The 57671-nt window shown below is 33.5% G+C and carries 64 protein-coding genes, 2 pseudogenes and 1 riboswitch (1 of these 67 running past the window's edge); of the genes and pseudogenes, 50 read left to right on the top strand and 16 right to left on the bottom strand.

The window, feature by feature from the left end; translation table 11 throughout:
* The 3 genes from BLV64_RS12845 to BLV64_RS12835 form a co-directional block, all read left to right on the top strand.
* Nucleotides 1–977, top strand: part of the annotated coding region (locus BLV64_RS12845) for a T9SS type B sorting domain-containing protein (RefSeq protein WP_143034173.1) (this coding region is incomplete at its 5' end). The annotated region extends 110 nt beyond the left edge of the window; 977 of its 1087 annotated nt are in view.
* An 11-nt stretch (nucleotides 978–988) separates the two neighbouring features.
* A complete protein-coding gene (locus BLV64_RS12840; RefSeq protein WP_092136212.1) occupies nucleotides 989–1933 on the top strand; it encodes a PorP/SprF family type IX secretion system membrane protein in 945 nt (314 codons plus the stop codon).
* Nucleotides 1934–1942: 9 nt separating this feature from the next.
* A complete protein-coding gene (locus BLV64_RS12835; protein ID WP_092136210.1) occupies nucleotides 1943–3886 on the top strand; it encodes an OmpA family protein in 1944 nt (647 codons plus the stop codon).
* A 190-nt stretch (nucleotides 3887–4076) separates the two neighbouring features.
* Here BLV64_RS12835 and BLV64_RS12830 read toward each other — a convergent pair whose 3' ends face one another.
* The 7 genes from BLV64_RS12830 to rpsA form a co-directional block, all read right to left on the bottom strand.
* Nucleotides 4077–4565, bottom strand: a complete 489-nt coding sequence (locus BLV64_RS12830) for a CAP domain-containing protein (protein ID WP_092136208.1) — start codon at nucleotides 4563–4565, stop codon at nucleotides 4077–4079.
* A 212-nt stretch (nucleotides 4566–4777) separates the two neighbouring features.
* Nucleotides 4778–5425 (bottom strand): pyridoxamine 5'-phosphate oxidase, encoded by a 648-nt coding sequence (pdxH, locus tag BLV64_RS12825; protein WP_092136205.1) that lies wholly within the window; start codon nucleotides 5423–5425, stop codon nucleotides 4778–4780.
* A gap of 36 nt (nucleotides 5426–5461) precedes the next feature.
* Entirely contained in the window at nucleotides 5462–6367 is a 906-nt protein-coding gene (locus BLV64_RS12820; protein ID WP_092136203.1) for a ribonuclease Z, read from the bottom strand.
* Between the two features lie 50 nt (nucleotides 6368–6417).
* Nucleotides 6418–6750 (bottom strand): ribonuclease Z, encoded by a 333-nt coding sequence (locus BLV64_RS12815; RefSeq protein WP_092136201.1) that lies wholly within the window; start codon nucleotides 6748–6750, stop codon nucleotides 6418–6420.
* A gap of 4 nt (nucleotides 6751–6754) precedes the next feature.
* On the bottom strand, nucleotides 6755–7684 hold the full coding sequence (locus BLV64_RS12810; protein ID WP_092136199.1) for an aspartate carbamoyltransferase catalytic subunit: 930 nt from the start codon (nucleotides 7682–7684) through the stop codon (nucleotides 6755–6757).
* A 69-nt stretch (nucleotides 7685–7753) separates the two neighbouring features.
* On the bottom strand, nucleotides 7754–8293 hold the full coding sequence (gene pyrR / locus BLV64_RS12805; protein ID WP_092136196.1) for a bifunctional pyr operon transcriptional regulator/uracil phosphoribosyltransferase PyrR: 540 nt from the start codon (nucleotides 8291–8293) through the stop codon (nucleotides 7754–7756).
* 126 nt (nucleotides 8294–8419) lie between these two features.
* Nucleotides 8420–10249 (bottom strand): 30S ribosomal protein S1, encoded by a 1830-nt coding sequence (gene rpsA, locus BLV64_RS12800; protein ID WP_092136194.1) that lies wholly within the window; start codon nucleotides 10247–10249, stop codon nucleotides 8420–8422.
* A 268-nt stretch (nucleotides 10250–10517) separates the two neighbouring features.
* Here rpsA and BLV64_RS12795 point away from each other — a divergent pair, with 268 nt between their 5' ends.
* Nucleotides 10518–10898, top strand: a complete 381-nt coding sequence (locus tag BLV64_RS12795; RefSeq protein ID WP_092136192.1) for a LysM peptidoglycan-binding domain-containing protein — start codon at nucleotides 10518–10520, stop codon at nucleotides 10896–10898.
* A gap of 112 nt (nucleotides 10899–11010) precedes the next feature.
* Here the strand turns inward: BLV64_RS12795 and cmk are convergent, their stop codons facing one another.
* The 3 genes from cmk to lon form a co-directional block, all read right to left on the bottom strand.
* The gene (gene cmk, locus BLV64_RS12790) at nucleotides 11011–11700 is read right to left on the bottom strand and encodes a (d)CMP kinase (protein ID WP_092136190.1); all 690 of its coding nucleotides are present in this window, start codon (nucleotides 11698–11700) and stop codon (nucleotides 11011–11013) included.
* Nucleotides 11701–11753: 53 nt separating this feature from the next.
* Entirely contained in the window at nucleotides 11754–12773 is a 1020-nt protein-coding gene (gene porQ / locus BLV64_RS12785; protein ID WP_092136188.1) for a type IX secretion system protein PorQ, read from the bottom strand.
* Between the two features lie 228 nt (nucleotides 12774–13001).
* Nucleotides 13002–15449, bottom strand: coding sequence for an endopeptidase La (gene lon / locus BLV64_RS12780; protein WP_092136186.1), 2448 nt, complete (start codon nucleotides 15447–15449; stop codon nucleotides 13002–13004).
* A 272-nt stretch (nucleotides 15450–15721) separates the two neighbouring features.
* Between lon and BLV64_RS12770 the strand changes: the two genes are divergently transcribed.
* The 4 genes from BLV64_RS12770 to BLV64_RS12755 all read left to right on the top strand — a co-directional run bounded on the left by BLV64_RS12770 (nucleotide 15722) and on the right by BLV64_RS12755 (nucleotide 18694).
* Nucleotides 15722–16273 carry an RNA polymerase sigma factor gene (locus tag BLV64_RS12770; RefSeq protein ID WP_092136182.1) on the top strand — a complete coding sequence of 184 codons (552 nt, stop codon included), beginning with the start codon at nucleotides 15722–15724 and terminating at the stop codon, nucleotides 16271–16273.
* A 10-nt stretch (nucleotides 16274–16283) separates the two neighbouring features.
* Nucleotides 16284–16838, top strand: coding sequence for a hypothetical protein (locus tag BLV64_RS12765; RefSeq protein ID WP_092136180.1), 555 nt, complete (start codon nucleotides 16284–16286; stop codon nucleotides 16836–16838).
* On the top strand, nucleotides 16822–17904 hold the full coding sequence (locus tag BLV64_RS12760) for a DUF4097 family beta strand repeat-containing protein (RefSeq protein ID WP_177165334.1): 1083 nt from the start codon (nucleotides 16822–16824) through the stop codon (nucleotides 17902–17904). Before BLV64_RS12765 ends, BLV64_RS12760 begins: the two co-directional genes overlap by 17 nt.
* Before the next feature lie 64 nt (nucleotides 17905–17968).
* Nucleotides 17969–18694, top strand: a complete 726-nt coding sequence (locus BLV64_RS12755) for a head GIN domain-containing protein (RefSeq protein WP_092136176.1) — start codon at nucleotides 17969–17971, stop codon at nucleotides 18692–18694.
* A gap of 92 nt (nucleotides 18695–18786) precedes the next feature.
* On the opposite strand, the gene BLV64_RS12750 is transcribed toward BLV64_RS12755, so the two are convergent.
* The 3 genes from BLV64_RS12750 to BLV64_RS12740 all read right to left on the bottom strand — a co-directional run bounded on the left by BLV64_RS12750 (nucleotide 18787) and on the right by BLV64_RS12740 (nucleotide 21875).
* Nucleotides 18787–19629 (bottom strand): hypothetical protein, encoded by an 843-nt coding sequence (locus BLV64_RS12750; RefSeq protein ID WP_092136174.1) that lies wholly within the window; start codon nucleotides 19627–19629, stop codon nucleotides 18787–18789.
* A gap of 50 nt (nucleotides 19630–19679) precedes the next feature.
* Nucleotides 19680–20972, bottom strand: coding sequence for an MFS transporter (locus tag BLV64_RS12745; RefSeq protein ID WP_092136172.1), 1293 nt, complete (start codon nucleotides 20970–20972; stop codon nucleotides 19680–19682).
* 72 nt (nucleotides 20973–21044) lie between these two features.
* Nucleotides 21045–21875 carry a M48 family metallopeptidase gene (locus tag BLV64_RS12740; RefSeq protein WP_092136170.1) on the bottom strand — a complete coding sequence of 277 codons (831 nt, stop codon included), beginning with the start codon at nucleotides 21873–21875 and terminating at the stop codon, nucleotides 21045–21047.
* Nucleotides 21876–22094: 219 nt separating this feature from the next.
* Between BLV64_RS12740 and msrB (BLV64_RS12735) the strand changes: the two genes are divergently transcribed.
* From msrB (BLV64_RS12735) to BLV64_RS12705, 7 genes are all read left to right on the top strand, one after another.
* Nucleotides 22095–22586 (top strand): peptide-methionine (R)-S-oxide reductase MsrB, encoded by a 492-nt coding sequence (gene msrB / locus BLV64_RS12735; RefSeq protein ID WP_092136168.1) that lies wholly within the window; start codon nucleotides 22095–22097, stop codon nucleotides 22584–22586.
* A complete protein-coding gene (gene msrB / locus BLV64_RS12730; RefSeq protein WP_092136166.1) occupies nucleotides 22579–22974 on the top strand; it encodes a peptide-methionine (R)-S-oxide reductase MsrB in 396 nt (131 codons plus the stop codon). The genes msrB (BLV64_RS12735) and msrB (BLV64_RS12730) overlap by 8 nt, the downstream gene beginning before the upstream one ends.
* Before the next feature lie 33 nt (nucleotides 22975–23007).
* Nucleotides 23008–23436, top strand: a complete 429-nt coding sequence (locus BLV64_RS12725; RefSeq protein WP_092136164.1) for a hypothetical protein — start codon at nucleotides 23008–23010, stop codon at nucleotides 23434–23436.
* A 389-nt stretch (nucleotides 23437–23825) separates the two neighbouring features.
* Nucleotides 23826–24425: a DUF4919 domain-containing protein gene (locus tag BLV64_RS12720; protein WP_177165333.1), complete on the top strand. Its 600-nt coding sequence runs from the start codon at nucleotides 23826–23828 to the stop codon at nucleotides 24423–24425.
* A gap of 146 nt (nucleotides 24426–24571) precedes the next feature.
* Nucleotides 24572–25261, top strand: a complete 690-nt coding sequence (locus BLV64_RS12715; protein WP_092136159.1) for a hypothetical protein — start codon at nucleotides 24572–24574, stop codon at nucleotides 25259–25261.
* Between the two features lie 119 nt (nucleotides 25262–25380).
* Nucleotides 25381–25815, top strand: a complete 435-nt coding sequence (locus tag BLV64_RS12710; RefSeq protein WP_092136156.1) for a hypothetical protein — start codon at nucleotides 25381–25383, stop codon at nucleotides 25813–25815.
* Between the two features lie 365 nt (nucleotides 25816–26180).
* Entirely contained in the window at nucleotides 26181–27197 is a 1017-nt protein-coding gene (locus tag BLV64_RS12705; protein ID WP_092136153.1) for an SGNH/GDSL hydrolase family protein, read from the top strand.
* 64 nt (nucleotides 27198–27261) lie between these two features.
* On the opposite strand, the pseudogene BLV64_RS14770 reads toward BLV64_RS12705, so the two are convergent.
* Nucleotides 27262–27585 (bottom strand): annotated as a pseudogene (locus tag BLV64_RS14770) (transposase); the annotation flags it as partial.
* 25 nt (nucleotides 27586–27610) lie between these two features.
* Between BLV64_RS14770 and BLV64_RS12695 the strand changes: the two are divergent.
* The 20 genes and pseudogenes from BLV64_RS12695 (at nucleotide 27611) to BLV64_RS12600 (ending at nucleotide 44129) form a co-directional block, all read left to right on the top strand.
* Nucleotides 27611–28345, top strand: coding sequence for a hypothetical protein (locus BLV64_RS12695; protein WP_092136148.1), 735 nt, complete (start codon nucleotides 27611–27613; stop codon nucleotides 28343–28345).
* 4 nt (nucleotides 28346–28349) lie between these two features.
* Entirely contained in the window at nucleotides 28350–28928 is a 579-nt protein-coding gene (locus BLV64_RS12690; RefSeq protein ID WP_143034172.1) for a hypothetical protein, read from the top strand.
* A 165-nt stretch (nucleotides 28929–29093) separates the two neighbouring features.
* On the top strand, nucleotides 29094–29672 hold the full coding sequence (locus BLV64_RS12685) for a hypothetical protein (protein WP_143034171.1): 579 nt from the start codon (nucleotides 29094–29096) through the stop codon (nucleotides 29670–29672).
* A gap of 233 nt (nucleotides 29673–29905) precedes the next feature.
* On the top strand, nucleotides 29906–30376 hold the full coding sequence (locus BLV64_RS12680; protein WP_092136141.1) for an energy transducer TonB: 471 nt from the start codon (nucleotides 29906–29908) through the stop codon (nucleotides 30374–30376).
* A gap of 131 nt (nucleotides 30377–30507) precedes the next feature.
* On the top strand, nucleotides 30508–31146 hold the full coding sequence (locus BLV64_RS12675; protein WP_092136139.1) for a porin family protein: 639 nt from the start codon (nucleotides 30508–30510) through the stop codon (nucleotides 31144–31146).
* Nucleotides 31147–31392: 246 nt separating this feature from the next.
* Nucleotides 31393–32070: a YiiX/YebB-like N1pC/P60 family cysteine hydrolase gene (locus BLV64_RS12670; protein ID WP_092136137.1), complete on the top strand. Its 678-nt coding sequence runs from the start codon at nucleotides 31393–31395 to the stop codon at nucleotides 32068–32070.
* Nucleotides 32071–32142: 72 nt separating this feature from the next.
* A pseudogene (locus BLV64_RS12665) lies at nucleotides 32143–32538 on the top strand (VOC family protein).
* 419 nt (nucleotides 32539–32957) lie between these two features.
* Nucleotides 32958–33551, top strand: a complete 594-nt coding sequence (locus BLV64_RS12660; protein WP_092136135.1) for a hypothetical protein — start codon at nucleotides 32958–32960, stop codon at nucleotides 33549–33551.
* A gap of 171 nt (nucleotides 33552–33722) precedes the next feature.
* Nucleotides 33723–34394 (top strand): hypothetical protein, encoded by a 672-nt coding sequence (locus BLV64_RS12655; protein ID WP_092136134.1) that lies wholly within the window; start codon nucleotides 33723–33725, stop codon nucleotides 34392–34394.
* A 172-nt stretch (nucleotides 34395–34566) separates the two neighbouring features.
* Nucleotides 34567–35430 carry an A1S_2505 family phage non-structural protein gene (locus BLV64_RS14625; RefSeq protein WP_218138672.1) on the top strand — a complete coding sequence of 288 codons (864 nt, stop codon included), beginning with the start codon at nucleotides 34567–34569 and terminating at the stop codon, nucleotides 35428–35430.
* A gap of 159 nt (nucleotides 35431–35589) precedes the next feature.
* Entirely contained in the window at nucleotides 35590–36897 is a 1308-nt protein-coding gene (locus BLV64_RS12645; RefSeq protein ID WP_092136132.1) for a short-chain dehydrogenase, read from the top strand.
* A gap of 251 nt (nucleotides 36898–37148) precedes the next feature.
* Nucleotides 37149–37835, top strand: a complete 687-nt coding sequence (locus BLV64_RS12640; RefSeq protein WP_092136130.1) for a hypothetical protein — start codon at nucleotides 37149–37151, stop codon at nucleotides 37833–37835.
* A gap of 178 nt (nucleotides 37836–38013) precedes the next feature.
* Nucleotides 38014–38667: a DUF6090 family protein gene (locus tag BLV64_RS12635; RefSeq protein WP_092136128.1), complete on the top strand. Its 654-nt coding sequence runs from the start codon at nucleotides 38014–38016 to the stop codon at nucleotides 38665–38667.
* 153 nt (nucleotides 38668–38820) lie between these two features.
* Entirely contained in the window at nucleotides 38821–39930 is a 1110-nt protein-coding gene (locus tag BLV64_RS12630) for a hypothetical protein (protein WP_092136126.1), read from the top strand.
* Between the two features lie 115 nt (nucleotides 39931–40045).
* Nucleotides 40046–40795 carry an arylamine N-acetyltransferase family protein gene (locus BLV64_RS12625; RefSeq protein ID WP_092136124.1) on the top strand — a complete coding sequence of 250 codons (750 nt, stop codon included), beginning with the start codon at nucleotides 40046–40048 and terminating at the stop codon, nucleotides 40793–40795.
* A gap of 223 nt (nucleotides 40796–41018) precedes the next feature.
* Nucleotides 41019–42068 (top strand): TlpA disulfide reductase family protein, encoded by a 1050-nt coding sequence (locus BLV64_RS12620; RefSeq protein ID WP_092136122.1) that lies wholly within the window; start codon nucleotides 41019–41021, stop codon nucleotides 42066–42068.
* 53 nt (nucleotides 42069–42121) lie between these two features.
* Complete coding sequence (locus BLV64_RS12615; protein ID WP_092136119.1) at nucleotides 42122–42499, top strand: DUF3703 domain-containing protein; 378 nt, start codon at nucleotides 42122–42124, stop codon at nucleotides 42497–42499.
* 87 nt (nucleotides 42500–42586) lie between these two features.
* Nucleotides 42587–42868, top strand: coding sequence for a DUF1272 domain-containing protein (locus BLV64_RS12610; RefSeq protein WP_092136116.1), 282 nt, complete (start codon nucleotides 42587–42589; stop codon nucleotides 42866–42868).
* Nucleotides 42869–43246: 378 nt separating this feature from the next.
* Nucleotides 43247–43501, top strand: coding sequence for an SRPBCC family protein (locus BLV64_RS12605; protein WP_092136114.1), 255 nt, complete (start codon nucleotides 43247–43249; stop codon nucleotides 43499–43501).
* A gap of 79 nt (nucleotides 43502–43580) precedes the next feature.
* Nucleotides 43581–44129 (top strand): hypothetical protein, encoded by a 549-nt coding sequence (locus BLV64_RS12600; protein ID WP_092136112.1) that lies wholly within the window; start codon nucleotides 43581–43583, stop codon nucleotides 44127–44129.
* A gap of 181 nt (nucleotides 44130–44310) precedes the next feature.
* On the opposite strand, the gene BLV64_RS12595 is transcribed toward BLV64_RS12600, so the two are convergent.
* Nucleotides 44311–45036 (bottom strand): hypothetical protein, encoded by a 726-nt coding sequence (locus tag BLV64_RS12595; RefSeq protein ID WP_092136110.1) that lies wholly within the window; start codon nucleotides 45034–45036, stop codon nucleotides 44311–44313.
* A gap of 52 nt (nucleotides 45037–45088) precedes the next feature.
* A complete protein-coding gene (locus BLV64_RS12590; RefSeq protein ID WP_092136107.1) occupies nucleotides 45089–45319 on the bottom strand; it encodes a hypothetical protein in 231 nt (76 codons plus the stop codon).
* A gap of 299 nt (nucleotides 45320–45618) precedes the next feature.
* Here BLV64_RS12590 and BLV64_RS12585 point away from each other — a divergent pair, with 299 nt between their 5' ends.
* The 15 genes from BLV64_RS12585 to BLV64_RS12515 form a co-directional block, all read left to right on the top strand.
* Nucleotides 45619–46023 carry a hypothetical protein gene (locus BLV64_RS12585; RefSeq protein WP_092136104.1) on the top strand — a complete coding sequence of 135 codons (405 nt, stop codon included), beginning with the start codon at nucleotides 45619–45621 and terminating at the stop codon, nucleotides 46021–46023.
* A gap of 302 nt (nucleotides 46024–46325) precedes the next feature.
* A complete protein-coding gene (locus tag BLV64_RS12580) occupies nucleotides 46326–46763 on the top strand; it encodes an FEKKY domain-containing protein (protein WP_092136102.1) in 438 nt (145 codons plus the stop codon).
* Nucleotides 46764–46807: 44 nt separating this feature from the next.
* Nucleotides 46808–47032 (top strand): hypothetical protein, encoded by a 225-nt coding sequence (locus tag BLV64_RS12575; protein ID WP_092136100.1) that lies wholly within the window; start codon nucleotides 46808–46810, stop codon nucleotides 47030–47032.
* A 29-nt stretch (nucleotides 47033–47061) separates the two neighbouring features.
* A complete protein-coding gene (locus BLV64_RS12570; protein WP_143034170.1) occupies nucleotides 47062–47583 on the top strand; it encodes a hypothetical protein in 522 nt (173 codons plus the stop codon).
* A gap of 4 nt (nucleotides 47584–47587) precedes the next feature.
* Nucleotides 47588–48088 (top strand): DUF3592 domain-containing protein, encoded by a 501-nt coding sequence (locus BLV64_RS12565; protein ID WP_092136096.1) that lies wholly within the window; start codon nucleotides 47588–47590, stop codon nucleotides 48086–48088.
* A gap of 306 nt (nucleotides 48089–48394) precedes the next feature.
* On the top strand, nucleotides 48395–49207 hold the full coding sequence (locus BLV64_RS12560) for a M23 family metallopeptidase (protein ID WP_092136094.1): 813 nt from the start codon (nucleotides 48395–48397) through the stop codon (nucleotides 49205–49207).
* A gap of 144 nt (nucleotides 49208–49351) precedes the next feature.
* Nucleotides 49352–50107 (top strand): hypothetical protein, encoded by a 756-nt coding sequence (locus BLV64_RS12555; RefSeq protein WP_092136092.1) that lies wholly within the window; start codon nucleotides 49352–49354, stop codon nucleotides 50105–50107.
* A 79-nt stretch (nucleotides 50108–50186) separates the two neighbouring features.
* Complete coding sequence (locus BLV64_RS12550; RefSeq protein ID WP_092136090.1) at nucleotides 50187–50996, top strand: hypothetical protein; 810 nt, start codon at nucleotides 50187–50189, stop codon at nucleotides 50994–50996.
* 161 nt (nucleotides 50997–51157) lie between these two features.
* Entirely contained in the window at nucleotides 51158–51625 is a 468-nt protein-coding gene (locus tag BLV64_RS12545) for a hypothetical protein (protein WP_092136088.1), read from the top strand.
* A 91-nt stretch (nucleotides 51626–51716) separates the two neighbouring features.
* Nucleotides 51717–52076 (top strand): hypothetical protein, encoded by a 360-nt coding sequence (locus tag BLV64_RS12540; RefSeq protein WP_143034169.1) that lies wholly within the window; start codon nucleotides 51717–51719, stop codon nucleotides 52074–52076.
* Between the two features lie 135 nt (nucleotides 52077–52211).
* Nucleotides 52212–52303: riboswitch (SAM-I-IV-variant riboswitch) on the top strand.
* 58 nt (nucleotides 52304–52361) lie between these two features.
* Nucleotides 52362–53012 carry a hypothetical protein gene (locus BLV64_RS12535; protein ID WP_092136083.1) on the top strand — a complete coding sequence of 217 codons (651 nt, stop codon included), beginning with the start codon at nucleotides 52362–52364 and terminating at the stop codon, nucleotides 53010–53012.
* Between the two features lie 96 nt (nucleotides 53013–53108).
* On the top strand, nucleotides 53109–53567 hold the full coding sequence (locus BLV64_RS12530; RefSeq protein WP_092136080.1) for a VOC family protein: 459 nt from the start codon (nucleotides 53109–53111) through the stop codon (nucleotides 53565–53567).
* Nucleotides 53568–53606: 39 nt separating this feature from the next.
* The gene (locus tag BLV64_RS12525) at nucleotides 53607–54263 is read left to right on the top strand and encodes a hypothetical protein (protein WP_092136077.1); all 657 of its coding nucleotides are present in this window, start codon (nucleotides 53607–53609) and stop codon (nucleotides 54261–54263) included.
* Between the two features lie 300 nt (nucleotides 54264–54563).
* Nucleotides 54564–56981 carry a PAAR domain-containing protein gene (locus BLV64_RS12520; protein ID WP_092136075.1) on the top strand — a complete coding sequence of 806 codons (2418 nt, stop codon included), beginning with the start codon at nucleotides 54564–54566 and terminating at the stop codon, nucleotides 56979–56981.
* Nucleotides 56959–57671: hypothetical protein (locus BLV64_RS12515; protein ID WP_143034168.1), on the top strand; the 713-nt coding region annotated here is incomplete at its 3' end. The genes BLV64_RS12520 and BLV64_RS12515, both read left to right, overlap by 23 nt.

Below are 57671 nucleotides of genomic sequence, written 5' to 3'. Positions count from 1 at the left end.
CCGACGAAGCGGATAACTGTGGAACTGCTGCTTTAGAAGCAACCTACACAGACGGAGCTTCAACTGCTGGAGCTTGTGCTAACGTGTCTTCTTTTATAAGAACTTGGACATTAGTTGATGCTTGTGGAAACGTTACTACGCAAACACAAACGATAAACATCGAAGACACTACCGCTCCAACCTTGGTATCGGAATTAGAAACCTCATTTACGGTCATCTGTTCAAATATTCCTGAAATTCCAAGTTTAGAATTTACCGATAACTGTTCAACAGAAGCAATTGAAGTAAGCTATAACGAAACAAATACCTTTACTGGTGACGGAAATGATTATGAAATAATTAGAGAATGGACAGCCACTGATGCCTGTGGAAATACTACAGTAATCACGCAAATTATATCTGTTATTAGTGAAAACTTTATCCACGAAGTAAGTCAAGAATTTTGTATTGGAGATGGCACTATTAACCTATTCGACTTTTTAGAATCAGGCACCGATTTAAACGGCACATGGATTAGTGAAGATAACACTGTTACTTTAGAATCTGATGGCAACTTTAATCCACTAGAATTGGAACTTGGTGAGTATATTTTCACTTACATAATTACTAACAATGGGTGTTTAGAAACTACAGAAGTCAGTGTTCGATTAAATGACGATTGTAGAGTATTACCATGTACTTCTGATTCCATAAAAATATCTAAAGCTGTAACACCAAACGGTGATCAATACAACCAATATTTTACAGTAAATGGCACTACCGATTGTAGTTTTGTTGTCGACGTCAAAATATTTAATCGCTACGGAGCAATTATATTTGAGGCTAATGATTATCAAAATGATTGGGCTGGGGATGCTCCTAACACCTCTGTTGGAAATAGCGATAAATTACCAAACGGTACCTATTATTACGTAGTAACTTTAAGAAATAGTGGATTAAAACCTATAACTGGACCTTTTTATATTGGAACAAAATAATTAATTTAAAAATGAAAGACTTAACTAAATATATTTTTGCGGTTGCTTTTATGTGCTTTTCGATTTCATTTGCACAACAACTACCACAATTCTCGCAATATATGTTTAATACGATCTCCATAAATCCAGCCTATGCTGGAAGTAGAGAAACTTTAAGCATTGTCGGCTTACATAGAAGTCAGTGGGTAGGTTTAGAAGGCGCACCATCAACACAAACCCTATCGATTCACACCCCATTGGAAAAAGAAAAAATGGGCCTTGGGATTTCTATTATAAATGACCAATTAGGGTATGAAAATTTTGTTTTCGCCTATGCAGACTTTTCGTATACCATACGACTTAACGAACGTACGGAATTGGCTTTTGGTTTAAAGGGCGGTTTTACGCATTATAATTTAGACACCGTGGGGTTTTTAGATCAAGAAGATATCTATTCTGATCCTTTTTTCGGAGATTTTAAAAACCGATGGAACCCTAATATAGGTGTGGGCTTGTTTTTAGATACCAACAAATGGTACCTTGGTTTATCTGCTCCTAGGATTCTTAATACCAACTACAATGAAAGCAAAAGAGATCCGAGTATCGATTATATAGCAGTAGAGCGCATTGGGTATTATTTGACTGGTGGATATGTTATTGATCTTAATGAAACCACGAAATTAAAGCCTTCATTTTTAGTAAAAGCGACCAACGGAGCTCCCCTTTCTATAGACGGAAACCTAAACTTTTTATTTTTTGAAAAACTGTGGTTAGGTGCCGGATATCGTTATAATAAGGAAACCACAACACTTGGCGCTCAGATCGACTTCCAAGTGTCTAAAGAGCTAAGAATAGGTTATACTTATGAACATTTCTTATCCGATTTAAGACCATATACAGGAGGGACTCACGAAATATTACTAATGTACGAGGTATTTAAACCGTCTCGTCGTATAAAATCACCGCGATACTTTTAATTAGAAATTATGAGAAACATATTAATTTTAATCCTAAGTTTTTTGGTGAGCACAATTATGAGTGCTCAAGTAAAACTTGCTGATAATTTTTTTAGAGATTACGCTTATAAACAAGCTACAGAACTGTATCTAGAGGCCGTTAAAAAAGGAGATAGTAGCGAGCATGTTCTCAGCCGCATTGGAGATTGCCATTACAATAACTCTAATGTAAAAGAGGCTCACTTTTGGTATGAAAAGGCAGTATCAAAATACGAAAAGCTTAATGCCGAATATATTTACAAATACATTCAAACCTTAAGAAGTCTTGGAGAGTACGAAAAAGCTCAAAAATGGACCGAAAATTATGCGTCAAGAAAAAGCGATGACAAGCGAATTAAAAATGATGCTGTTTTTGATGTAGCAATGTTTAAAGCTTTAGAAAGTACGGAAAAAGTTTATGTCGATTATAAAAACTTAGAACTGAATAGTGCCTATTCAGATTTTGGTGGATTTGAAAGTGAAAACATGTTTTATTTTTCTTCGACTAGACCGAAAGACTCTATTATTGATGAAAATAAATTATATCAATGGAATAAGGAACCTTTTTTAAATATCTATCAGGCAGAACTTAGTATTGATAATGCTAAAAAAAAGTTTTCTAATGTTAGTCTGTTAGCTTCAGACATCGTAAACTCTGATTTTCATGAAGCCTCTATAGCTATAACCAAGGATGGAAAAACCTTATACTTTACAAGAGATAATCTTAATAAAAGAAATAATAGAGCCAATTACGACAAAGAAGGGACTTCAAATTTAAGAGTATTTAAAGCTAATTTAGTTGATGGAAAGTGGACAAATCTTGAGGATTTACCGTTTAACAGTAAAGATTACTCGAACGGCTCCCCTGCCCTTAGTCCGGATAATAAAACATTATATTTTGTATCGGACAGGCCGGATGGATTTGGGCAAACAGACATTTACAAGGTCTCTATAAATTTAGATGGCACTTATGGTGAACCAAAAAATCTAGGCGCCAATATAAATACAGAAGGCAGAGAAAACTTTCCTTTTATAGCTAAAGATTCTACATTTTATTTTTCATCTGATACCAGAATTAATCTGGGACTTTTAGATATCTTTGAGTCAAATATTTTAAAAGCTAAGGGTACAGAGGTTGAAGTTAAAAATTTGGGAGCCCCTTTTAACAGTGGCTATGACGATTTTGCTTTTTTTATTGATTCGGAAACCAATACAGGATATTTTTCTTCAAATAGACCCGATGGTAAAGGCGGTGATGATATTTATGCCTTTGGAAAATTAGAATGCACACAAATTATTAGAGGCGTTACCAAAGATCTCATTACGCAAATGCCTTTAGCGCAAGTGACCGTAAAGTTAATGGATGGAACAGGTAAAGTAGTAGAATCTATAGTATCGGATGACAATGGTAAGTATGAATTTCTAGATATTTCATGTGATCACAAGTATATTATTCTAGGTGAAAAGGTAACTTATCGATCAGATAAAAGAGAGTTTACAACATCTATTATCAATGAAGAAGAAACTCAGATTGACCTCTTTTTAAGTCCGCTAATTATAGAAAATGAAATTGTAATTAACCCTATATTCTTCGACTTTAATAAATCTAATATCCGACCTGATGCTGCTTACGAATTGGAAAATATTGTCACAGTTATGAAGGAACATACTAAAATGATAATTAAAATTGAGTCACATACAGATAGCCGTGGTAGAGATAAATACAATTTAAAGTTATCGGACCGACGTGCGAAGTCCACAAAAGCTTATTTAATCTCTAGAGGTATCAGCCAAAATAGAATTGAAAGTGCTATTGGCTATGGTGAGTCACAATTAATCAATGATTGTGACGATAATACAAAATGTACTGAAGAAGAACATCAAAAAAATAGACGATCTAAGTTTATTATCACCGATGGTTACACAGCCGAGTAACACAAATTAGATAATTATATAAAAAGGGACGGTTTAAAACCATCCCTTTTCATAATATAGATCTACTAAGCATAGCTTATCAACTATAACTAACCTCGTGTGAATCACGCATTCATTGTTGCTAGATGAAGGCTAAAAAAAGAGTTGAATACTACTATTCAACTCTTTACTACAAAAATAATATTCGTATTTATTTTTTTATAAAAATATTGGTATAAAACCATTGACCTAAACTGTTTTGCTCGGCAGAAATTTCAAAGTTGGTAAAATCGCCTTCTATATTAGCGCGATGTCCGTCACTAGCAATCCAAGCCTTCACAACAGCTTCTGCATTAGTAAAGCCATAGGCTACATTCTCTCCAACGCGTAATGCTCCAGCGTGTTGTACTAAATAGTTCTCTCTAGAATAAAAATAATCATGAGAAATCTCGTTATCTTGAATCATGTATTCCGTATGACTATAGGCCTGACCTTTTACTAGTGGATTATCACTTAGGGTATTTAAACCTAAATTAATTCGGTGAGCATTAATCAACTCTAAAATTTCAATCTCAATGGTTTTAGAAGCTGGAATAGTTGCCGCAACTGGTACATCAAAATCCTCATCGGAATCAGAAGAACAAGCAGTAGAAAATGACAATAAAAGAACAAGACAAAGTAGGTTAATCAATCGATTCATAATGAGATATTTAAGATTAAGGGACTCAAATATAACATCGTCGTTTCTTAACAAGTGTTAATAAAATGTTAAAATCGATTAAAAACACGCATTTCGTCGGTTTTTTATGTCAATAATCGTTAAAATACAGAGAATGACGATTTATTCGGGTGTTTCAACGTGTGTTTATGCATTTCACCGGAGAAATCACAAATACAATTACACTTTTCACACTAAGGAGCTAATTGATTCTTAATCCACCCTGTATTTTCGTTGTATTCATAGGCGACACGATCGTGTAAACGGTTGGGTCTTCCTTGCCAAAACTCAATAGCTACTGGTTTTATAAGGTAGCCTCCCCAATAGTTTGGACGTTTTAGGGGTTTACCTTCATATTCCTTTTCTAAGCTTTCCAACTTATTTTGCAAAGCTTCTCTTGACTCTATTTTATGACTTTGGTTTGAGGCCATAGCACCAAGCTGGCTCCCTCTAGGTCGTGAATTAAAATAGATATCACTTTCACTTTCTGAAACTTTTTCGGCAACACCTTTAATAATCACTTGTCGCTCCGCCCCTTCCCAAAAAAAAGATAAACTAACCTTAGGGTTATTAGCAATTGCTTGACCTTTATCACTATCGTAATTCGTATAGAAAACAAAACCCTCTGAAGTAAACATTTTTAACAAGACAATTCTATTTTTTGGATAGCCGTCTAATCCAATGGTTGACAAGGTCATGGCATTAGCTTCCTGATCCGGAAAAGAGGCATCAACATCATTAAACCATTCTTTAAATAGTTCGATAGGATCATCTGGAGTGTTTTCGATAATGAGTTCGCTTTTAGTGTAGGCTTTTCTGTAGTGTCCTAAATCTTTTTTCATTCCTATGTATTTTATCTGTTCTGTTTGTGTGATCGGTTACAGATCGAAGACCTTTCCATCATCTGCTAATTCCACAGTATGAAAAATAGTCTCTGCTTCCGTTTTAAAGGCATTTAAATCTTCGTAACGCGTAGAATAATGCCCTAATATAAGTTTGCCAACTTGCGCTAGTTTGGCAATTTTAGCTGCTTCTATAGCTGTGCTATGCTTGGTTTTAGGCGCCAATTTTGCGTGTTTTTCTAAAAAAGTAGATTCATGATATAAAACACTGACGTCTTTAATAATAGGAACGACAGACTCATTGTAAGCCGTATCACTACAAAATGCATAACTTTTTGGTTCTGGACCTTTTAGAGTAACGCTCTCATTTTTTATAATTACCCCCTCTTCATTTACAACATCAAAACCTTGTTTAAGTTTCCGATAATACGCCACATCTATGTTTGCATTTAGCACCGCATTCATATCCAACTTGCGTTCTTTTTCTTTTTCTTTAAACAAAAAGCCATTAGTATACACGCGGTGGTCTAATGGAATAGTACGTACTTCAACTTTGTCATCTTCAAAAATAACTTCGGAAGACGTACTTGTTAACTCATGAAATATTAATTGGTAATTGGTCCATGATTTACTCAACTTTAATTGAAGTGTAATTATTTCTTTTAAACCTTTAGGACCATAAATATGAAGATCGGCTTCTCGAGTTAGTAATCTAAATGTAGAGATTAAACCCACTAGACCAAAAAAGTGATCACCGTGTAAGTGTGATATAAACACATGTTTAATGCGATTAAATTTTATTTTATGGCGTCTAAGTTCTACCTGAGTACCTTCTCCGCAATCGATTAAGAAAATATGATTATTAATTTCGAGAACTTGAGAAGTCGGATTTGTAAAGGTACGCGGCGTAGCACTATAACAGCCTAATATATTAAGTTGCATTATAATGTGAATTAGAGTTATTTAATGTGCTAAGTAAAAAGCACGAGTCACTACAGACCTAAATCGCGTTCCATTTCTTCCATTTCAATAATATCGAAAGCTTCTTTTACGGTAGGAACAACAACAATTTCTTCTGGTGTCTCATTAAGGTTAATTTTATCGGTTACCACAACAAAAGAAAGTTTGGCAGCACGATGCTTATTAGATAAACGTAAGAATTCTATAATATCTTGAACAGTGATAGCCCCTAGAACACTTAATTTAATAATAAGATTATCATTTTTAAATTTCGGGTATAAGGATTCTATTTTTTTTACTAACTCAACAACTGTTGCTTTTTCTTGAGTAATTATCGACGTGTTGTTTTCTTTATCTATAATCATAATATTATTGTTTTAATTTTGAAGCTAATAAATAAATCACTGCCATCCTAACGGCCACACCATTTTGTACTTGATCGAGTATAATAGCTTGTTTAGAATCGGCAACATCACTCGTAATTTCGACGCCACGGTTAATTGGACCTGGATGCATTATAGTAATTTCTTTATCTAAGGAATCTAAAAGCTCCTTATTAACTCCGAATTGTTGTGTGTATTCACGTGTTGACGGAAAGTAACTAATATCCATACGTTCGTTTTGTACGCGTAACATATTGGCTACATCGCACCATTGTAGGGCTTTGCGCAAATCGGTTTCTACGGTAACCCCCAGTTTCTCGATATACTTTGGTATTAGTGTTTTTGGTCCGCAAACCTTAACATTAGCCCCTTGTAATTTTAAAGCATAGATATTGGATAAGGCTACACGACTGTGTAAAATATCACCCACAATCACCACATTCTTACCGGCCACTTCACCCAGCTTTTCTCGTATAGAATACGAATCTAATAAGGCTTGTGTTGGGTGCTCATGAGCTCCATCACCAGCATTAATAATATTGGCCTTTATATGCTTAGAAAGAAAGACACTAGCTCCCGGGTTGGGATGTCTCATCACAACCATATCTACTTTCATAGATAGGATATTGTTTACCGTATCGATAAGTGTTTCTCCTTTTTTTACTGACGATTGTGCTGCCGAGAAGTTTATAACGTCTGCAGACAGTCGTTTTTCAGCCAGTTCGAAGGATAATTTGGTTCGTGTAGAATTCTCGAAAAATAAATTAGCAATGGTAATATCTCTAAGAGAAGGTACTTTTTTAATGGGCCTATTAATAACTTCTTTAAAGTGATCGGCGGTTTCAAAAATAAGTTGGACATCTTGTTTATTAAGATATTTTATACCTAGTAAGTGGTTAACACTTAATTCGCTCATTGTATTATTGTATTTCTGTAATTACTACTCTATTTATTTTTAAATGAAAAAAGGTGCTGATTAAATGACTTAGTTTTGCACTAAATACACACAATCTTCACCTTCATTTTCCATCCAATGTACTTTTACTTTCTCTTCGTTAATGGCATCTACTTGACGGCCGCGATAATCGGGCTGAATGGGTAGATGGCGACTAAAGCGTCTGTCGATTAAGGTTAACAATTCAATATCATCTGGTCTCCCAAAAGACTGAATAGCTGTTAATGCCGAACGGATACTTCGCCCTGTAAACAGGACATCGTCTATAAAAACCACTTTTTTATTTTCTATTTCAAAATCGATTTCTGTAGAGTTTGCTGCTAGTGTTTTATCACCGCGTCTAAAGTCATCTCTATAGAAGGTAATATCTAAGAGTCCCAGCTTTAAATCTTTAATTTTATAGTCTGTTTTTAGCACTTCTGCCAAGCGGTTTGCTAAAAAGGAGCCTCTAGGTTGAATACCGATTAAAACGGTATTAGAAAAGTCATTATGGTTTTCTATTAATTGACAAGCCAATCTATGAAGTATAATATTAATGGCTGTGGCGTTAAGTAGCACTTTCTGACTCATAATAGGATTTCATCGTGTTTGTTTAACAAAGTTAATGTAAAAAATTAAGAGTTTAAAGATAAAGTTACGCATAAAAAAAGCCTTTCATTTCTGAAAGGCTTTTAAATTTATAATGAGTGGTAATTCTTATTTACCGTCCATTTTATCTTTAAGCGCTTGTAAAGCATCGTTAGCATCACCTAAAGTTGGTTTAGATTCTGCAGCTTGAGTTGCTTGTTTTTCAACAGCAGCTTTTACATTTGCCATTTCTTCAGCTTTAAAAATTGCAGTATGCGAAGCTACTACTCTTTTAAATTCTTTGTTAAATTCAATAATTTTGAATTCAGCTGAATCTCCTTTTCCTAATTTAGAACCGTCTTCTTTTTCAAGGTGACGAGAAGGAACGAAAGCAACGATATCTTCGTTAAATTCGATAGTTGCACCTTTATCTACAACCTCAGCAATTTCTGCTGTATGTGTTGTTCCTAAAGCGAACTCAGTTTCGTATTTATCCCAAGGGTTAGTTGTTGTTTGTTTGTGACCTAAAGATAATTTACGTCCTTCAACATCTAACTCAAGTACGACTACGTCTAACTTGTCTCCAACTGCACAGAACTCAGATGGGTGCTTGATTTTCTTAGTCCAAGATAAATCAGAGATATAAATTAATCCGTCGATACCTTCTTCTAATTCAACAAAAACACCAAAGTTTGTAAAGTTACGTACAATACCGTTGTGCTTAGAGCCTACTGGGTATTTAGATGTAATGTCTGTCCATGGATCTTGCGATAATTGCTTGATACCTAATGACATTTTACGATCTTCTCTATCTAAAGTTAAGATTTGAGCTTCGATTTCATCTCCTACAGATACGAAATCGTTAGCAGAACGTAAGTGCGTAGACCAAGACATTTCTGAAACGTGAACTAAACCTTCAACACCTTCAGCAACTTCGATAAATGCACCGTAATCAGCGATTACAACTACTTTACCTTTTACTTTGTCTCCTACTTTAACGTCTTCACCTAAAGCATCCCATGGGTGCTTAGATAATTGCTTAAGACCTAATTGGATTCTAGATTTGTTTTCATCAAAATCAAGAATTACAACATTTAATTTCTGATCTAACTCAACAATCTCATTTGGATGGTTAATTCTAGACCAAGATAAATCTGTAATGTGAACTAATCCGTCAACACCTCCAAGATCGATGAATACACCGTAAGAAGTAATGTTTTTAACAACACCTTCTAATACTTGACCTTTTTCTAATTGACCGATGATTTCTTTTTTCTGTACTTCAATATCCGCTTCAATAAGAGCTTTATGAGATACTACTACGTTTTTGAATTCGTGGTTGATTTTCACAACTTTAAATTCCATAGTTTTGTTTACATACTGATCGTAATCTCTAATTGGCTTAACGTCAATTTGAGAACCTGGTAAGAATGCTTCGATTCCGAAAACATCTACAATCATACCTCCTTTAGTTCTACATTTTACGAAACCATTAACGATTTCTCCAGTTTCGTGTGCATTGTTAACACGATCCCAAGCCTTGATAACACGAGCTTTTCTGTGAGATAATACTAATTGTCCAGTTGCGTCTTCACGAACATCGATTAATACTTCTACTTCATCACCTACTGCTAAATTAGGGTTGTAACGGAATTCGTTTAATGAGATAACACCTTCAGACTTAGCGTTGATGTCGATAATAGCATCACGATCAGAGATGTGAACTACTTTACCTGTTACAACTTCGTCATCTAATGTGTCTACGAAATTTTCTGATACTAATTTTTCAAATTCTTTTAACTGAGAATCTTCAACCTCATCAATACCTTCTTGGTAGTTGTGCCAGTTAAAGTCAGCTAAGAATTTTTCAGGATTTGCTTGTGCTTCAGAGATTACTGGAGCGTCGTTTGTTGTCGCGTTTTTTGCTTCAACTTCTGCTTGTTTTGCTTTGTCAGCCATTGCAGATAAGTTTTTGTATTCTGTAAGTTTAGGAGGATTTAAACGATTAACATACAGAAGTGTTAAATTATGTTTGTTTTATAGTCCCTTTTCTCGCTCCTATAAGCCGTTAAAAAGGAGTGCAAAAATAATACTTTTTATTAATACTACCTAATCCCATTAAATATTTTTTAAACATCTGATTATAAATTAAATAAATAAGATCATTAACGTCATTTGTATTAAGGTTTTTTCTATCTTTAGTAGATTAACAATTAAACAAGAGAAAATGGCTGTAAAAGCGAAATACCAAGAGGTATTAAATTTAGGAGAACAATTAAATATTAAGAATGGTGATGTATCAGAAAACAATGGCGTTTTACACGTTAAAGGAACTGCCGCAACACAATACGAGAAAAATCTACTTTGGGATAAAATTAAATTAGCTGGTGGTGAAAACCCTAGTGATATTGTAGCAGACATAAAAGTTGAAGACACTAGTGTTTACCATAGACATACCGTAAAAAGCGGTGAGACCTTGGGTAAAATTGCAAAACAGTATTACAACAATCCAGCGAAATACCAAGTTATATTTAAAGCCAATTCAGATATTTTAAAGAACCCAGATATTATTCACCCCGATCAAGAATTAATAATTCCAAATTTGTAGGAGTTTAATAGCACCTTTAAAGCGACCTTTTAAATTTATTTATGGTTTGCTTTTCACAAAAAAGCCTTACTAGAAATAGTAAGGCTTTTTACTTATAGTAGTATACTAATTCTTAATTTGAAAACTTAGTATTTACCAATTCTAATACCTTTTTAAACTGCGATTCTAAATCCAAGTCAGAATTATCAATTTCTATAGCATCATCAGCTTTTCGCAATGGTGAGTCTTCGCGATGAGAATCCACATAATCACGGTCTTCAACATTTTTTAAGACCTCTTCAAAAGATACTTTATCTCCACGATTTATAAGCTCATCAAAACGTCTTTGCGCTCGCTTATCGGCCGAGGCAATCATAAACAATTTTAATTCAGCATCCGGAAAAACTACAGTTCCAATATCACGACCATCCATAACCACGCCTTTATCCTTCCCCATTTGTTGTTGCTGCTTTACCAGTTGCGAACGCACTTCTGAAACTGCTGCCACTTGACTCACAAATTGAGACACCTCTAAAGTTCTAATCTCCTTTTCTATATTCACACCATTTAAGTACACTTCTGCAAAACCCGCAGTTTCGTTAAACTTAAAACTAATGGTTATGTTATCTAAAGCAGCTATAAGTTTATCGACATTAAAATGATCCTTATCAATAAATCCTTGCTGCATAGCGAATAAGGTTACCGCGCGATACATGGCGCCAGTATCGACATAAATATACCCTAAATGCTTAGCTAATTGTTTTGCAACCGTGCTTTTTCCGGTAGAAGAAAAACCGTCTATGGCTATCGTGATTTTTTTCAATTGAATGTGTTTTAGTGGCAAAAATAAGGATTATTATACGCTTTCAAATGGATTTATTGTAAATCTATATGCAGACCAAAAAGGTTAGAGTTTCCTGCTGCCGTGTATTTGGCGTGTGTATAACTGAATCTTAACTTGTTAATCTTAACAGCGAACCCTGCCGACAAGCCTGAGAAATTACGTTGCTCGACTATTCTTAGTTCTTCTGCACGTCTAAAATTATACCCTAAACGGATATTAAATCCTTTATCAGGAAACAACTCTGCCCCCAATACAGTATGGCGTACCACGTTTGATAAAAACCCAACTTTCTCCGCTTTTTGATTGCCTTCCAAATCGGTAGTCGATCTTGCGGGGTTAGGCAAACCTATAGGCCACTGTTGTAAATTTTCGAAGGTAATATGCCAACGCAATGGAATATGCTCTAGCGTTTGAGATAGACCTATAGCAACATCTAAAGGCAACGATTCGTAGTGTTCGTGGTAGGCTGTTATTTGAGTCCCCAGATTCCGTACCACCAAGGTCGCTTGAAATTCTAATTGCTCATCTACATACAGCAACCCTAAGTCGGTTGCTATTCCAAACGAATTGTATTGTTCTAAACTGGAGGTTATAAACTTCAGATTTGCGCCAAAATAAAAATCCGAATAGCCTAATTGAACGGCATATCCTGCCGATAATGCCGCTTCCGATCCCGAGAAGGAGCCTGTAGCATTTCCATTTTCATCATAACCATCAAAAGACCCATAATTCACATAGGTCGCTCCAACATGAATGGTTTGTGTTCTGCGGTCTAAAGTATAAGCGTAGGCTATAGATCCGTAAGATACATCGCCTAAATAATTGGTGTAATTTAGCGCCAACTGATTATCCATAGCGTCATTAATGGTCGCCGGATTATACAAGGCTTGAGTCACATCATAATCGACATTAGTAAGTGCTTTCCCTCCCAAGGCTGCTTGACGTGGTGAAGACACTAAATTCAAAAATTGGTACGTCGATTGCCCTCCTAATTGTGCGAAACACAAGGCGCTTGAAAACAAACATAAAAGAGGCAAATATTTTTTTAGCATAAAGCTGCAAAGTAACTAAATCTATTTTAAAACGCCTACAACTCCTTTTTATTTTTGAAGGCCTTATTTTAATCCGTTTATCATTATTATTCCTGGGGGTCCATCTTTGTTTTAGAGTTGCTCATCCCGCTTTTAGTTCGTGCTGTTAGTCCATAAAAAAACCATAAACCGATGCTCACATCTGTTTATGGTTTTTCGTGTTATAACTGACTATATACGTCGCGCTAATTACAGTGCTTTCGGGTTCTTAACCTTTTGCTTTGTCAGCGCTAATTTTAAAACATCTTTCATATCGGTAACATAATGAAAGGTCAGTCCTTTTACATACTCAGGTTTTATCTCTTCGATATCACGGCGGTTTTCCTCGCACAATAAAATCTCTTTAATTCTCGCACGTTTAGCAGCAAGAATCTTTTCTTTAATTCCTCCTACTGGTAACACTTTACCTCTTAGTGTTATCTCTCCGGTCATAGCCAAGCTTTTCTTAACTTTACGTTGAGTAAATAAAGACACTAACGAGGTTAACATTGTCACCCCTGCACTCGGTCCGTCTTTAGGCGTTGCCCCTTCTGGCACGTGGATATGCACATTATACTTATCAAATATATCTGGGTTAATACCAAACTCATCAGCATTAGCCTTTATATACTCCATGGCAATCGTTGCCGATTCCTTCATGACTTTACCTAGGTTTCCAGTAATAGAAAGTGTCCCTTTACCTTTAGATAAAATTGATTCTATAAATAAGATATCACCACCAACACTAGTCCATGCTAATCCTGTTACCACACCAGCAACCTCGTTGTTTTCGTATTTATCGCGTTCCAATTTCGGACTCCCCAATATCTCAATAACGTCTTCGTTAGATACTTTTACGTTATACTCTTCTTCCATAGCGATTTTCATCGCTGCGTAGCGCACCATTTTAGCCACTTGCTTTTCTAAACCACGAACACCCGATTCTCTAGTATAACCTTCAACAATTTTCTCTAATTGTGGTTTCCCTATTTTTAAATGCTCGTCTTTTAATCCGTGCTCTTTTAATTGCTTTGGTAATAAATGACGTTTAGCGATTTCTACTTTTTCTTCAATCGTATAACCGGTAACGTTTATAATCTCCATACGGTCGCGCAATGCGGGCTGTATACTACCAAGGCTATTTGATGTTGCAATAAACATCACCTTCGACAGGTCGAACCCTAATTCCAAGAAGTTATCGTGGAATTCGCTGTTTTGTTCTGGATCTAAAACCTCTAGCAATGCAGAAGACGGATCTCCTTGATGTGAATTCGCTAATTTATCAATCTCATCCAATACAAAAACAGGATTAGACGTCCCCGCTTTTTTAAGATGTTGCAAGATACGACCAGGCATCGCACCAATATACGTTTTTCTATGTCCGCGAATCTCAGCCTCGTCACGTAAACCACCTAAAGACATACGCACGTACTCACGCCCTAAAGCTTCAGCAATAGATTTCCCTAAAGAGGTTTTACCAACTCCTGGAGGTCCGTACAAGCATAAAATTGGCGATTTCATATCGTTACGCAATTTTAAAACTGCAAGGTATTCTATAATACGTTTCTTAACATCGTCTAAACCATAGTGGTCGCGATCTAATATTTTTTTAGCACGTTTTAAATCAAATTTATCCTTACTAAACTCGTTCCATGGCAAGTCTAAAAATAGCTCTAAATAGTTACGTTGTATAGAATACTCCGCCACCTGAGGATTCATACGTTGCATTTTTTTAATCTCTTTATCAAAGTGACTAGCAACGTCGTCGTTCCATTTTTTTGTTTTAGCACGTTCTTGCATTTCCTCAATCTCCTGCTCATTATTACTACCCAACTCTTCTTGGATCGTTTTCATTTGCTGGTGTAAGAAATACTCACGTTGCTGCTGATTCATATCACTTTGAACCTTTGACTGTATATCGTTACGTAACTCCAATTTCTGAAGCTCCATATTCATATATTTCAAGGTTTCTAAAGCGCGCTCTTTCAAATCATTTTTCTCTAATAAAGCTTGTTTATCCGACACTGATAAATTCATATTAGAAGACACGAAATTGATTAAAAACGAATCACTTTCAATGTTTTTAATAGCAAAAGAAGCTTCGCTAGGAATATTCGGGCTGTCTTTTATGATTTGTAAAGCCAGTTCTTTAATCGACTCTACGATCGCTTCAAACTCTTTATTCTGAAGCGCTGGTTTAGCCTCCGGCACCTCGCGAATCGTAGCATTCATGTATGGCTCTTCGGTAATTACCTCAGCAATACCAAAACGTTTTTTACCCTGAATAATAACCGTGGTATTACCATCGGGCATTTTTAAAACTTTTAAAATACGTGCAACCGTTCCTATCGCATTAACATCTCCTGCTTTAGGATCTTCGACAGACTCGTCTTTTTGAGAAACTACACCTATCACCTTGCTCCCGTTATTAGCATCGTTAATAAGTTTAATAGACTTATCTCTACCTGCCGTAATAGGAATAACAACACCAGGAAATAACACGGTATTTCTCAGTGATAATATTGGTAAGGTTTCTGGCAGCTCTTCGCTGTTTATTTTTTCTTCATCTTCAGGCGTCATTAAAGGAATTAGTTCTGAATTTTCATCAAAACCCTGTAATGACAAACTGTCAAGACTTATTAAATTAGATTTCTTCATATCGTATATTAGGTCATTATGTCACTTCAATTGAAGTTTCTATAATTTATATCGTTAATTGTTTTACTGAAACATTAATAATAGTGTTGATTTACAATAGTTTATAAACAAACACTATGCATTTCTCTTTTAAAAGTTCAATTAATATGCCGTTTTTATAAAACAGCCCTTTTTGAGGGTTTTCATCAAAAATTAAACTAACTTTTAATACTTTTTTAAAAAAGTGTAACACTAAGGTATTAACAGACTCTATATAGTAAGAATTATTTTTTTTGACACTAACCAAACAAAATACCGAAGCGCTTATAATACTCTGTAAAGCAAAAAACCAATATGCGCAATTGGAGCTATACAACAGGTATTATCATGCGATGTATAATACGGCATTGCGAATTGTTAAAGACAGTTACCATGCCGAAGACATTATGCAGGATGCTTTTTTGCTCGCATTCACCAAATTGGGGACATTAAACGACCATAATATGTTTGGGCCTTGGTTAAAGCGGATTGTAATAAATAAAAGCATTCATTATTTTAATAAATCAAAAAAAGAGCTGACGCAACCTTTAGATGATGTGCTTTACAAATTAGAGGATCACGATGGGATAACTAGTGATTACGACGACACCAATTTTCGAGTCCAACAAATCATAGAGGTTATGGACACTTTAAAGGATAATTACCGAATTGCGCTCTCATTGCATTTAATTGAAGGTTATGACTATGAAGAAATCAGCCAAATAATGACGCTATCTTACGCTAATTGTAGAACAATAATTTCTAGAGCCAAAGACAGTTTACGAAATAAAATACAAGATTTATAATATCACTATAATGAAAAACGACACTATAGACACCCTTTTTAAGCACCAAGATTTTGATATGGCCACACCACCTAGTGGGCATCAAGCACGGTTTTTAAAAAAATTAGAATCACAACATCAGGGTGGCGGATTCTCGGAAAGCACCTCTCGCCGTGAGTTGTGGAAACCACTAGCAGCAATTGCTGCAACGGTAGTACTTCTTATCGCATTAACCTTTACTTTAAAACCAACACCAGCGGTAAATGATTTGGCCAATGTATCTCCGGAATTAGCGAACACTCAAAGCTTTTTCACTTCTGTAATTAATGAAAAACTAAATACTATAAACAACGAAAAATCGCCAGAAACAACCCTGTTAATAAAAGACGCCATGCTACAAATGGAGAGTCTTGAAAAAGAATACAAGCAATTAAAAATAGATTTAACAGAAAGCGGAAACGACAAGCGCGTAATTCACGCTATGATTAATAACTTTTGGAACCGCATTAATTTATTAAAAGAAGTTGTTGCGACTATAGAAAGCTTAAAAACTACAAAATACAATACAGATGAAATTACCTTATAACCTTACTCTCTTACTATTGGTGATTCCTTTCGCGATGCTTGCACATACAGACCAAGGTCGCTATAAAAAGGAAAAGACCATAACCAAAACCTATTCTGTAAACGAGCAGGCAACCTTAAAGGTTGACAATAGTTATGGAAACTTAAATGTGGTGACTTGGGATAAAAACCGGATTGAGTTTGAAATCACGATCATAACCACTGGAGATGACGAAAATAAAGTCCAAGAAAAACTTGATGGCATCACCGTACAATTTAGTGCTACGGACGATTATGTGTCGGCTATTACCAAGTTTAATAGAGAGCAATCGCGCTCGTGGTGGAAATGGGGCGCTAACAATTCGGTAAACATGAAAGTGAACTACCTTATTAAAATGCCTATGACCAATAATGTCGATTTCTCTAATGATTACGGTACCATAAACCTAGGAAAACTTCTTGGTAGTGCCACTTTAAATTGTGATTACGGAAAAATCATCACTAAAGAGCTACTATCAGACAACAACAGTATCACCTTTGATTATTCTAACAACTGCTATTTTGAATACATTAAGGGCGGAAAGATTAATGCGGATTACAGTGATTTTACCATCTCTAAAACCAATCAGATAGCTATTGTTGCCGACTATACCAAATCGACTATAGACATTGCTGAGGACGTGACTTACAATTGTGATTATGGTGGCATTACTATTGGTAAAGCCAATAACGTGTCTGGCGATGGGGATTATCTAACGGTTAAGTTAGGGGACATTTACAAAAATGTGTCTATTGTTGCCGATTACGGTTCTATAATCATCAACAAAATGACTAAAAACGCAGGCTCGGTAAAAATAGACTCCGATTATGTAGGTATTAAAATTGGTTACGATCCGGAGTATGCGTTTAGCTTTAATCTTGAATTGGATTATGGAAGCCTCAAGGCTATGGACAATGCGCTTCAGTTTAGTAAAAAGCGAGACGACTCGCCTTCCAAATACTACACCGGATTTCATTTAAGAGAAAACAGCGGGAATCATATCCGTATCAATTCAGACTATGGTAGTGTGACTTTAAACAGGCAGTAAACCACGATTTTATAATCAACAATGCATTAATCAATATATTAAAATCAAAACACATCGACGTATTATGAAAACACTATTCACACTAGTAGTCGCGGTATTATGTATATCGACTACACAGGCCCAATGGGGCACCAAAACAATAAAAGGCAATGGCACGATGGCCACTATTACGCGAAGCACCTCTAACTATGACGGCATTAGATGTGCGGGATCTTGGGACTTTATATTAGTTAAAGGTAAGGAAGGCACTATTACTATTGAAGGCGAAGAAAACCTATTGGAATATATTATTACCGAGGTTAATGGTAACGATCTTATTATTAAAACCGAAAATAATGTAAATTTAAAAACGAGTTATAATAAAACGATTACCATTACGATTCCTTTTGAATCTATAGATAAAGTAGCTCTTTCAGGGTCTGGAAATGTAACAAGCACGCATACTATTAGAAGCAAAGCCTTTGAAACCAAACTATCGGGATCTGGAGATATTGTTTTAGATGTTGAAACTAGCGACCTTGAAGCAACGGTTACAGGTTCGGGAGACGTTACCTTATCGGGGCGTACCATTACATTTGAAGCCTCGGTAACCGGCTCTGGAGATATTCACGCTTACAAGTTAAACGCCTCTAATGCCGATGTAAAGGTAACAGGTTCTGGAGACCTTGAGTTGCATTGTACAAACAGTATTACTGCAAAAGTAACAGGATCGGGAAGTATTATTTACAAAGGAAACCCTAGCGCTAAAAATAATAAAGTCACGGGATCGGGAAGTATTAGCAGACACTAAGTAACTGACGATTGTATACTGAACTTATAAAACACAAAATAGCCTCTACGTTACGGTAGAGGCTTTTTTTATATCTTAATTTAAATAGGGTCTTAATTTAGGCTATAGGTATTTAATTCTAAAACAGAAACAGATTCCACACCATCGGCTTCATCGTTAGTAATGCTTACCGATTTAATGATTCCCACATCTAAAGCATAGTAAAGTTCTGACTCTGCAGTAATTACCTGAGAAGGAAATTCTGGACTGTAAGAGTTTAATAGCATCTCTACTTTTATCACATCGTTATAAGTAACTCCATTAACTTCTACTGAAACGCCTTTTTCTGCAATCTCAAAATTATATTCCAAGTTAGTAATCACCTCTGGCAATTCTGGCAAAGTAGGATCTAAAGCTGTAAAGCTTGTTGTTGTTTGCGCTGTAGACACCCACGTTGCCCCTACTTCTTCATAGTCTTTTAACACAATAATACTGTAACCGTTTTGGTTAAGCGTAAACATACCTCCTAAATAATCGGCTTGTAAATCACCAATAGTCATAATATAGTCCCCACCATTTTTTCTTGAGTAGGTTGTTAAATCAACACCTTCGAATTCCGCACCATCGGTAGCGGTTGTTGTAGGCATAAACTGCAGGTATCTAAACACTGAATTCCCTTGATAATTTACATTAGCATCAATTTCCATTTCGTAAGGGTCTTGCACTTCACTATCTACGGTATAATCGTATGTCCATACGTTATTTACCGCCATTGGCCAATAATCACCTGTCGATGGTCCTCCTGGAGGTCCTGAACCATCACCGAAAGTATTACCATCTATTTCACTATCTATTTCAAAATTATAATCTGGATCTAAAGGTTCGTTTTCACACGAAAAGGTTGTCATTAATAGCACAGAAAGTGTTAAAATGGTAAGGGATTTTAGTTTTTTCATCTATTTTTTTGGTTAATTGGTTTTTACAAACATACACAAATAAATTAAATTCACGGATTCCCTCTGGGCACACGAAACAATAAAATGATACCTATTAGAAAGAATACAAACAAGAACAATATCGAATTCCGCATACTTCCGGTAATCTGGTCTATCGTTCCATAAATAATCATTCCGATAACGATACCTATTTTTTCGGCCACATCATAAAAGCTAAAATAGGACGTGGTGTCTTTGGTTTCTGGTAAGAATTTAGAGTAGGTAGAACGTGCTAGCGATTGTATACCTCCCATTACTAGGCCCACTAAACCGGCAGCAATATAAAACTGGGCTGGGGTTTCCATAAAATACGCATAAAAACAGAGTCCCATCCATATTACATTAACGGCAATTAGGGTTTGGATATTACCAAATTTCGCTGATGCTCTTGAAGTTAAAACGGCACCGATAACGGCTACCACTTGAATGACTAATATACTTACGATTAAGCCCATGGTTTTCCCGTCTTCGGCCCATGCGATTTCCTCTTCGCCAAAATACACGGCGACTAGCATAATGGTTTGCACGGCCATACTAAATACAAAAAACGCCCCTAAGTAACGTTTTAAGCGCAGGTTTTGCTTTAGTTGCTGCCACACTTGCTTTAGTTCTTTAAATCCGTTAAACACAACCGAAGTCGACATTTTATTACCGTTAGAGGTTCCTTTAGGTAAGATATAAAAGGTGTACTGTGCAAAAACGACCCACCAAATCCCAACGGTTAAAAATGAATAGCGCATCATTTGCATTTTGGCTTCACCAGTTTCCTGGCTCATAACCATGGCCAAGTTTATAAGGAGTAATAAGACACTCCCAATATACCCCATCGAAAACCCTTTGGCACTAATTTTATCTTGTTGCTCTGGGAAGGCGATATCTGGCAAATAGGAATTGTAAAAAACCAAGCTTCCCCAATAGCCAATTAAGCCCATAAAATAAAACAGTAAACTGATATAAATATGTTCTAAGCTAAACCAATAGAGTCCGATACATCCGGCACCACCCACGTAGCAAAAAAACTTCATAAACGTTTTCTTATTCCCTACATAATCGGCAATCCCGGATAATAGTGGTGAGCTAAAAGCGACCACAAGAAAGGTAAATGCGGTAACAAAAGTAATAAGGGCAGTACTTTTAAATTCGAAACCAAAAGCAGAGACTTTTTTTAGCTCTTCAGCAAATAAAGCGGAATAAAAAATGGGAAAAATCGACGATGCGATGGTTAGGGTATATACCGAATTCGCCCAATCGTAAAAGGCCCAAGCGTTTAATAATTTCTTACTTCCTTTTTTTAAATCTGCCATAATAAAAAAGCCACTCGTTATTGGAGTGGCTTCGAAAATAAGTATTTCTATACTGTGATGTACAAAATATTTTTAAAATTTAGTGATTGGTCTAAAAGAAGTCACTCCAAATTTTTTAGCCTCTGCTTTAGCAGCTGGAGCTAATTGTGTTAATTCGTCAATACGTGTTTGGTTGGCTGGGTGGGTACTTAAAAACTCTGGTGGCGCTTGTCCACCACTAGCTTTTGCCATACGTCTCCATAAGTTTGCTGCCTCGTCTGGGTTGTAACCTGCAATCGCTGTAAGGTATAAACCTATTCTATCGGCTTCCGATTCGTGACCTCTACTAAAAGGTAACATCACCCCTACCTGACTACCAACACCGTAAGCTTGGTTAAAAATATTTCTTGATTTTTCATCTTGAATTGCAATGTTTCCTGCAACGGCTCCTACCTGTTGTAACATTCCGGCACTCATACGCTGTTGTCCGTGGTTTGCTAAAGCGTGGGCTACCTCATGCCCCATAATAGCGGCAATAGCCGCTTCGTTTTCGGCCACTGGTAAAATCCCAGTATAAAACACGATTTTCCCTCCTGGCATACACCACGCATTGACTTGCTCGTCATTCACCAATTTATACTCCCATTTATAATCGCTTAGGTACCCTTGATACCCGTTAGCATTTAACCAGCGTTCTGCCGCTACGGCAATACGTTGACCAACACGCGTAATCATTTCAGCATCTTTAGTACCTGTAATCACATTATGCTCTCCTAAAAACTGATTGTATTGTGCAAAAGAGGTAGGAAACAATTGTGAATTAGGCACTAATGCTAGGGTTTTACTCCCAGTAAAAGGATTTGTAGAACAGGATAAAAACAGCGCGACTGTTAATACCATTATTAATGTTGATTTAAATGTCATAGTTTTACTAGTTATTTTTTAGGTTATAAAATTACGTAAAGTTCGTTTTAAAAAGTACGAATTAAATACATCTATTTTATGCATTCTCTTAAAGTAAGCAAAATTTAGACCATTTAATTATGATATTCCTTTAAAGATATAAATAATTTAAGATAAAATTAAAAAGAATCTGTAATACAATCCTTATTATTACGACTATAAAGTGAAATTACTGATACGATGATAGCCTTAAAAAACACCCTTATTTTATTATTTTCCGTCTTTTTATTTCAGTGTGACGGAACTGCTCAGCAGAAAAAAGAAACAGAATCGTCGTTTAAAGTCACGAAATCGGATGCACAGTGGAAACAGGACTTATCTCCCCTAGCCTACAATGTTATGCGAAAGGCTGCCACAGAGCGCCCTTTTTCGAGTCCGCTAAACAAAGAAAACCGCAAGGGTACCTATAGTTGTGCGGCTTGTGACACCCCTTTATTTAAAGGGCAATACAAATTTGATTCCGGTACAGGATGGCCCAGTTTTGATCGCGAGATAAAAGGCAATGTTGCTTTTTCGGTAGATTATGAATTAGGACACACCCGTACCGAGGAGCATTGTGCTACTTGCGGCGGACATTTAGGCCATGTGTTTAATGATGGTCCTAGTGAAACCACAGGAAAAAGACATTGTGTAAACGGAGTTGCATTAAAATTTATCCCAGAACATGAATAATTATAAAGTTAATAAGACTGACGCCGAATGGAAAGCGCAGCTTACAGAAGAAGAGTACAGAATATTACGCGAAAAAGGTACCGAAAGGCCACACTCTGGCGAGTACAATTTGGTATTTGACGACGGCATATACCGCTGTGCTGGATGCGACCAACAGCTATTTGAAAGCAGTAGTAAATTTGATGCCCATTGCGGGTGGCCAAGTTTTGATGATGCTATACCTGGAAGTGTAAAAAATATTTTAGATAAAAGTCACGGTATGCTACGCACAGAAATCGTATGTTCTAACTGTGGGGGGCATTTAGGCCATGTGTTTAACGATGGTCCAACAGCCACTGGAACACGGTTTTGCGTAAATTCGGTAAGTGTTAGGTTAGATAAAAAATAATTTACTATTTTAGGAGTCCCAAATCCAACCTAAATGAAAAAATTAATAACAACATTACTTTTTTGCGCTGCAGTACAAAGTTATGCGCAAACCCATGGTATTGACGGCACCTACACGCAAACCATTGGAGAAGAGTCTGCTGACACAATTAAGTACAGCTTGACTTTAGAATCAAACGGGACGTACGAATTTCATTCGTATTCTCATAATGTGAAAGGCGTTTCGCCAGAAACCAAGAGCTACAGTAAAGGCTTTTGGAAGGCAGATAAAAACACCGTATCCTTTTCTACAGGTAGCGAATTGGAGCCAGATGGTAAATTTCCTTTGGACTTTCGATCTGCTCAAGCACAGATTATTTTTGAAAATCCGAAAGACACTTCGGATGATACCACACACAAACGTTTAAAATTTTATGTTTCCAAGATGAAATGGTTACCTGGCACTGAATTAACCATGCAATAGGATCTAAAAACAAGTACAAAATCACACCCCGCTTTTTAATTATTAGCGGGGTGTTTTTGTTTAACTAACTAACTAACTGCGCTGGACCAGCTAGACTACTACTTCATTTCAGTCCATAAAAATAATAATGACACTTCTTAAAAGCCTTTGTTAATAACCTTGTTGTTTTAATACTATTATAAACATCAATTTTATATATCTTGTTATAACAATTAATTTAAAAACTAAACCAACCTACTCTACAGTTCTAAATAATGCTATTCGCCCTATTAATAAGGGCGATATAGTTTATGGTTGGGGTGATGTATGGAGTTTATGTCAAGATGAAAGTAAAACCTATTATGATTAAACAATGTCTTCTATCCTTAATATTTCTCTTCAATTTTATCTTGGTTACCGGACAGACAGATACGAAAATAAAAGTACCTGAATTAGATGATAGTTACAGTAAAACCGTACAAATACTTGAAAACGGAAAAACTGATATTGATTATAAATCATTCCGAGAAAGCTTTACTGAAAGTAAACAGTTCAAAATTGCATCAGAAAAAAGAACTGAATTTAGGGAACTGACAAAAGCAATGTACCGACAAATGTCGGAATCGAAATACGATAGTATTATTACTACAACAAAAAAGTTATTGAGTATTGACTATACAAGTATGAATGCTCACAAAATATTGAGGCAAACCTATAAATATATTGGTGATACAATGAATGCCGAAAAACATAAAACTATACAATTTGGACTTTTAAAATCGATTGTAAATAATGGTGATGGGAAATCTTGTGAAAACGGATGGTCCGTAATCCAAATATCTGAAGCGTATTTTATATTAGATATGCTTGGAGTTGAATTAGATAATCAAAGAATAGCTGGCGGAATATGTGACCGAATGGAAGTTGTTGATGAAAACGGAGAAAAGAAAATTTATTACTTTGAAATTAGTAATGTATTTAAAGGAAAGGAAAAACTAAAAAACAAGTAAAACAAGCACATAACACCGTGGATATTTCATTGCTAGTGCCAGCTTGCTTGGCACACACATCTCATCTTATACAACAACTTTAGCCTGTATTTTGACGCAACCTTTCGAGCCTTCCTGTATCTATAATTAAACTACAACAACTTTGAATGAGAACAAATTTTCTATTATTATTATTTTTAATAACTGGAGTTCATAATATAATTGGACAATCAAAAACAAATGATAAAAACAATTATATATCTCTAAACTTGGTTTCACCCACATTTAGTTATAGTCCTAGATGGACTTTAGGGTATCACTATGTTTTAAATGAACGTTATATTTTAGGAACAGAATTAGGAATGGGTTCATACGGAACCTCTGTTAATTTTGCTGCTGATGGAGACTGGATTGATAATAAGTATTTTAGTATTGAATTTTCACCTGAATTAAAATACATATTCAACTCGAAAAGTAAAACTAAAAAGTTTATAGCTATTGAACTTTTTTACATTTATCATCGTGATAACTTAAAAAATGAGGTTTACAGAAATATGTCCGATTTAAAATTTTATAAATATGATTCTGCTGATTACCAAAGAAACAAATTTGGTTTGAATCTAAATTATGGTCTGATAATCAATTTTTCTAAAAACTTTGGCTTAACCCCTAAAGTAGGTCTAGGAATAAAGATGAGAGATGTGAAATTTTCAAATATAGCAAATCCAATAATAGAAAATAACTATGAAGAATCAGACACTTTTTTTACATCTTCTAACGACTACTTGACAATTGAAGGTTTTGAAACGAACATAAATTTTAATTTTGAGTTACAATTATTTTTTAAATTTAATTAATAAACATTCCTAAATACCGTATATAATTTATAGCTAGTCCTAGCCTACTTACAAAAATTGCTTCGCCAGTTCGCTGCGTATAGGAACCGTTGTGATCCATTTGAAAAACAGCTTTTATAATGAGTAAAAAAAGATTATTAGTACTACTTTTTCTATTATTAGTTTCAATTCCTGCTAGTGGACAAGATAGGCAGTTAGAGGATTTAATGGTTGGTTTTCAGTGTGGAATATATCCTCAATCGTCACCTCTAGTCGATAAAATAACGCATTTAGTACATAACAAAGAATATTCTGAAATCGCAAAACTTTTATACTCAGAAAACAGTGGAGAAATACTCTTAAGTATCTTAATATTAGAACGTCTAGCTAAAAACAAACTGTATTCGCTTAGTGAAACGGAGCTAAAAGATATAAATCATTACAAATCTTTATCAATTCCAGTTTATAATTGTCTAGGGTGTTTTTCAGAAGTAACTTTAATGAGCTCGCTTTTTGAAAAAGAAAATTCGATAGAAGAAATTACTTGGTTAAATAAAATTCTTCCAATTAAATAAACGTGTAAAAACTAATAAACCACGACAAATTACTGTGGTAAAAAAAAACCAAGCCCCACACCCCGCTTCTTAATTATTAGCGAGGTGTTTTTTTTTAGGAGACGGGTTAAATGCGCTGGGAATACTGCATCACACTCTTCATTTCAATGCAGATAAACAATTATGTTAGTTTGTACAATTTATTGAGAAACTTGATGTTGCTTACTAAATAACCACCAATTTTATATATCTTGTTGCTCAAATTAATTAAAAGCAAACCAACCTACGTTGAAAACTTTTATGCTGCTACTATCCCCTAGTATTAAGGGTGATATAGTTTATGATTGGGATGATGTATAGAGTTGGCACTAATTAAACTCAACATTATGAAAAAAACATTTTTACCACTTCTAATTATAACTTTATTTTTTAATACAGGCTGTAGCCAAAACTCTGATAATCTAATTAATGATGAGGATTACTATAATATTAGAAAAGTAAAAACAATTTTTGATTTAGGACATTATAATATAAAAATAAAAGGTAATGATATATATTTTGATAACATTCATGATGATATTTCAAGCCCAACACAATATAATAATCTTTATACAGAATTCAATTTCAATAACATTTATCAAATAAAAGATAGGTTAGAAAACACCTATTACTTTAGATTTGGCTGGGATTTATTTTACGAAAATGAGAATATATTTACAAATGTAGAGTGGATAGGTGATATGAAACCAAAACAAACAGAAAATTTTATAGATTTTAATTTTCAAATCGTAGATATTGATTATATCCAATTTGGAAAAAAAACTTTATGCACTATAGGAGATAGTCAAACTTGGTGGAACAAAGCACAAAGTTTAAGAAAATATATCAATGAATCTTTTAATGAATTAATTTTTATTGGCTCTAATACAGATATTTATGGATATGGTCACGAAGGAGAAGGAGGAAATAGTGTTAGTCAATTAAGTAAGAGAATTGACAATATACCGTATTCAGACTATTACACTTTACTAATAGGAACTAATAATGAAGGTAGTGATATTGAAACTACTGCCAATGACATAGTAAAAATCACTAATCATTTAGTAAAACTAAACCCAGACGCAAAAATATTATACTTAACACCTATACCTACAACAAATGAATCAAGAGATTTATTTAATAGAAATTTATGTGAAAATATATTATTAAAATTCAAAAATAATGAAAATATAATAATATTGGATTTAGGAACAAAAATGAGAGAAAATAAAAATTGGAAATCTGATTATTTGGAAAATGATGGGCTTCATCAAAGTGATAAAGGAGTTCGATTTATGAGTAAATTAATTGGGGAAAAAATAAAAACTATTGCCAACAATAGTAACCATTGCACAACGCTCTAAAAATTTATGCTCAAAACAAATTTAAGCCCTTTTTAGGGCTTTTTTAATTTTCTTAAACTGTCATTTAATTAAATTTTGGTTGGTGGAAACTGAAGATTATTAGGTTTTGGAGTCCATTTATTTTAGAAAATATAAGACCAAGTGCTTTTGCCTTGGTTTTTGACAGTTTCTGTGTAAACTTCAAGTACTTTTTAAGGTTGTATGCCAAGGCAGCTAAATGCATAACTTTATTTGCTTGTTTTATCTTTATGGTATTTATTTTTATTAAGCCCATAAATTGGGTGAGTGTCCCAAAAACGGGTTCTACCGTACTTTGCCGTTTGCCTTTCATATAGCTGCCTTTCGGACTGTTTAAACGTTTTATATTACGTTCATATTCTGCTTTGTAATACGTTACAGAAAACTTTTTCTCTTTGGCAGTTTTACCACTTGCAAGATTTAATAAAGCAAATTTTATAGCAAATAACGCACTATTCTCTACAAATGTATTAAACGATTATTACACGTACGACCCAAAAATAATAGAGCAGTTAAAAGACAAAAAAAATTGGGGTAAAATTATAAAAGGCAACGGAACGAGGTCTTTAGAATATTATAGCAAGACAGGAACTAAAATGCAAATCTTAGGTTTTACCAAACAAGCAAAAAAAATAAACAAAAACTCCAATGCATTGTTTGAACTTTTCGATTTAGTTACGTTTGCAACAGAAGATGGTTTAGACACAGACAATCCTTTAACATTTCCTGGGCTTAGTTTATTTAAACATCCACTTGTTGTTGCTTTTGTTGCATTAAACGATATTGCTGGTATGCTAGTAAAACAACTAAAAGACGAGCAAGATGCTTTTTTGCAAGAAGATATACAGCAAGATATTGATAAAGCAAAATTATTAGGTCTTGAAGCTACAAGACTAGCAAAAAACTCTTGGCATCATAAATTTAATACTTGGAAATTGTTACCTATTTATAATGCCACTGCTAGCAAGCTCTTATTGGGAGAATTTGAAACTTTAAATGATTTAATATCTTTTGACTCAAATATAATAGATGAACTTGACAAAAATATTACCATTCTTTATAGAACAATGGCAAACAAAAACAAAGAAGTAACTATTGATATTATTGAATCAATATTTTTAAATGAATAAACAAATGAAAAAAATACTACTATTTGTATTGGTTGTAATATGTTTAGCAAATTGCAACTCAACAAAACAAGCGCTAAAAATAAAAAGTATTAAATCAGAACATGATGTCACTTTGTTTTACAGTAAAAAAAGGAAAACCATAACATTCATTAGCTTACCTTCCGAAATAATCATTGAAAACCCGTCTACTAAAAAAAAATCGTTTACAGATTATTGGTATATTTATGGAAATAAGTCAAAAGGTAATTTTATAAGCCTATACTTAATAGAAAATGAAAAATTAACAAAGCAAAGTATTTCAAAAATAAAACATATAGAAGGTAATAGCTCAAAAAAATATCTCATCACTTCTAAGCATTTTGTTGACACAACTAAATTTGGAAGATTTTTTTTAAAACCATACATAGAAGAAATGATACGGCTAAAACAAGACACTCTTAATGTTGGAACTATGTCTGAATTTAGCAAAAAGCAAAGTAAATTAATTAAATGGCTAACTAATAATAACGATAGCATTAAAATACAACCATTTAAATTAAAATCTGGATTTGAAAAGGAAATCAGAATTCCAGTTGAATATTAAAGTCCAGTTTCCAATAATATATAAAAATAATAGCGGTTTATTGGCTAAAACCAAAGTAAGTAAATATAAAAAAAGTCTGTGTTTAATCGAAAAATGATTGTTTTAAAATCCGCTACTATTCTTATACGTTAACGTTACCCAACATTAGTCCGAACCTAACGAAATATGAAAAAAAAATTGACTTTAATTATATTACTATTTTATATAGTAAGCTGTAAAACTTCAAAAGAACCAGTTAAAATAAAGTTCACTAATTCAACTCAAGAAGTCATTTTATTTTATAGCAAAAAAATGAACACAGTTTCGGTTATTAGTTTACCATTTGATATTGAAATTATAAATTCTTATTCTGAAGAAAAAGCATTTAGAAATTACACCTACAACTATGGTAATCAATTAAAAGGTAATCCAATTCAATTCTATTTAGTCGATAACAAAGAACTTATCAAGCAAAGTTTTTCAGAAGAAAAATATATAGATAGCAAAAAAACAAATAAATATTTAATAAAATCAAAACACTTTGTTGATACGACTAAATTTAATAGACATTTTTTTAAGCCTTATATAGAAAAAATGCAAAGTTTAAAACAGGATACACTAAATATTGGTACAATATCTCAATTAAAGGCAAAACATAAAGATTTGTTAGACCAACTAATAAAAAATGATAGTGTCTCTTTCCTATTCTATGATAAAAAAACAAAAAGTGGTTTTAAAAAAGAAACTTTAGCAGTTGAATATTAAAGTCCAGTTGCAAACAAAACGAAAAAGCAATAGCGGTTTAAGTGCAAACTTGAACCGTTTTTTCGTTTTATAAAGTATATTGTTGTCCGAAAAGTAGTTTATTAAAACACGTTTCTAAATCTCTTCTTTTTCTATTTTAAAACTATATATAACACACTAAAGTGCCACGTTGCCAATTATAGTGCAACAGACCACAATAGGAACGAAATCCAATCGAAAAATTATAACCTCCTATGAAAACAAAAATCATTCTCATTACTTTGTTAATGACTACATTATCAGTTTTTAGTCAAATTTCACCAGATATAACTGTAACTAACGAAAAGTTTGATCCAAAAACGGTTGCTGTCCCTTTTGTAGTTCTTGATGAAGCACCTCGATTTAAAAAATGTAAAAAAATTACTGGAAACCAATTAAAAAAATGCTTCGAAAATCATTTGAATGATTTTATACTTAATGAAATTAAATATCCTGAACCCTACGAAAAAGACGCTCTATCTGCGAGAGTTTTTGTTGCTTTTAAAATAAATAGAAAAGGAGAAATTATCGATATTAAAACGAGATCCAATCAAAAAGAAAAAGAACTTTTTGAAAAAGAAGTTATACGAATTATTAATACTATTCCTAAATTAAAGGCAGGGAAACATAAAGGTCAAAAAGTAACAACCTCATACTCGACAGTAGTAACTATTGCAATTCAATAATTACTATTACCACTACCAAATTCTCAACTCTTCGTTAAACTTACAACTGACATTTTATGTGATAACTTTAGCACTTAAACCACACCACGACGCACACACAAACTAATACAACACAACTTACACTACAATAAATGAATACACAACAAGCAGTCCTTTTACTCATTTTAATTTTCTCGTTTTCAACAAGTTTTGGTCAGGACAAAAAATCAAATTTCGGATTAAAAGGCGGTGCGAACTATGGGAAATACACTCCAAATCAGAACGCCATTGATTATAATTATCAATTTGGATTTTATGTGGGAGGATTCTTTAAAACGGAAATAACGTCTGAAATGAAATTCCAACCCGAACTTTTATTCGCTCTACAGGGGAGTAAAATACATACCAAAGATAATCCGCTAACGGATTTTAATGGTAATACATTACCTAACTCCAGTACGTTTGACTTTGAATATGAGATTTACGAGTTAACAATCTCAATTCCGCTACCTATAAAACTTTATCTTTCAGAAGCGTTTTATATGGAAAGCGGACCACAGTTCGGATTTATTGTTGATAGAAACATGACGAGTTCTCAGTTTCTCTTAGATGGTAATGATAATAGTTTTGTAAAAGAAGGTGATGATAATTTCGATTCTGGTGTTTGTTTAGGTACAGGATATGAGGTATCAAAATCTCTATCTTTAAATGTAAGGGCATTTACGGGGTTAATAAAACGAGATGATATTAAATCTTTTGTTTTCAATTTCGGAATGGAGTACAACTTGTAAACTGGTTGGCATTCATAAGACCGGATAGAAAGAAAAAAGAACTTGTTTACCGGTTAGTATTTCGGATTAATAAGTCGTAGAATCAAAGCGTGAAACCGCTCCCCCACCACCTTGTACCATAAAACAGGAGTTCCGCATACATACAAAACAACTAATACCTATGGGCTGCCCTCCTGTTATATAAAAATACTATTCGGCGTATATTTGCTACATTAGCAGTCCCAAAAATTAATCACATAAACACTAATGAATAAAATCTTAAAGCAAGCGTTCACCCTCCTAATCGTTTCCCTTGTGTTGTTTAGTTGTAATAGCACTCAGAAAAACAATACTTTTGAACTGCAAGAGGGCGATTTACTATTTCAAAATACTGGAACAGGAGAAATTGATAATGCGATTAAAGATGTAACCGCCACATCATTTTCTAAAAACTACTCGCATGTGGGGATGGCCATGAAAAAAGGTGACCAATTTTATGTGGTAGAAGCGATTCCGAAAAAAGGCGTTCGTCAAACTCCATTAACTGAGTTTCTAGACAGAAATAAAAACAAAAACAATAAATCTCAGACTACGGTTGCTAGACTTGATAGCGACTACAAACCTTATATTTCTAAAGCCCTAGCCTATGGAATAGATAGAATAGGAACGCCTTATGATGACATCTTTTTATGGGATGACACATCGTATTACTGCTCCGAATTGGTTTATAAAATGTTTTCCTCTCAAGATTTACCTACAGACGCGATTCCTTTTAAAACCCAACCTATGACCTTTAACGATAGCACAGGAAACCCAATGCCGAGCTGGGTGACCTATTACAAAACACGCAATCAGCCAATTCCGGAGGGTGTTATTGGAACAAATCCGAACTTGATGGCCAGCAGCCCTCATATCAAATTTGTTCATGATTATGAAACTGAATAATGCGTTTTTTACGAGACACACATAAGATTGAGGACACAAAACCTTTTAAAGTAAATCAGAAATACATCAAAGATGAAAGTCACATTAATTAGTATTCCGGTTAGAGACCAAGAAAAAGCCTTAAGGTTTTATACAGAAAAACTAGGATTCTTAAAAAAGAAAGACCTACCACTAGGCGGAGGCAATAGATGGCTGACCTTAGTTTCTGCAGATTGGCAGGACGGACCAGAAATACTACTAGAACCGGGACCTAATCATTTTTAACCCTGTAAAGTCTATCAAGACGCCCTTATGGAGGCTGGGTATCCTTACACCCAATTTGATACGGAAGATGTGGATGCCGATTATGATCGATTAACACAATTAGGTGTGGAATTCAGTATGAAACCAACAGTAATGGAAACCGTAAAAGTTGCCGTTTTTAATGACACCTGTGGCAATAACATTCAACTGGTTCAAAACCTATAAAACGAAGCCTACCAAATGTCTTTTTAGCTCTACCCTATACCACAAAGCCTACTAATGCTAAGAATCTATCCTTCATAAAAACGGCGTAAAATCATTAAATAAGGCCCTAAAACAAATATTCTCAACACCCCACCTGTTCATAAAACACTTAAGGTGTTTATGTTTAAGGGAACACTTGACTAGTCCAGGCATTTTACACGCCGCTTTCGCTTAATTCTAGCGCTTTTTTATACTTTGTTGATAAGCTTTCAACTATATAACCCGTTTTAATCGATAGTTTTATATATCTTGTTGGCAGAATTAATTAATCAATAAAACCAACCTATACTATAGATCTAAAACGTACTAGTATCCCCTATTAAAAGCAGGGATATAGAGGGCTATTGTGATGATATGAGGAGTTGTAAAACATTTGAGAAATGACAGATGAAATCAAAATCATAACTGAAGGACAAGCAAAAGATTTAATTCTTGAATACGCTTTAAAAAACGGAGATAAAACTATTTCCGCACACGAGATACAAAAAGAAATTTTACCTGAACTATCTTCTGATGAAGTTGAGTTTTTATTTGAAAAAATCCAAAACACAACTGACAATGTCGCTGATGTTGCAATAAGTGAATATGCTTGTTTAATAACAGCAACTGGAATCACAAAAAGATTTATAGAGCAAGGAGGATTTACAAAATCTGAAAAAGAAACTGCCGAATTAAAAGAAAAAAAAGCAGAAAAAGAACGTATTGATTTTGAAAAATCCATTATCGATTTAAGATTAAAAAAATGGCAATTAAAAACGTTTTGGTGGATTTTTGGATTTGCAATTATAGGTTCTGCGTTAAGTGTTTATAATTTCACAAATAGTTTGTCGCCTTCAAAAAATGTAAAACAACAAGAAGAACGAATAGAAAAAATGGAATCGGAATTAGAAAAGTTACAAACTTCCATTTCAAACGGAAAAACTCTTGATTCTTTGCAAACGACCAAGGATTTGACTGAAATCGAAAAAAAGTAATTATCGAAGAATAACTGAAAATTAAAAAACGATTGCTAACAACGTGTAAAAATAATGCGTAGTTTAGTGCTTAATCGAGAGTTAGTGCATTTTTGTTACGTCTGAATTTCCTATCGGAAAATCCTCGCTCACAAAACCGCACTATTCTTACACAAAACCGTTACCACACATTTGAGAAAAACAACAATCATATCATTAATTTTAATCTGTTTCCTATCTGCTTGTCAAACCGACAAAGATTTGAAAGGAACTTGGATTGGTGACTATTCTTCATCTTTTGATTCTGAAAATCCGACTATGATTTTCGCGATTCAAAACTTAATGACTTTTGAAAACAACAAAGTTTATGCTCAAGGTTCTTACAGGGATTATGGAACTGATCAAATAAGAGAAAGTAAAATAAGTTTTTTCTCTAACAATATTGTCTTTAATGACGAATACTCAGAAGATAACCCATTAGAGTATTATGAAATTGTAAAAGTAAACGCAGATTCATTAGTTGTAAAAATTCCAAACAACAACTCTTTACATATTTACAGAAAATTATCAGAAAAACTTAAGAATAACCAGAAACCTGAACTGACTGGGAAAAAGTTTTCTTGGAAAAATGAAATCTTTCAAGACACTATTTACTTTGTGACTGACTCAACTTTTAAGAGAAAATCAAATCAAGACCCACGATTTAAAACATCACGCTGGGAACGAATTAATCACAGAGGATTTGATATCTTATTTTTGGATGGAGATGTTCCTTACCTAATTGAAAACAAAAAAGAAAAAACGATAGAATTAAGAACATTCCACAAAACTGAATTAAAACATATAATGACCGAGTTGCAATAAAAAAACGCATGAGAACAATATATAAAAATAATTACTAAATTAGTTCTTAAACAAAGTTAGTTGCGATTTTGTTACGTCTGATTTTCCTGAGGAAAATCCTCGCACACAAAACCACAACGTTCCTTACACAAAACCGTTGGCCGTCAGTGTAAAACAAAAAACGACAAAAAATATGATGACTCCAATTACAAAAAAGATATCGAAATCAATTCTTGAAAGTATTGAGACAGATAAAATCATATATGCAGAAGTAACACCACCCGGAGCAATGGGTAACTCAGGTGGTATTATAATATACATTAAACAAAATAATAGCAATGAAATGCTCTGTTATGAAACAAGCATTTATGATGACGAACAAACATATCTTTTAGTTGAAGAAAAATTGTTTAAGCATATAGACAGAGAAGATGAGAATAGTAACAAAGAGCAATTATACTTCGACTTTTATTATGGTGGAATGGGCAATAATGTTTTTATCAACAAGAAAATAAATCTCTCAATTCAAGACAACTATTTTATTTATCAAGCAGACGACTTAGAATTTCAGATTTTCTCGTCAGTTCAAGGTGTATTTGATAATGTGGTTAATCAAATGAATTCTAATAAATCAACCAAACTTTCTTTAACAAAAAGAATTTCACAAAAATGGATTGACAAGTTAGAAGATAACGAAATATTTGTTTTCGGTAGCAATCTTGACGGATTACACGGTGGCGGTGCGGCAGCAGTTGCAAGAAAATGGGGTGCAATTTGGGGACAAGGCGTAGGCCTGCAGGGACAAACTTATGCCATTCCAACAATGCAAGGTGGCGTTGAAACAATTGAACCTTACGTTGATGAATTTTTGACTTTTGCTAAGTCAAGACCTAACTTAAAATTTTTAGTAACTGAGATTGGTTGTGGTATTGCAGGTTTTACAGTTGAACAAATTGCACCTTTGTTTAAAAATTCACTTGACGAAAACATTGAGAATATATTTCTACCAGAGAGTTTTTATAAAATATTGACGAATGAAAAAACACCGAACCGCTAACATTGCATAAACATAATGTGGGATTTATTGCTAAATTGTATATTTTGTCACATAATAAAAAGTTTTGGCTAAGTGCTTAATCCGAAAATAATCGATAATTTACACGCTACGAGCCATATACAAGACCGTTACCCAACATTAGTCCGAACCTAACGAAATATGAAAAAAATAATTTTAGTATTACTATTAACCCTAACTATTAGTTGTTCAGACGATGATAAAACTGACAAACAACTACTAGAAAACGATAAAAAACAACTAGTAGAAAACCTAGACTCTTATAAAGTGGCTACTTATAAATTTGGTAAAATACTAATTAGAGCTTCAGCAGAAAAAAACACAATATCACCAGAATTTCAATCTTTCAAATCTGACCTTGATAGAATATTTAATAAAGTAGTAAAATATGATTTAGAAGATCCAGAAAGTTTGACAGTGTTAGATTATATTTCCATTTATCGTGATTATAAAAAAATGGAAGATTTTATAATGGAAACAGATGAAGATATATTTCCAACTTTAATAGATGCATTTAATGTAGTATATGGAGACTCGATTAGCAGGCAAAGAGAATATCTAAAAGGGGAAGAAAAAATATATATTCAAAATATTGAGCATTCTGTTTTAAGTGCTATTGTAATTTTAAGCAAAGATTTAGGGAAAGAAGTATCACTTTATGAATGCTCTAAAACAAATCCAGAATTGCTTCCTGATTCTGAAATAAAAACATTATTACAGTATATTAGAGGGTTCTTGTTTTATGAAAAAGGTTTGTACTATTTATCAGAAGATGAAATTTCAAGAAATATAGATTGGTTAAACAATAATAAAAAAGTGGATTTGCCCTATACAAGAGCAATGTTTCAATGGGGAAACCTCAATAACGAACAAACTCATATAGGCTTTCATTCATTAAATCACTTATTCAGAGGCTTTGATAGGTTAATGATGGAAAGAAAGATTGACGAAAAACGTGCTTTAGAAGATTTTGAAATGTTTTTAAAAGACGCTAAAGAAATTGGTTTGGATAACGAAATTGTTTGGTCTATTGAAACCTACTTGTATTTAAAGAATGAAGACAACGAAAAAGCTATTGCAGCATTAACAAAACTAAAGACAAGTAAGTTACTTTCTAGTGAGGATAGAGAAAAAATTGATGAATCTATTGAATATGTAAAAAACAGAAAACCTGGAGAAGTGCTAAACAGCATTTATGATAAATATTTTTTAAGTAAAATAGCTACCAAATATATGTTTTCAATTTTATCTAAAATAGATTGGGAAAAAGTACTGAAAGAACAGAATGTACCACATACAGAAGAAATTTTTGAAACCATTGATATTTTTAAAACTTTGGTAGAGAATTTAGAAAAGTATTCAAGTACAGAAATCTTAAAAGATACTGGAGAAGAAATAAAAAACGGAGGAAAAAGCCTATGGAATAAAGCAAAAGAATTAGCCGAATGATAATAACGTTGGGTAATAAAGAACTGAATTCAAACATATAATGAAGGAGTTGCAATAAAAAATACGCATGAGAACAATATATAAAAATAATTATTAAATTAGTTCTTAAACAAAGTTAGTTGCGATTTTGTTACGTCTGATTTTCCTGAGGAAAATCCTTAGCTACAAAACCACAGTATTCTTAGTCATAAACCCCGACAATAACATCACGTCGCCTATGCTATTTTTAAGCATCGCCTAAAAAAATAATTATGAAAAACATACTCTACTATTCTCTGCTAGCAATCTTATTTCTAAATATGAAATGTGAAGACACCGAAGAAGATTACCTTCCTGCAGGGATTGAGACCAGGGTTTTTGGGAACATTTATGATAATGCTAATCAGATACCTGTCCCTGATCAAAAATTAATCGCAGCGGAATATTATCGGGATTTTAGGTTTGATGGAGGTTCGTATGATGTGTTTGTTCAAGAATTAGATTCAACAACTACAGATCAAAACGGGAATTTTGATTTTATTTTTAAAACTGGAGGAATGGGTACCAAATACAAGATTTACCCTAGACATAACAATCTGGTGTGGACATACTATCAAGATGCCGTAGATATCGAGAATATAAAAGGAGATAATGAACTTAGTTTTGAATTTCAAAACTTGTATGTGTGCACTTTAAATATTAATATGGACAACCTTCAGTTTCCACCATTTTCTATGAGTGTATTTCTAACTCCATATAGCGAATTAGACGACATTTCAGAGATTAACGGCATTGTAAATAGAGCTGTTTATTTGAGTGTTTTTGAAGATGCGAATTTGAATATTACAAGAAAACTATCAGACGGAACGCGACAAACTGCAACGGTCTTGATTCCTGCAAGTAATATTCTTGAACCTAGAACCTTTGATATCACATTAACTAACAGTGATTTTGAGTAAATACAGACCACAACTTCATAGGCAATTCATCTGAAGTTCGCGCCCACGCACCAAAACACCTCCACCAATTCACTTCGTTTCAGTTTTGTGGAGCATCTATGGGTTTTATTTACTAAATTCCGTACTGGAAACACACCACTATTCTTTTTCAACCCAGAGGAAAACCTAGAAGGAAATTATGAAAAGCAAAATACTTAATAAATTAAAATACTTTCTTTTTGAGTTCATTATTGTAACCTTAGGTATTCTAACGGCATTCAGCATAAATAAATGGGATGAAAACAGAAAACAAGAAACGGAAGAATATCTAGCTTACCAATCGCTAAAAAACGATTTAGAGTCCGAACTCTATGTTTATAATTATTACAAACAACCTTTTATTAAATCTAAAAATTATATCTCACCTATTCTAGAGAGAAATTTCGAAGATGTAGACTCATTAATGGTCTATCTCAATTCGAGCTTTGATTTACAAGAACGTAACGCAACTTATATTAATTTAAAGTTTAGCGGTAATTTAGAAATTTTAAAAAATAATGAGATTAAAAATAGAGTAACTCTATATTATGAAACCTACTATCAGGCCTTAGAAAATATGTCTAGCTGGAATTATGATTTTAGATTACATTTTCTACAACCATACCTAATTAAAAACCTTAAGTATAGTTCAGAGGAAGACCTATTAGAACATTTAAAAAAAGATCAATTCTTGAATATCGTTAATTCACAGTATCAATTAATGGAGTATAATATTTCATCCATTGAAAAGGCTGAAAACTTAATTAATAAAACGATAGAAGAAATAGACAGAGAATTGAATAAAGATAAATAATACTGTAAATCTATTACCTATTTCGTACCTAGCTCTCCCCGTCCAACAAAAAAGCCTTTGTCTATTAGCTTCTCTGAATACTAATCCATTTGTATTTACTAAATTTGGCCTTTAATCAAGTGGCCATTCACACTAAACGCACTCAGTAAATAAATGAAACTTAAAATTACTATTGTATTTATATTAAGCTTCTGTAGTTTTATTCACGCTCAAAACCTCATGAAGAGTACTTATAACCTTGAGGGGTTTCCTGAAGGTATGGACAAACAAAAAGAATTTATCAATAAAGCTATATCTAATATCTTGATTTATAATTTTATTTATGGTGGTCCTGGCAATTCTCAATTTGATTTAAAATCTGAAAAAGAATTCAAACTCAATTTGCCTTTAAAAACTCCTATTTGGCTAACGTTTCCCGACACAAAATTAAATTCAGAAAGTGCATCACATACCGTTCATTATACCTATGATTTTAAATATCATGACTATTATGACGATGCTGCTATTACAGATTCCATTTTTTCTCTGGCGTCACTTTTTGATTTGGCTGTAAAATACTATGATTATGATGAGTACCTTTTAATTAAAAACGTATTACAAAACTATAATCCTAGTATAAATTACAAGGAAAAAAGGCCGGTGTTTTTCGATAATCTCGCTAAAATACTAACGAACACGGACATTGATTTTAACACCCTAATTAGTGAAGAAGAACAAGAATCTCTTACTTCTAGCGAAATAGAAGAGTTAATGCTAGATGAAATTCTTGAGGAAACGGACTATGAATTTGAAGACATCGTTTTAAAGGTTTTTGAACGCTTTGTTTTAAATCCTAAAGACAATGACAAAACGAAACAGAATTTTATCCGTTTATTTAACGACGAAAATAGTATACAAACCATAGAACAATCAGTTCTTCAACCTCACATAACAGTGACCTTACCTAAGGGCGGACTATTGCATATTCCAGAGGAAATTGCTCTAATTGAGAATGAATATGATACGAATTTAGTTCCTGTGAGTTTAATTAATATCATTTTAGACTTTAAAAATAAAGAGCTTATAATAAGTTTTGAAAGCAAAAGCTCTAACCATATCCGCATTAAAAAGTCTGAATATGACAATACCATTTCGAGAAACAAAGAAATAGTAAGTAGAAAAATCAGGCTCCGAATTACGGATTCAAATTATAAGCTTGAATGTATTGAACATAACCCATATATCTCTAAAAGTGAAAAGCCTCACGTGGTCTTACTTAAATAAAATCAGCATGCAACTGCGAAAAAAAATGACACGGTCGCAAGCACATTATACGTACTAAGTACCACACAAAAACGCTTATAAGTATCATTACAATAACTAAGCCCTCAATACCACGATGAACATAGAAAACTATCTTAAGAGAATTCAGTATTCCGGAGATCGCACACCCACTTTAGCCGTTTTAAAACAACTTCAAAAACAGCACCTTCTACATGTACCATTTGAAAATTTAGATATACACTACAACACGCCCATAACATTACAAATAGACCGTATTTATAATAAGGTGGTACATAACAACCGTGGGGGATTTTGTTTTGAACTCAATGGTTTGTTTTTTGAACTGTTAACCGCATTGCAATTTAATGCCAAGCGCATTTCTGCTAGGGTTTATGACAAAACGGGCTATGGTGAGGAGTTTGATCATTTTGCTATTATAGTTAAAATCGGTACTACAGATTATTTATGTGATGTCGGTTTTGGTGATTTTAGTTTTGAACCGCTACTTATAGAACCTAACACACTTCAAAACGATGTCCGCGGTACGTTTCTTATTGATAATTACGACTCGCATTATTTACGTGTCAATAAAGTAGAAAACGAAAACAGTACACCTAAATATATTTTTACAACCGATAGCCGAGAATTTACCGACTTTCAAGCCATGTGTAACTACCATCAAACCAATCCCGATTCTCATTTTACCCAAAAACGATTGATTTCACTACCAACAACGGACGGCAGACGGACTATCACTGGAGATACATTAAAAATCACAGCTTCGGGTACAACTACCGAGACCATTATAAAAAATGAAAAAGAGTTTAGACAGTATTTAAGGGATTTGTTTAACTTTAAAGATTAACGGCTCACGAAAACAACACTTGGTCGCTTTAATTAAATCACTTAGCATATACAATAGCTCCCATGCTACAATTTATTTTTCTATATCTTGTTTCTCAATTTTATTAAAATAACCAACCCAGAAACCCCAGTGTTCGAAATCATACGATTCTCCGTAATTGTTACGGTGATTCAATTGAAGAGATTAGTGATGAATAGCCTTGTGGGAAAATCATAAAAAACGAATGAAACATTTTAGCTTAATCCTATTGACGTTCTTCTTTATTAGTTGCCAAGAGACTCCGAAAAAAGAGTCGGCAGACGACGATTCCTTTTCTATAGTAGGCACATTAAATGGCGATTATTCAGACTATATCTATTTAAATTACGGCGGAATAAAAGACAGTGTAAAAGTATTAAATAACCGTTTTGAGTTTCACGGAAAAGTAGAACAGCCAACTCCAGGTAGTTTAAATTTAGAAGGCTACCATACTGTTGCCGATCTTTATATTGAAAACAGCGCTATTCGTATTGAAACAGACTATAAACAAATCATTAATAACGGTGAACCTCTAAATGTTCTATTAATTAAAGACTTAAAAGGCTCCTACTCTGCTAAAATTCAAAATGAATACAAAGCATTTTATCAAGCCAATCAGAATAAAGACCATTTTAAAACTTTACTGTACGACAAGCTTAAATTATTTATTGAGGAGAATAAAAGACATCCTTTTAGCGGAACCGTTTTGGCTGAAAACGCCTATATATCACCTGTTTTAACAAAAAATGAACTTCTTGAGCTTTATGCACTATTGGATACAGACCAGCAAAACAAACTGGAATTAGACCTCTTTAAAATGGGTATAGCTAATCTCGACAAATATGGCGTAAATAAGCCATTCCTTGAATTTACTTTACCAAATACTAAAGACAATAATACTGACATAACATCATTTTTAGGTAAAATAACATTAGTCGACTTTTGGGCGTCTTGGTGTCGCCCTTGCAGAATAAAACATCCTGAATTAATAAATCTTAAAAAGAAATTTGAAGCTGAAAATTTTGATATTGTTAGTGTTTCTATCGACAGTAACAAAAAGAAATGGCTTCAAGCTATCGAAAAAGACCATCTCAATTGGACTAACCTTATTGATACAGACAAGCAAGTAACTAACGAACTGGGAATTCACGGTATTCCTTTAAACTATTTAATTGATGAAGAGGGTTTTGTTTTAGGTGTAAACCTACCCATTGAACACATCGATAAAATAGTAAACGAAAAGATCAACAATTAAAAAAGCATACTCCAAACTGTGCGATACACTGATAAAAACCAACCTAAAGAAGTATGATATTTTACACTACTATTCCAAAATCCTTAAAACCCTTTTATAAAATTGAATTGGAAAATTACCAAGCCGAATTCACAAGCGGTAATTTAAAAAGTGCATGGAATCATTTAGAAAGAGCGCACATAATTGGTCAAAAATATCCGTACACGCATACAGTAGTGCATTGGAAAATGTTACGCTTCGGAATTAAATTAAAAAGCGGACGAGAAGTTATAGGACAAATACCCCGGTTGATTTTTGGGGGTGTAAAATCCTTTGTCGGAAAAATTCCTGTTGGAAATCCTGGAGGAGCAAATGTTCCTCCTTTAAAACCATTTCCAATTGAACGCGAATTACAAGAAATTTTTATTAAAGCAGGAATCGCTTTAGATTAAAAAATGAGCTGTAATTTGTAAAATGAAATATTGATGCAAACAAACGATACAGAGTGCGTAACCGTAAGAATTTTATTATAAAAAACTATGTTAGAAATTAGACTCCATTGTGAAAACTGTGATAAACATTTACCCAATGACACTGATAATGCAATGATTTGCTCTTATGAATGCACGTTTTGCAAAGATTGTGTTGATACTGTTTTAAAAAATGTTTGCCCCAACTGTGGTGGTGGTTTTGAGAAGAGACCAACGCGACCAAAATCACAATTAAAAAAGAATCCACCACGAAAAGACAACGTTTTAAAACCTAATATTGAAAACGTATTTTTAAAAGAAAATAGGACCATTGACCCACGAAAAAGATAGTCTGCAATATAATCCCTTATTACTCTAAAAAACCTAATAATAGCATTAGAACTTCCAATAAATGAAAGGGCGTTTATAAACTAAGTTTCAATTCATTTATTTCAAGCGACCACGTAATGTGAATACTATTGGCAAAAAACTTGATCTTTGTGTACACATGGAAACCAATACCAGAAAAAGACAAATAGAATTATGAAATACTCTTGTACCGTTGAAATTAATCAGCCAATACATAAAACAGTAGCACTATAGGAAAATGAAAACAACTTTAAAGAGTGGCAAGATGGGTTTGAAAGGATCGAGCATTTAAGCGGCACGCGAAATGAAAAAGGAGCAAAATCTAAGATTATTTTAAACGGAAAAAGGAAAACAGAACTAGTGGAGACTATTATATTAAATGATTTACCGAAAGAAAAAACCGCGCTATATGAACATATACATATGACCAATACGCAGACCACTCGTTTTAAAGAAATCAGTTTTAATAAAACACAATTAATTTCAGAGGTTGAATACACGAAATTCAATGGGTTTCTGATAAAAATGATAGCAAAACTATTTCCGAATAAGTTTAAACAGCAAAGCCAAAAATGGTTAATTCAATTTAAAACTTTTGCTGAACGCGCATCATAAAAGTGAGCTACAACTTCTGGAATTAAACTAGAATTAAGAGTGCTGTAAAATTAGCCATTGATGGCATTGAGCCAAAAGTATGAAAGACAGTTACGACATAGAAAAACCAAGATCCGATTTAAACTATTTTACAGTCGGCATTAAATATACCGTCTTATTTATTGTTCTCTTTTTAGCAAGCTGGATTGCCATACCATTATTAATTGCAAACGGCCGAGCTACCCGAATGAACTCTGTAGCTGAATTTCTTGTCGGAAATGCTTTTATTTTCAGTATTTTAATCTCACTATCTGTTATTACTTGGTTCATTTACCGAATTAGAAAAAAACACACACTTGGAGAAGTCTTCTCCATTAACTTTAATGACTCTGACCAAACACTTAATATAAAGACCGTTAACCTTGTCAATAATCAGGAGAAAGACCATTATTATAATTATAAAAACCTATCGTATACATTTTACAAGTCAGAAAATCCCCTTTTTGGAAAACAAAGGATTTTACATATTTTAAATACCGCTAAAACGGTTCACGAAATCAACATCGACCGAACTGCGTGGTGTAGAAATGAACGAATCGATCAGCTCATTGAAAAAATCAAAGCAGGACACCCTAATACATCAAAGTAAATAGGCTTTAACACTAAAATCAAAGGGGTTTAAGTACTATTCAATAGTTCCTGTAATACATTAGGTCTGCGATTTAAAAAACAAGCGCATTGATACAATCGTTATCACTAAAATATAAACTATTTTACAAAAAAAGGGCATTACTATAGTAATGCCCTTTTTAACTTATAGGTCATATAAATTACTGATCTTTTTTCACTAAAATACCTGACAATTGTCTTTCTCGTTCTCGTAGTTTTTCTTTGGCATTTTTAATGGACTCCTCAAAATCACTTACTTTCTTTTCCACTTTCAAAATACGCACTTCCCTTTCCTTAATTTCTTCTTCAGACATAGACTTTTCTTCTTTGGCCTTTTCAAGACGTTCCTTAGCGCGTTGAATACTCGTTTCGCCTCGTCGTACTACTTCTTCTCTTAATTCAAGTTTTTCTTTATAATCCTTAACTTTTTCCTTTGCCTCTGCAGCACGATTCAAACCAAATTCCCGACCTTTTAAGTCGCCTTTATTCTTACCGTAAGCATTACCTTTACCCTTGTTTTTCTTAAGCTTATCTTCCTGCGTGAGTTTAGCTTTTGCTTCTTTTTCTAAGCTTTCATCATGAAGTTCATCTTTCAAGTCATTAATATCCTCTTTAACACCTCCTTTTAGTGACTTCATTTTTTCGCGAATAACTTCCCGCTCTTCCTTTGTTTCAGCGTTTTTTAATCGTTCACGTAAAGTCTTCATGTCTTCTTTACCCTCTTCTCTTACTTCTTTCATATCTTCTTTGATCTCTTTTTCTAAAGTCGCCTTCTTTTTTTCTACTTTTTCTTTTGCTACTTGAGATTTGCCTTGAGCATAAATTTCTTGTTGTCCCACTAAAGCTAATAAGGCAGTAGCAAAAATGATATGTTTTAAATGTTTCATCTGTTTAAGTTTTATTGTTATAATTAAAAGGGATCAATGTATTGTTTTATAGTTAGTCTTCACTATTCTCAATATCTTGTTCTAATTCCTCTAAAGCTATGTCAAGTTCCTTAGCATTTTTTTCAATAGCTTCAGAAATCTCCTCCATTTCCTTTTCAATGGTTTCAATCGTTTCAATGTCTTCCTTTGCTAGAACAGTTTCTTGCTCCTCTTTTTTAGTGTCTTTACACGCTACGACACCTAAAAAAAACATGATAGCTAATAATTTTGATAAAGTTTTCATTCTTTTTGATTTATGTTAGTATTATTTCTTCACTAACTTACAAATATTACAACAAAATAAATTCATCTAACTAAAAAATATGCAGTACAACGATCACTGTATTATAGATATAGCATTTTTTAGAAACATTGCATCTGCAAATCATAACGAAGCGAAATTACTTTTGAAAAAAACTTTAGTCAACAATAATATATATATAAAATCATTACTTTGTACTTTGTAAAAACCAGAAGCCAATTTAACATCGCTATAAAAGCTGTATACAAACAGCTATAATAGAACTTACAAAAGATTTAAAAATGATAAAACCAAAACACACCATTCTATTAGTACTATTCCTCGTATTTAGCTGTAATAATGACAAAAGAGAGGCGAAAACGCTAACAGAAGTTTTTGATTTGAATAAAAACAAAAATCTACTAGAAGAATTACTTGTGGATAATGATAGTGTTTCATTTGGGTGGCGTTTTCAAAGCACGATTATAAGTAACCACATAGACATTAATATATATTTATATAATAACCGACCATTTACCTCAAATCAAAGTCAGCTGAAACTTAAAAACGAAAGTCAAAAAATAAGCACTAAGCTCAAGACTAATTTGACAGACATATCAGAATATGAAAAGCTAAATTTCTATTTAGTTTCAGGAGACGAAACCATTGATAGCCTTAAAATAAAGGTAAAGGATTTAAAAAAATAAAGTCCCGAAAACTATCCGTGTGAAGCAATAAACCACTTAATCTAAATATAGTTCCAACCCCGTATTTGGTCACTTCCGATTGGTTGTAAAATAGAATAATATAAAGGCCTTTATTTCAGCGCATTAATATAAATGGTTGTTAAGTTACTTATCTACTATAATTTTCTATATCTTGTTGTGGTAGACAGACACAAAATAAAAACAAACGCTACAGCATACTGTTGTACATTAGCTTGCGGATTCTAGTCGTATAGTACGCCATTGTTATGAACTGCGGAAATGTACTATAGAAGGAAAATATTATGAAATTTATACTAACGGTAATATTCGGAATTATTTCTTTGACTTTAAATGCACAAAAGCAGATTGAAGCATCTGCAAGCCTTTCAAGAACAAGCGAATTAAAGGATGAGCAATTGAATAATTCTGGAGCTTCTAAACTGACCTTTATAACTGAGGAAAAAGAAGGTGAAAAATTGGCCAAATTGGATATCCATAACGGAACTCCTCTTCTTTTATTAATTGGTGGAATTGCTCCTACTACAATGGCAAATGATTCACAATTTGAAAATAAATATGGAATTTATTTTTATGATTTTGGATGTACAGGACCAGATCATGAAATTGTTGTTGCTTATAACATAACCGTTGCTAAGTATTTAAATAAAAGGTACGGAAAGAACTGGTTAAAAGAAGTAAGAAATGATATTATCGGGTTTAAAGAGTGGACTCGAAAATAAAAAATTTATAGCCATAACCGGCTATAATCAATACATAGAATCTTATGAAAATAAACTTATTATCTTGTGATGCACCTAGACCCGATAAACGGGCAATAGCCCAATGTATAGCCGAGATTTCGTCTAACAATGATATGGCTTCATCCAATAACCTTACCGATATACTATTAGAGGGAGACGCGATAGAGATTGAAATAGCCGATAGGAACACTGGTTCTGCTTTAAGAGCTTTACGTAAACTAAGTATAGACTACGAGATCATAGAATAAACCTTGACACAACCATTATGTACACTATTATGAGGTCTATTATTTTACTATGCTTAACATTTAGCTTTTTTTGCTGTTCACAAAAAAACCAATATGGCACTAAAAAAGCGCCCGTTATTAATAAATACCAGCAAAAATATAGTATAACAACGTTCCCCATTGTAACTACAAAAGACACGACTTCTATAAATGAAATTAGGTTCTTTACTATTAAATCCTGCGCAGACACCCATAAAATGATGTATGAAAATTATGGGCTGTGGACAAATAAATTAGATAGTGAATATCTAACGCATAGTTTTCCAAGATTGGTGTGGAGCGACTTGGATTTGTTTGGAGACGGACAACTTTTTTCGGTAATAACCGACGGAAAAGAATCAAAAGACGCCTATTTCGCTTCTCTAATTATAGTGGGTAGTGATAATAAAGACTGTTTACATAAAAATTATCCCAATAGAGAAAAAATCATCCAACTTTTATCTAAAAAACTATTTGAAAATAACTTTAGCATAAATCAATCTTTTTATCAGATTCTAAGAACACAGAGCTAATTTAATGGTGAACTACTGTTTCCCTACAGTTATATTCTCAGACCTAAAAACTACTATTTGTACTCTTAAAAACATTAACTTTAATTCAACTAAAATGAAAATGATGGCGTATTTATATGTGGGAATGTTATTTGTTTCGGCTATCCTCGTTTATTTTGCGGTTGTACAGTTTAATAAAACGCAAAACTTACTAACCGACGGCGTAAAAACGAAAGCCAAAGTTATCGACTTAATTGAAATTAGTGGTGAGGATGGCTATACCTATAAACCCGTATTTGAATATACTGATAAATTGAAAAATATCGTCCAATTTCAAAGTGAAGTCAGTTCTAGTCCGGCGCCCTATAAAATAGGAGATTATGTGCATATTGTATATGCTAAAAATAGTGATGACAAAAAGGTAGTCTCATTTTGGGGACTGTATAGATGGAGCATCCTCCTATTGTGCATCGCTATGCCATTAATGATAATAGGTGGCGGTTACCTCTTATATTCTAGAGGATAATACGATCTGACCACTGCAACACACTGAATTAAAACTCAGAAATTTTAAGCATTATATTCTACAGTAATAACAACAAACAAAAGCATTTAAAATCAAGGTGATAATAACCTTGATAAAACTTGTATTATTTACCCCTCCTGCCTCAATTTTTTATATCTTGTTAGCGCAACTCATTTAATAATAGACCTAGCAATTCCCACTAACACCACTTTGAAAAACACAAATAGCAATACAAGATAAAATAACTCAAATTTGGAAAAAAACTACAGGAAAAAAATAACCTCACTACTTTTTAAAAAACACGAAATGAAAAACTATATATTATTAATATTCGTCCTGATCACTTCATTATGTCAAGCAGAACACAATGTAAAACTATACTATGAGCAAATTGAAAATGGATACAATATCTATGCAGATAATAATGAATTTTGTCCCGTTAGTATAAAGATTGATTTTACAGTTAAAAACTTAAATATTGAAGGAGGGAATAATACTGTTTATATAGTAAATGCTAAAGAAAAAAAACAGCTACTTACCACGCTTAAAGTCTCTAAAACTGGAAAAGCTTACAAGTTTTCTTATACATATTTTACGAATTACGGTGAAAATAATAACAAGACGTATGATAAAGATTACGTTTATAACCTACCCTTCAACACCACAAATGAATTTAAAGTTTATCAAGGTTACAATGGTGCTTTTTCTCATAAAAATGAATTCGCATTGGATTTCACAATGCCAGTGGGCACAGAAATTATGGCGATTAGAGAAGGTATTGTAATTAAAGTGATAGAAAAAAATAATAGAAATTGCGAAAAAAAAGAATGTGAAAAATTCAATAATCTTATAATAATTTATCACCCCGACGGCACTTTCGCAGAATATACACACATTAAAAAAAATGGATCAGAAGTTAAAGTTGGAGATAAGGTTTCAAAAGGACAACGAATTGGATATAGTGGAAATGTCGGCTGGAGTACAGGACCACATTTACACTTGGTAATATTTAATCAGAATATAAATAGTAGAGAAACATTAAAAACAAAATTCAAAACGGGAGACGGAAATAACATCGAGTATCTCGTTGAAAAGAAAGACTATTCGAGACAATATTAATACCTTATTGGTGCTTGTCCGCACCAGTTTGCAAACATTATTTTGCCAATTTGTTTCTCTTGGGTTTTGCGTGAATTAAATCTGAGCTTTAGTTACTTAACCACGCTGCAAACTTTAGTAGTACACATTATATAAAATAAAACTATGAGAATACTTTTAACATTCGTATTGTTTTTAAACTTAATTAGTGCTTTTGCTCAAAACAACGATTCTTTAGTTTATGAGTTTGGAGACAAACTCAAGGTTTATAAAGACCTTAATTCTCAAACTTTTCGAATTAAGAAAAATGATAAAAAAGTAGTTTTTAAAAAGCTGAAATTTATTGAGCATTTGGGAGAATATTTACAGGTTTTAGATAAAAACAACATACCTTTTTATATAAATAACAAGGGGAAAAAGAAAAAGAAAGTCAATATTACACTTGCGCTTTGTGGCACTGTACCAAATTATGTTTATGAAATAGTAGAGAAAAATGAAAGCTATTATTTGACGGAGAATGAAAATTTCTATGATTATGAAGATAAAATTCCACCAAAAATCATCGACTCTATTGAAGTAAAGGGTATTGACAAGATTAACTTTCCTAATAACGAAAATAAAATCGAATTTGACGAAAACAGTTTTGTTTTTAATCATACAGAAGTATTTCCCCATGCCTTAATAATACAAAAAGGAAAAAAACAAGGCGTTTTATACCAAGGTAAGCTAACATTCTATGACGAAGTAACTTATGATTCTGGGCTATTAAAAGTAAAAATCAATAACCAACTTGGGTATTACGGAATAACAAAAGCGAGATATAAAGAATTAGAGACCTTTATATTCGGATTAGCTAAATTCAAAACTTTTGATAATAGAAGCGGTTATGTGGATTCTAATGGAAAAGAATACTATAAATAAATCCAGTTACCCAACAGCGTACTGATTTAAAAATTAAGCAATTGTAAAACAAAGTTGCCCATAAACTGAAAAATAAGGAATGACAGGAATATTAGCCCAGATTATCGCAATAACATCTTTCGGAAATGAATATCTAAAAAGTGGAACCCTAACAGGTTTTTTTCCTCAAAACTCTAGTTTTCAACATTGTGATATTGTTGATTTTAGGGAACTAAAAAAAAAGAGCATTTTCAGTTCTAAAAAAGAAATTACTGTTTCTAAAAACCCGATGGAATGGTTTGAGTATTTAAAATCAAAAGACTGTAAAAAACTTCGACTTTACTATCACACAGTTAAAGAAGAAGATCATAAAATGGTAGGATTTGTTGGTGGTGGGGGAAATTGGTATATAGAAACAATTTATTCAACACATTCTGATTTTTGGGTTAGTAGATGGCATTACGACGCGCAATTAACCGAAAAACCTTGGCAAGTAACTTACGGCAAGGCCATTGAAAACCGACCAACTATAAATCAGCAATTAGATAGCATTCAAACTAAAGGACATCTAAAAACTTGCCTCGAAAAAATAACTGACTTTGCTTATAAAGAAACGACAGAGAATTGGGGAAAACTATTTGAGACAGCAAAAAACACTTTAGAAAGCGAAAACCCTGAGTCTAACTTTTATCACAATGACTTAATCTGTTGGAAGAATTATAATTTAGAAAATCGTCAATTATTAATGTCTGCAAGTAAAGCCTTTGTATTCGGTGGAATGGGGTCTTGGAATGATATGGGGTTTGAACATAAAGAAATTGACAAAACGTATAACGAACTATCTGCCAATTTATATAAATCGATGATGGAATCAATAACATGTGCAGATAATAGAGACAAATACGAATAATGCCCACTGTATAAATAGGTCTGTTAAGTGGCTACTCCTAGTTGACTAGTAAATATCAATTCGTCTGTTCCTTTTCGGATTGTAATTAGTAACTTATCTTCTCCATTGACACCCCGCTATTCTTTTATAAAATCGTTATCTTTATCATTAAAACCCTAACTATGATACAATCTCTCCTGTTTGTTTTAGTAATTGGAATCGGACTATTTTACGCTTTTAAATATGGAAATAACGCAAAAAAAAACAGTATTGAATATCTCAATAAGACAACAGGAACTAAAACAACTCAAGACCTGGTTGAATTAAAATATTTCGGAAAAATTGACTTAAACAAAACAGAGGAACATCCTGATGTTCATACAAGTATAAATGGAAATAAAGTCGCGATTGATTTAAATATTATGGAGGACCAAATTTCAAGACCGACAATTGAGCCCACTAGAGTATTTCTGGAAAACCTAAATGACATTGAAAAAGTAGCACGAAAAAAAGTATCCGATTTCCAAAATGGAACTGTTGTTAAAGGGTACATAAACGATCACCTTAGAGCGTTTAATGAAAACGAATTAAAATCTCTCGGTATTGATAAGTTTGCAAAGCAAAGAGGTATCGAATGGAATCTTGCCTAAAAAGGAAAATAAAGATTACCACCAAGATACTGTGCTGCAATACCATTACAATACTAAACCTCAACATTGAAAATAATTTTAATTGACTAAAATGAGAAAAATAATTTTTTGGACTTCGATAGTGATGAATATTATCCTTATACTCGGCATCTTCTGGAATAATGTCAATTCACCTTCAAATGAATTAGGAATATTAAAAGAAGACATTCAAGTTGGCCATTTTATGGGAAATAAAACTGTTTTCACTCTACCTAAAGGACTAACTGTGCAGAATAAATCTGAACGTGGATTAGCTGCAATTGGACAATTTGAGAATAACCGATTTGCAATTGTCATTACTGCTAACAACGCTTTAGTAGATTACAATTGCGATAAAAAAGAATTAAACCCAAACTCAAACTTTTATTCTGCGGAATTTAAAACTTATCTTAATAATGAAAATATGGAATAAACTAGTAGTGATACCAACTTCTATAATTAATGACCAGTCCTTGTCTACTAAAAAAAAATTACTTCGCCTGTTCCTATAAACCCATTCAAAGAATAACTCATATTTAAAGTTAGTTTGAAATAAATTTATATTTTTGCACTGTATTTCGAACCTTTAAAGGTACCAACCGAGTGAAGACACCACGGTGGTAAAACAATACGGGCACCCAGTCAAAATAAACGTTGAACATTCTATTGCTTTTTTTTCGGAGTACAAATAACTAATTTTTAATTAAAACGTATTTGTATGAACACGCATTTCCAACTTTTTTTTCCAAAAACAGAATCCGCAATACTAGACGCTATTCTCTTACCATTTGAAGAAACAACTATCAAAATTCACGAATTGAAACTAGCTGATAATCGTTACCTCTTTCAAATCACACATTCCAATCTGAATACGCTCTTCGATTTCTCAAAATCTAAAGATTATCAAATTCTTCACTTTGACACCAACAAAAGTTTTATCGGTGCTTCTTATGCCCTAAATAGAGATGAAGGTCCGTTTATAGTTCAAACCCAGTCAAAATGGCTACTATTAATACCTTTTGAACACGCCATGGATCCGCAAGTAATAAACCGCATTATAACATTCAATTTATATTATGAATTAAACGCGTTTGTAAAAGAGGAACTATTAAAGAAACTAAATACAGCCTACCCATTATCTGGACATACGGGTGTAGGACGCTTATACACTACTGTGAGAAGAATGAAAGCCGAAAAAGAACTTAATATACCATTATCATGGAGAACTGGTTTTGCTATAGCCGTTGCATCAGGACAAGGTGCTTCAGAAATGAGTGCTCGTGAATGGTCTACATTTTATACGAATTTATGCGAAAATTTAAAACGCGACTATCCTGCCATGTATAATCGTTTATTCGCTATAAAATAATTCGTTAAGGCACATACCCTTAACTTAAAACCCTAAAAACAAATGAGTTAAATTGATTTTCCGTATCTTTTGTTTAGTAACTTTAAATCGATACTCATGAAACGTTTGGTAATCGTATTCACAGTAATGCTTAGCGTTCTTTTTTCCAATGCTCAATCGTTTAAACTCGAACATGACCACTCCACCATTCAGGTGGAAAACATAGAAGTTAGTGCTCAATTTTATAGTGATATATTACAGCTAAAAGAGATCGCTACCCCTTGGCCAAAATTTAAACTCATACGCTTTTTTGAAACGGGAAATAACCAACAACTTCATATTGCCCAAGCACAATTGGATAAATATGGTGATGTAAAAGTTAATAAGGTTCTACATCTCGCGTTTACAGTACGTAATTTTGACCGTTATTTAGACTTTTTAAATGAAAACGACATTAACTATTCAGATTTTGCTGGAGAAAGCAATAATATCCAATCAAGACCTGACGGCGTGAGACAAATTTATTTTCAAGATCCAGACGGCTATTGGATAGAAATTAATGATGCCAAACACTAAACAGCTAGCCTATTATTATTTATATTGCTCCTTAAACTCATGAGAACAAGTCCTCTCGTTATTCTAACTGTACTATCCGTACTATTTTCCTGTGTCCAAGACCAGAAAACTCCGTCAGCGCCCGCTACCAAAATCCCTGACACCTTAAAAGCTCCTAAGCCCACAATAATTGAGACCGGGTTGGAACCAAAAGGCAAGTATATAGATACTAGGTACGTTTACAACTTGGCTAATGCTAGCCAAGTTATCATAGAAAACAGTTTACCAAAAGGAGGCCTTGACTATACAGATAACAATGGGAAAACCTATGTTTATACGGTTTTCTATTCAAAAATAACCAGTACATCAGACCAACCTATTCAGCTTACTATCGACTTTCCTCTAGAAAACTACACACTGCCATTATCTTTAAGTAATGCCGTTAAAATAATTTTACCTCATGAAGAAATAAACACGGATAAAGTTGAACTCTTTAACTATGGTTTACCCGATATAAATACGCTATTAAATGACAATATCCCAGATCCGACATCCCTTCAATTAACTATTCCATCCAAAGGATCACGCCTTTTTTATGTGATAACACTGTTTAACCATGGCGTAGAAGGTACCGTTAGAACAGGTTTTAGCTTAATAGAAAACACTCTTTATTACAGAGTCAACACCCTTAAAATTGCTAGTGGAAAGCTTCATTAAAACAATTGAAAATTCAGGTATATACTAATATCGTTGTATTTCATCCCCATTTATAAACAGCTCTCTAAGGGGTGTTTAGCTCAATTTAACTTTATTAAATCATACGCTGATGTCTTAATAAAGGCACTTCTTAACTAAAAAAATATAATACAACACCTTCATAACCAATAACATTTATCTGTAATTCATTTTTTTTTACTAAATTAGTTAGTAAGTCCTTTTACATTAGACCATTAGATAACACCCGAGCCCAAAACAAACTGAAGTACACTATCAAGAATTAACTAAAACCACAACACTATGGCAGGTAAACCCGCAGCAACAGTAGGAAGTAATCATACCTGCCCCATGTGTAGTGGTTCTACGCCTCATGTGGGCGGACCAATAATTCAAGGGTCACCTAATATTTTTATTAACGGGCAGTCTGTAGCAACCCTGGGGAGCATCTGCACTTGTAATAGCGGACCAGATACTATTGTAACAGGAATTTCTTCAGTTTTAATTAATGGAAAACCTATTGCTACCATTGGGGATAAAACAGCACACGGTGGTAAAGTGGTTACTGGCTCGCCTAATGTTATTATTAGTAGTAGTTCTCAAACAGCTACTTCGGTAATGCCCATAGATAAAATACCGTTTCCAGAAATTTCAATAAGCGATAGACTTCAAGCGGCATCTATCGGTCAGGCTAAAAACCTTAAGCAAGCAGAGGCCATTCAGAAAAAACTAAGAGCACTTGCCGAACAACAAGAAGATAAAGTTAAAAAGTTACCCAAATTACAGGGCGAAATTATTTTTGTTAATGGCTATTTAAGCGACCCCGTAACCAATAGCGAATCCCAATGGAATGCTATTATGGATCTTAATCCGGATAAAAAAGGCTGGTTTACTAGGCGTGGGGAAAATGTAAATGAACGCAACCGCATTGATCATGATGATTTTTATACGGCGAATCAACGTGAAGAGGATTTACATAAAAGTAAAGCACGGAAGATATTGGAAGAGAAATTAAGGAATCTAAACACGAATGTTTTTAGTACTCCAGAAACCAAGTATTACGGCTATTGGAATATTAAAGCTAATCAAAAAAAAGCTACCGAAATATATGCCAAATATTTTAATGCAGAAGGCCGTGTTCATTATGTTAATGGATCTCACGGATTAGCAAGTAATGGGGCTCACCGTGTAGATCACGGGATTTCCTTGGGTTATGAATGGGCCAGATATCATTGGGATATTTATAAAAAAACCAATGTAGACAATAAAAAAGGAGAGAAACCCCAAATAGAAAGTCACACCCCCCATTATAAACCCGTTACCATTGTTGGTCATAGCCAAGGGGCCTGCATGGCTGCCGGTGTTAAATTAGGGGTCATAAAATTCGCGAGTGAAATGGGCTATGATAAAGTAGCTATAAATTCTATTTTTTTAGGAGTCCACCAACCTAGAGGACTCTACGGAGACGCTTATAATTCGCTAGTCAGAAAAAAGACCCAAGAATACATGATTAATAAAAATGCTGTGTTATTGGGTAAAGAAGAAAATAGTGGGAAAGAATTTTTTAATGCGATATCTGACCTTTACAATCCCAAATACAAGAAAATATATAATAATCGAGGACTTTTTGAACACGTTAAAACCATTTGTGGGAATTGGGAAGATTTTAAAAGCCGAGCGGTGCAATTCACCTTTACCAATGACAGAGCAGATTTAGTTTCTATCGATGGTGATATTCCAGAAATTAATAGTGCTTGCAACCCTAAAATAGACAAAACGTTATTTAGTGCAGAGTATCTCCATAAGGCATCGAGCATTCCCTCTTATTATACAAACAGCCAAAATAAAAAAATAATTGACCTTAAAACAATGGGTGCTGAAAGTGGGTTTTTAGTAATCCCACCCTACGTTGCTAACCGTCGTTTTGATTTTAGTGATGTTGATGATGACAGCTCGTTTCAAGAAAAAGAAGAAGGTAAAGAATGGGGCACCTATAAAGACGTAGCCGTTCTTTGGGCTGTCGCAATGAATGCGTTTAGAATTGCCAAAAGCAACTACGAAAAGCACTCCAAACACAAGTTCGACTCCGATGCCGTAGGAGCCATCTTACTAGGGTCTAATGCTTATATTGGTAGGAACGAGACAAGGATAAAAGCCTATCAGGATTTAATTACTAATTTTGGTTCTAGTCCAAGGGATAAGACGCTTTATGAGTTATACACTGCTTATCGTTATATTCCTGTAATACATCCTCCACATATAAGAAGAAGTAATGGCCTAAATGACCACGAGATTAAAAGTCTTATTTATTACAATATAGCACAATTAACCTACCAAAATATGTTGTTACGTTACGCTGCTTTACAAACTGCCGACTTATACGCCCATTTTAGTCCGGTAGCTATGATTACTCATAAAAAACTACTTAGCGATTTTCCAGCGGATGACTATGGTAAAGCATCCATTTTTGATCGCATTACTAAAGCCGGAGAAAAAGTATTTTATAGGATGGAGTATGATGGAAATATAAATAAATTATCAGACGAAGAACAAAGAGAGCAAGAAAAGGATTATGTCGAAGACCCAATTCAGAGCCAAAAACATTTAATTCATTCTTCATTATCAGAAACTGATTATATCAACAATGTTATACAAGCCTATGTTTATAAAAAGAAAGCCAATAAAAACCAACTATACGATGAAACACAGCATAAGCCTTAGTTTAATCTGTTTAGTATTATTAACGAGCTGTACTTATTTTCAAAATAAAAAAGCAGAAAAGCAAATGCAAAATTATACCGCCTATAAAGACCTACATCAACATCAAGGGACCGAAAACTATGAAGTGATTACTTTGTTTAAAAATGATTTCATTCTTAATGAAAAATTAATTGATAATAATCAAAACATTCTTAGCCTATTAGGGGAAAATGAAAAAGATATTTCAAGAAAAAAAATTGATTTTTTTGGAGACACCATTGGTAGTGAAGAATTATGGTACAGAACGCTGAAAGATGGCACTTTATGGACAAGTAAACATTATTTAAGTTGGTTATTTAATGGAGACAACACTCAGCATAAATTTATAGACCCCTTAACTAATAATAAAATTGAAGATGCTTTTAAGTTTAAGAACACTGAAAAAGATTTTAAAAAATGGTTTAAGAAATTTCAAGAAATTTACCTTTTAGCTTCATATGCATATATCTATAACTCTAGATATTATTTTAAAATAAACAATATATGGTATATGATGAGAGCGGACTATTATAACGAAGAGCCTAGCAATTTTAGAAGTCAGTATCCCGAAAAAATCAATCCCGAAGAAATCCGTATGCAGCCTTTACAAGAAAGCATGGAGACCTTAATGAAACAAAACATTATAAAGGTAATCGATTATGTGCAAATGGA

Source organism: Bizionia paragorgiae (genome assembly GCF_900107625.1).
Lineage (GTDB): Bacteria > Bacteroidota > Bacteroidia > Flavobacteriales > Flavobacteriaceae > Bizionia > Bizionia paragorgiae.
The sequence above is the reverse complement of the archived record's forward strand: the minus strand, read 5'-3'. Positions and strand labels throughout refer to the sequence as shown.

Excerpts from the sequence above, each read along its gene's own strand:
- BLV64_RS12535 (WP_092136083.1), top strand. The coding sequence starts at position 52,362 with ATGAACACGCATTTCCAACTTTTTTTTCCAAAAACAGAATCCGCAATA.
- BLV64_RS12660 (WP_092136135.1), top strand. The coding sequence starts at position 32,958 with ATGACAGATGAAATCAAAATCATAACTGAAGGACAAGCAAAAGATTTA.
- BLV64_RS12710 (WP_092136156.1), top strand. The coding sequence starts at position 25,381 with ATGAGTAAAAAAAGATTATTAGTACTACTTTTTCTATTATTAGTTTCA.
- BLV64_RS12755 (WP_092136176.1), top strand. The coding sequence starts at position 17,969 with ATGAAAACACTATTCACACTAGTAGTCGCGGTATTATGTATATCGACT.
- BLV64_RS12545 (WP_092136088.1), top strand. The coding sequence starts at position 51,158 with ATGATACAATCTCTCCTGTTTGTTTTAGTAATTGGAATCGGACTATTT.
- BLV64_RS12675 (WP_092136139.1), top strand. The coding sequence starts at position 30,508 with ATGAATACACAACAAGCAGTCCTTTTACTCATTTTAATTTTCTCGTTT.
- BLV64_RS12705 (WP_092136153.1), top strand. The coding sequence starts at position 26,181 with ATGAAAAAAACATTTTTACCACTTCTAATTATAACTTTATTTTTTAAT.
- BLV64_RS12560 (WP_092136094.1), top strand. The coding sequence starts at position 48,395 with ATGAAAAACTATATATTATTAATATTCGTCCTGATCACTTCATTATGT.
- BLV64_RS12760 (WP_177165334.1), top strand. The coding sequence starts at position 16,822 with ATGAAATTACCTTATAACCTTACTCTCTTACTATTGGTGATTCCTTTC.
- BLV64_RS12670 (WP_092136137.1), top strand. The coding sequence starts at position 31,393 with ATGAATAAAATCTTAAAGCAAGCGTTCACCCTCCTAATCGTTTCCCTT.
- BLV64_RS12745 (WP_092136172.1), bottom strand. The coding sequence starts at position 20,972 with ATGGCAGATTTAAAAAAAGGAAGTAAGAAATTATTAAACGCTTGGGCC.
- msrB (WP_092136168.1), top strand. The coding sequence starts at position 22,095 with ATGATAGCCTTAAAAAACACCCTTATTTTATTATTTTCCGTCTTTTTA.
- BLV64_RS12715 (WP_092136159.1), top strand. The coding sequence starts at position 24,572 with ATGAGAACAAATTTTCTATTATTATTATTTTTAATAACTGGAGTTCAT.
- BLV64_RS12815 (WP_092136201.1), bottom strand. The coding sequence starts at position 6,750 with ATGATTATAGATAAAGAAAACAACACGTCGATAATTACTCAAGAAAAA.
- BLV64_RS12615 (WP_092136119.1), top strand. The coding sequence starts at position 42,122 with ATGATATTTTACACTACTATTCCAAAATCCTTAAAACCCTTTTATAAA.
- BLV64_RS12740 (WP_092136170.1), bottom strand. The coding sequence starts at position 21,875 with ATGACATTTAAATCAACATTAATAATGGTATTAACAGTCGCGCTGTTT.
- BLV64_RS12690 (WP_143034172.1), top strand. The coding sequence starts at position 28,350 with ATGAAAAAAATACTACTATTTGTATTGGTTGTAATATGTTTAGCAAAT.
- BLV64_RS12680 (WP_092136141.1), top strand. The coding sequence starts at position 29,906 with ATGAAAACAAAAATCATTCTCATTACTTTGTTAATGACTACATTATCA.
- BLV64_RS12575 (WP_092136100.1), top strand. The coding sequence starts at position 46,808 with ATGAAAATAAACTTATTATCTTGTGATGCACCTAGACCCGATAAACGG.
- BLV64_RS12570 (WP_143034170.1), top strand. The coding sequence starts at position 47,062 with ATGAGGTCTATTATTTTACTATGCTTAACATTTAGCTTTTTTTGCTGT.
- BLV64_RS12565 (WP_092136096.1), top strand. The coding sequence starts at position 47,588 with ATGGTGAACTACTGTTTCCCTACAGTTATATTCTCAGACCTAAAAACT.
- BLV64_RS12540 (WP_143034169.1), top strand. The coding sequence starts at position 51,717 with ATGAGAAAAATAATTTTTTGGACTTCGATAGTGATGAATATTATCCTT.
- BLV64_RS12765 (WP_092136180.1), top strand. The coding sequence starts at position 16,284 with ATGAAAAACGACACTATAGACACCCTTTTTAAGCACCAAGATTTTGAT.
- BLV64_RS12555 (WP_092136092.1), top strand. The coding sequence starts at position 49,352 with ATGAGAATACTTTTAACATTCGTATTGTTTTTAAACTTAATTAGTGCT.
- pyrR (WP_092136196.1), bottom strand. The coding sequence starts at position 8,293 with ATGAGTCAGAAAGTGCTACTTAACGCCACAGCCATTAATATTATACTT.
- BLV64_RS12550 (WP_092136090.1), top strand. The coding sequence starts at position 50,187 with ATGACAGGAATATTAGCCCAGATTATCGCAATAACATCTTTCGGAAAT.
- BLV64_RS12820 (WP_092136203.1), bottom strand. The coding sequence starts at position 6,367 with ATGCAACTTAATATATTAGGCTGTTATAGTGCTACGCCGCGTACCTTT.
- BLV64_RS12750 (WP_092136174.1), bottom strand. The coding sequence starts at position 19,629 with ATGAAAAAACTAAAATCCCTTACCATTTTAACACTTTCTGTGCTATTA.
- BLV64_RS12610 (WP_092136116.1), top strand. The coding sequence starts at position 42,587 with ATGTTAGAAATTAGACTCCATTGTGAAAACTGTGATAAACATTTACCC.
- BLV64_RS12685 (WP_143034171.1), top strand. The coding sequence starts at position 29,094 with ATGAAAAAAAAATTGACTTTAATTATATTACTATTTTATATAGTAAGC.
- BLV64_RS12635 (WP_092136128.1), top strand. The coding sequence starts at position 38,014 with ATGAAAAGCAAAATACTTAATAAATTAAAATACTTTCTTTTTGAGTTC.
- BLV64_RS14625 (WP_218138672.1), top strand. The coding sequence starts at position 34,567 with ATGATGACTCCAATTACAAAAAAGATATCGAAATCAATTCTTGAAAGT.
- BLV64_RS12835 (WP_092136210.1), top strand. The coding sequence starts at position 1,943 with ATGAGAAACATATTAATTTTAATCCTAAGTTTTTTGGTGAGCACAATT.
- BLV64_RS12620 (WP_092136122.1), top strand. The coding sequence starts at position 41,019 with ATGAAACATTTTAGCTTAATCCTATTGACGTTCTTCTTTATTAGTTGC.
- BLV64_RS12795 (WP_092136192.1), top strand. The coding sequence starts at position 10,518 with ATGGCTGTAAAAGCGAAATACCAAGAGGTATTAAATTTAGGAGAACAA.
- BLV64_RS12585 (WP_092136104.1), top strand. The coding sequence starts at position 45,619 with ATGATAAAACCAAAACACACCATTCTATTAGTACTATTCCTCGTATTT.
- pdxH (WP_092136205.1), bottom strand. The coding sequence starts at position 5,425 with ATGAAAAAAGATTTAGGACACTACAGAAAAGCCTACACTAAAAGCGAA.
- BLV64_RS12530 (WP_092136080.1), top strand. The coding sequence starts at position 53,109 with ATGAAACGTTTGGTAATCGTATTCACAGTAATGCTTAGCGTTCTTTTT.
- BLV64_RS12840 (WP_092136212.1), top strand. The coding sequence starts at position 989 with ATGAAAGACTTAACTAAATATATTTTTGCGGTTGCTTTTATGTGCTTT.
- msrB (WP_092136166.1), top strand. The coding sequence starts at position 22,579 with ATGAATAATTATAAAGTTAATAAGACTGACGCCGAATGGAAAGCGCAG.
- BLV64_RS12645 (WP_092136132.1), top strand. The coding sequence starts at position 35,590 with ATGAAAAAAATAATTTTAGTATTACTATTAACCCTAACTATTAGTTGT.
- BLV64_RS12580 (WP_092136102.1), top strand. The coding sequence starts at position 46,326 with ATGAAATTTATACTAACGGTAATATTCGGAATTATTTCTTTGACTTTA.
- BLV64_RS12520 (WP_092136075.1), top strand. The coding sequence starts at position 54,564 with ATGGCAGGTAAACCCGCAGCAACAGTAGGAAGTAATCATACCTGCCCC.
- rpsA (WP_092136194.1), bottom strand. The coding sequence starts at position 10,249 with ATGGCTGACAAAGCAAAACAAGCAGAAGTTGAAGCAAAAAACGCGACA.
- BLV64_RS12725 (WP_092136164.1), top strand. The coding sequence starts at position 23,008 with ATGAAAAAATTAATAACAACATTACTTTTTTGCGCTGCAGTACAAAGT.
- BLV64_RS12810 (WP_092136199.1), bottom strand. The coding sequence starts at position 7,684 with ATGAGCGAATTAAGTGTTAACCACTTACTAGGTATAAAATATCTTAAT.
- BLV64_RS12595 (WP_092136110.1), bottom strand. The coding sequence starts at position 45,036 with ATGAAACATTTAAAACATATCATTTTTGCTACTGCCTTATTAGCTTTA.
- BLV64_RS12640 (WP_092136130.1), top strand. The coding sequence starts at position 37,149 with ATGAAAAACATACTCTACTATTCTCTGCTAGCAATCTTATTTCTAAAT.
- BLV64_RS12830 (WP_092136208.1), bottom strand. The coding sequence starts at position 4,565 with ATGAATCGATTGATTAACCTACTTTGTCTTGTTCTTTTATTGTCATTT.
- BLV64_RS12600 (WP_092136112.1), top strand. The coding sequence starts at position 43,581 with ATGAAAGACAGTTACGACATAGAAAAACCAAGATCCGATTTAAACTAT.
- BLV64_RS12525 (WP_092136077.1), top strand. The coding sequence starts at position 53,607 with ATGAGAACAAGTCCTCTCGTTATTCTAACTGTACTATCCGTACTATTT.
- BLV64_RS12590 (WP_092136107.1), bottom strand. The coding sequence starts at position 45,319 with ATGAAAACTTTATCAAAATTATTAGCTATCATGTTTTTTTTAGGTGTC.
- porQ (WP_092136188.1), bottom strand. The coding sequence starts at position 12,773 with ATGCTAAAAAAATATTTGCCTCTTTTATGTTTGTTTTCAAGCGCCTTG.
- BLV64_RS12625 (WP_092136124.1), top strand. The coding sequence starts at position 40,046 with ATGAACATAGAAAACTATCTTAAGAGAATTCAGTATTCCGGAGATCGC.
- lon (WP_092136186.1), bottom strand. The coding sequence starts at position 15,449 with ATGAAGAAATCTAATTTAATAAGTCTTGACAGTTTGTCATTACAGGGT.
- BLV64_RS12630 (WP_092136126.1), top strand. The coding sequence starts at position 38,821 with ATGAAACTTAAAATTACTATTGTATTTATATTAAGCTTCTGTAGTTTT.